Here is a 54758-nt window from a genome sequence, read left to right on the forward strand (position 1 = left end):
CCGCCAATCGCGTGAAGCAGGGCGCCGATCGCCTCCAGCTCGGTCTCCACCTTGCTCTCTCGAATGAGTTTGCCACCCGTGTCCATTACGCAGACGCTGGTGGTGCGAACGGAAACATCAAGACCGACGAACAGTTCCATGGCAGACCTCCTGACCGGTTGAACTGTTGGAGCCTGCCCGGAAGACCGACCTCCCGCTACTCCCATGCAGGGAGGCCGCCGGAGCCCCAATCATCCGATCTTTTTGTTGCTGGCTACAATGTGGCTAGAAATTTTATAGCCACCTCTGGGGGAAATGACTAAGCCTTTGTTTTGTTTGGTCGGAGTGGCCGGATTCGAACCGACGACCCCTTGACCCCCAGTCAAGTGCGCTACCGGGCTGCGCTACACTCCGGACCGGTCGCGATGTATCGTGATAACCCCGCCCGGGTCAACCGAAATTCGGCAGCGATCGCGCCGATGCGATCGCGGGTGCCGGCGAGCCTCTTAGCTAGCCTTTGCAGACAGCGACCCAATCGGCGCCGGTAAGGCCAACAACGCGCTGCGGTGCAGAGCCGCACGGCGGCGTTGGTGGCGCCGGCGGCGGGCACGACCTCGTCGAATTCGCGCAGCGATACGTCGCAATAGACCGGCAGCGGCGCCGGCAGGCCGAACGGGCAGACGCAGCCGACCGGGTGGCTGGTTGCCTCGACAACCTCCGCGGCGTCGAGCATGCGCGGTCACCTTGCCGCTCTCGATATCCTCAATCTCGTCGGCAGCCAGACCGCATATCAGGGAACGATTTTCCACATTGTAGCCGTGGGTTTCCCGCATTGCTCTGAGGGTGCTGCAATCTGGCCCACCCCTCTCCGAGAGAGTTGCCCGCCATATTAATCATGACTAATATGATAGTCGGAAGGGCCGAAGGTGGAGAGGTTCTTGGCAAGCCAGTTGGCCGCGATGCTGGTGGCGTCGGCAGGAGAATGCTGGTCCGAGGAGGGCCTACCTTACAAGCCGATCTCCGAAGAAACTTTGAGACTTGTCAGCACCCAGATGTATTCCGACATTCTGAGGCGAGCTTGCTTGCAAGGTCGACGCTATCCGAGAAGCCAAATTGAGAGCGGCTTCAAAAGGCACTTCCAGGAAATGAGACTGATATTGGTGGAGGATGGGTACACCATCGTGCCCAATGTGACCGAGAACAACTCATCCTGGTCTCTATCGGAGATGGAATTTGATGCCAAACGGCGCCTTGGTCTCCCATCCCAATTCGGCTGTTTTGGTGCATACTGGCTCAACGAAAATCGGGGCTGGTGACATGCTCCTCGCGCCGGGATTTGCCGGCGCGTCGGGGCCGAACCAATCGCGAAGCTTCACCAAAGTCGCGTCGGGGACATCATTCGGGAGCATCCGTATCCAATTTCCCCGCCGCTGATACAATGAGATCATGACGCTGCGGAAGCGGGCCCAAATGCTTGATCGGATTGCCCAGGAGGCAATCGCACTTCTCGGTACGGGACGACAGGTCCCGACCTTTTCCAGCCGCTTTCCCCAATTCGGCCTTACAGATGGATACGACGTCGCCACGAGCGTTCGCGCGGTACGGGGCGCCAGAGGCGAGAAGGTCGTCGGCCGCAAGATCGGCTTCACCAACCGCTCCGTCTGGAGCGGCTATGGCATTTCGGGGCCAATCTGGAACTACATGTTCGACAGCACAGTCGGCGATCTGCCGGAGAAGGGCGGAATGTACTCGTTGGCGGGCCTGGCCGAGCCACGCATTGAACCGGAAATCATCTTGCATCTGGGGAGCGTTCCAGATGTCTCCATGAGCGAGGATGAACTTGTCGGCTGTGTCGACTGGATTGCGCTTGGTTTCGAGATTGTTCATTCGATCTTTCCAGGGTGGGTTTTCACAGCCGCCGACGCCGTGGCCGCCTATGGCGTACATGCCAAGCTGTTGATTGGTGATCGGCAGCTGATAACGGAAAATCCCGCGATCTGGGCCGATCAGCTGTCAAGTTTTACGATCACGATCGAGCGCGGGGACGGCTTGGTGCGGAGCGGCGGCGGCGCCAGCGTGCTGGGAAGCCCCTTCAAGGCACTTCGCTTTCTTCTGGCGGAAATCGCAGCCAATTCCTCGAGCGACCCGTTGCGAGCCGGCGAAATCATCACGACCGGCACGCTCACCGAGGCGATGCCGGCAGTGGCTGGCGAAACCTGGACTACAGACGTCCGCGGGATAGCCTTGAAGCCGGTGCAACTCCAATTCCGATAGCCAGACGCAGCGCGGTGCAAAGCATTGCTTGATCGCTATTGGCAGACATCGACCCATTCGCCGCCAATGAGATCGACCATGCGCTGCGGGCTGAGCCGCACGGCGGCGTTGGTGGCGCCGGCGGCGGGCACGACCTCGTCGAATTCGCGCAGTGACATGTCGCAGTAGACCGGCAGCGGCGCCGGCAGGCCGAAGGGACAGACACCGCCGACCGGGTGACCGGTTGCTTCGATAACCTCCGCGGCGTCGAGCATGCGCGGCTTGCCGCCGAACTGGTCCTTGCACTTGCGGTTATCCAGCCTGGCGATGCCGCTGGTCACCACCAGCATGGTGCGCTCGCCGACGCGCAGGCAGATCGTCTTGGCGATTTGCGCCGGCAGCACGCCGTGCGCCTCGGCCGCCAGTGCCACCGTTGCCGAGCTCGCTTCGGTCACGATGACTTCGATGTCGGGCGCGTGAGCGGCGAAGAAGGCGCGAACGGATTCCAGGCTCATATCGAAAACCCATAGTTCAGGAATGTTGGACAGCGGACTGAGCTGCCGCGCGTATAAACACGTGCCACATACAATTCGACAAGCCCCGGCTCCGGCAGGGCGGCCGCCGCACCACAAAAACAAACCCGCCAAGGCTATTCCTTGGCGGGTTGTCGGGCATGCCTGTCGTTGAACTATGCCAGGGATCGACCTTGCGCGGCCGGCGTGTGCACAGCCGAAGCGATCAAAGCGTCCTGGGGAAGTCGAAGCGCGGACACAATACGACGCAGCTTCGACGGATCGGTCACCTTACCGCTCTCGATATCCTCAATCTCGTCGGCAGCCAGACCGCATGTCAGGGAAAGCTTTTCCACACTGTAGCCGCGGGTCTCCCGCATCGCTCTGAGGGTGCTGTAATCCGGCCCGATCTCATTGGCTACCGATTCGGAGAGGGCTTCGCTTTTTGCAGTGTTGGGCATTGGCAACTCCGTAAGCTGAAAGAGTTTGATCAAATGACGAAGTTGCCTGAGACGACCGGGAACATGCCCGCTCGCCAGCGATTTGCCAAGTACCAATCTGACCGTCACGCTATCGTGAAGCAGGCGCCTTGCGCGGCCGGATCGCGCACACGTCGCGATCAAGTTGTTTTGACCGTGCAATCGCGCTTTGTCCGGCAGTTTCGACGCGCCCGTTCGTTATTCCCTGAGTCGCTGGCCTGAAAACCATCCGGTTCCAGCCAGCCGTTCCCGGAAGGATTTCTATAATGAACTTGAAGACAATCATCGTCGTGCTCGGCACGATTTCCAGCCTTTCCGCTGCCGGTGTCGGCGGTGCCCAAGCGGCGGACACGCTGCGCGTGCGCGGCACTGTGGCCAGTTTCGAGCCATCGCTGCTCACCGTGAAAACCCGCCAGGGTGATACCTCCGCCATCAAGCTCAATGCCGGCTGGAAGATATCAGGCATCGCCAGCGCATCCGTGAAGGACATCAAGCAAGGCGATTTCCTCGGCATCGCCTCCGTATCGAAAGCCGATGGCGGCAGCGGCGCGCTGGAAGTTGTGGTCTTTCCGGCAGCCTTGAAAGGCACTGGCGAGGGCGACCGCCCCTGGGACCTGCAGCCCAACAGCCGCATGACCAACGGCACCGTGGCCGACGTCACCGACATAAACGGCCGAGCCGTCACGCTGACCTATGACAATGGGCAGACGAAGGAGATTTCGATACCCGACACCACACCTGTCGTGACCTTCGCGCCGGCCACGCCGACCGACCTCAAGCCAGGTGCGACGGTCGTCGTCACGGCTGAGCGAGCGGCTGACGGCACGCTGAGTTCCGGCCGCGTGGTGGTTGGAAACAATGGCGTGGCCCCGCCAATGTAGGCAAAACAGGCGGGAAAGCATGGCCTTTCGGCCTTGGCGATGATGATGGTGGAAGCCCGATTTGCTTAGAAACAGTCGAGAAACAAAATTCTACAGCCGGGAAATAACGAGGAAAAAATTCAGGAGCGTAATCCCATTCGCGGCGATCGGGGTCATCGACTCGATCGACTTGCTAAAAAAGGAAAACGACCCATGAAGACGTCCCTCCTCTCGGCCCTCGGGCTTGCGGTTGCACTTGCTTTCACGGTGCCGGTGATCGGCGCGACGAGTGCGGATGCCGCTCCGGCCACGATGGCACAGCATCATCACCACCATCATCATCCCTACCATCCTGTCCATCACCGCCATCACTACCATCACCACTACCATCATCATCACCACGACATGAAGAAGGCCTAGGCATACCAGACTGCCAACGAGAAGACCGGCCTTGGCTGTTCAAGGCTGGTCTTCTCGTGGCAATGCGATACGATTCAGCGCCGGCTGAACAGCAGACTGGCAACGAGACCGACCATGACAAGGCCGACCGCGACGGCCGCGGCCGGATGGTCGCGCGCCGATTTCTCGACGACCCTGCCTTGCTTGCGTATGGCCGGCATCGCATCCCGCAGACGCCCTGCAAGATCGGCATAGGTGTCGAGCGCGGCATCGCGACCGTCTTCGTAATAGGCGCCGCCGCGTCTGGACACCGCCTTCTTCAGGCTGGCCAATTCCCTGGTGAGAGCCGCGACCTGCTTGTCGAGGTCGATGTCCGAGAGGGTCGAATATGATGCCATGACGTTTTTCCTTCAATTGCAGAAGGAAACGTAACGCCTCACGCCAAGGCGGGTTCCGGTTTTCGACCGGCCGACATTGCTCAGTTGGCGGTCAGCGCACCTGATCGAGCAGTCGCTTGCATTCCAGGAGGTCGAACAGCGCTTCCTGCAGCAGGGCGCGATTGTCGCGCGAGAGTTTCGACGCGTCCGGCTGAACCGGACCGTCCTCGTCGCTCTTGCCCAGGCCGAAAAAGCGGCGGCTGGGTTTGACGCGCGGCTGGCCAACCAGTTCGTCATCCATGCCGCGCGGCTGGGCCGCAGGCGTCAACAGCACTTGATCGGCCTGCCGGCGCTGCGAGATCGCCTCGACGGCGGCCATGTCGCCATTGCCGATGGCGACCAGGAAATGATTGCCGTTCTCGCGCAGCAGCTTCTGCACGCCCTTGATGGTGTAGCCTTGGTCGTAGAGCATATGGCGGATGCCCTTGATCAGTTCGACATCCTGCGGCCGGTAGTAACGGCGGCCGCCACCGCGCTTCATCGGCTTGATCTGATTGAAACGCGTTTCCCAGAAGCGCAGCACGTGCTGCGGCAGGTCGAGATCTTCGGCGACCTCGCTGATGGTACGAAAGGCGTCGGGGCTCTTGTCCATGGGCGAATCCTCACGCTGGACGATGATCCGGCCTACCTGCCGAATCGGGCCTCATTTCAGCGGTTTGTGAAACAATATTCAAGCCCGGCGTCATGGCGCGGCGCCGTTTTCAACCGCTGAGCCGAGCGAGGCTACTTACTGCCCTTGGCCTTGCCGCTTTGATGGGACCGCAAGATGCGGCTCTTCAGTACGTTCGACGACTTGAAGGTCATCACCCGGCGCGGCAGGATCGGCACCTCTTCGCCAGTCTTGGGATTGCGGCCGATGCGCTCGTTCTTGGAACGGACGTGGAATGTCGCGAAGGACGACAGCTTCACCGTCTCGCCACGCACGATCGCTTCGCAGATCTCGTCCAGCACCGCTTCGACAAGTTCGGCCGATTCAGTGCGCGATAAGCCGACCTTCCGGTAAACAGCCTCGGCAAGGTCGGCGCGCGTAAGTGTCTTTCCCCCCATGCGACCGTCCCATCAGCTCAAAACATTAAATTCGGCACAACAACGGCAGAGCCTAAGTAATTGATCCGGCAAGGTCAAGGACCGAAACCGGACCGTTCGGCACTTACCAGCGAACCAGAACAGCACCCCAGGTGAAGCCGCCCCCCATGGCCTCCAGAAGCACGAGATCGCCCTTCTTGATGCGGCCGTCGGCGACGGCCACCGACAGCGCCAGCGGCACGGAAGCAGCCGACGTGTTACCGTGCAAATCGACCGTCACCACCACCTTTTGCTCGGCTATCCCGAGCTTCTTGGCGGAAGCGTCAATAATTCGTTTATTGGCCTGATGCGGCACGAACCAGTCGAGATCATCGGCCGAAATGCCGGCTTGCGAGAACGTCGCCTCGATGACGTCGGTGATCATCCCGACCGCATGCTTGAAGACTTCGCGACCCTCCATCCTGAGATGGCCGACCGTGCCCGTGGTCGATGGCCCGCCGTCGACAAAGAGCTTTTCCTTGTGGGTGCCGTCGGAACGCAGGCTGGCCGCCAGAACGCCACGATCGGCGATCCCGCCAGCCCCCTCGCCGGCCTCCAGGATCACGGCACCGGCGCCGTCACCGAACAGCACGCAGGTCGAGCGGTCGCTCCAGTCGAGGATGCGCGAGAACGTTTCCGAGCCGATCACCAGCACGCGCCTGGCCAGGCCGCCACGGATGTAGAGATCGGCCGTGGTCACCGCATAGACGAAGCCGGAGCAGACCGCCTGCATGTCGAAAGCAAAACCGTGATGCATGCCGAGCCGGTTCTGGATCTCGACGGCGGTGGCCGGAAAAGTGTTGTTGGGCGTCGAGGTCGCCAGCACGATCACGTCGATGTCGGCTGGCGTCAGCCCGGCATCGGCAAGTGCGGCACGCGCCGCCGCTTCACCCAGCGAAGCCGTTGTCTCGTCATCACCGGCGATATGGCGCTGGCGGATGCCGGTGCGCTGGGCGATCCATTCGTCGGAGGTTTCCACCATGCCTTCGAAATCGGCATTCTTCATAATTCGGCGGGGCAGCGCGGCGCCCGTGCCGCGCACGACTGATCTGATCAAAGTTCTTTCCTATTCCTTTGCGTCGATAACGACGTCGGATTTCCTAGATGTCTGAGTATGCGGATTGCGCGCATGAAACAGGTCCAGATCCGCCTCGATGCGGTCGAGCAGATTGTTGCGAACCATATCGTAGGCCAATTCGATCGCCGCGGCGAAACCATCCGAATCAGCTCCGCCGTGGCTCTTCACAACGATCCCGTTCAGCCCCAGGAAAACGCCACCATTCGAGCGCCCGACATCCATCTTTTCACGCAAGCGGTTGAAAGCGCCCTTGGCGAAGACGTAGCCGATCCTGGCCATCAGGGTGCGGCTCATCGCGGCGCGCAGATAGCCCGCTATCTGCCGCGCCGTTCCTTCGGCCGTCTTCAGGGCGATATTGCCGGCGAAGCCCTCCGTCACCACAACGTCGACCGTACCCTTGCCGATATCGTCGCCTTCAACAAAGCCATGATAATTCATCGAGGCCATGTTGGCCTCGCGCAGCATGCGCCCCGCTTCCTTGACCTCTTCCTGGCCCTTGATCTCCTCGACCCCGACATTGAGCAGGCCAACCGTCGGTCGCGTGATGCCGAAGACAGAGCGCGCCATACCGGTGCCGAGAATGGCGAAATCAATAAGCTGATGGGCGTCGGCACCGATGGTGGCGCCGACGTCGAGCACCACGCTTTCGCCACGTGTCGTCGGCCAGAGCGCTGCAATCGCCGGCCGTTCGATGGTGGCCATGGTGCGCAGGCAGAATTTCGACATCGCCATCAGCGCACCGGTATTGCCGGCAGAGACACAGGCGTCCGCCGACGCTGCCTTGACCGCCTCGACAGCCTTCCACATCGACGACTTCCAGCGGCCGTGACGCAGCGCCTGGCTAGGCTTGTCGTCCATCCTGACGGCGATCTCGCAGTGGAAGAATTCACTGATTTCGGCCAGCTTCGGGAATTTGGCCAGTTCAGGGCGCACCACCTCTTCACGTCCGAAGATGACGAAGCGGATGTCGGGACGGCGGGTCGCGACCGTCATGAGCGCCGGAATGACCACGGCTGGTCCGTGATCGCCGCCCATGGCATCGATGGAAATCCTGATCACGCGGTATTCATCTCACGGTTAGGCGGCAGGTCGCTTTAGTGGTCGCGAAGGTTCGGCGAAAATAGCGGTTTTGGGCTGCCGCACAACCGACTTTTCCGTCGCGGGCGTGGTTTTCAGGATTTTCCCAGCAAGGATCGCAGTTTTTGCTGAAATTCATTCTCCGCCGGTTCGCTCCCGCCGCCGGCATCCAGAGACGCGCCCTGCTTGCGCGGATATGGGTCGATCGCCAGCCCGAAGAACTGTTCGGCGAGCGCCCCGACATCGATCGTGTCGCCGGAAAATGTTTCGGGAGCGTCCGGTCCGTCCGCGTCGAGCAGGATCTCGCCGCCGTCATCGAAACCCTGCCGTCCGAGCTTGGAGTCCTCGGGCAGCAACAGCGCTTCGACCGGCTCGTCGATATGCGCTTCGACAGGCTCGAGCGTGACGATGCAGGCCTGGGTGATGTCGGCTTCGACGCGACCGCTGACCTTCACGCCATTGCGCTTCCATGACGTCACCAGAAGCTCGGCGCGATAGGCTTCGACCGAAAGCAGCCCGTGCTCCTCGGCCAGCGCCGCGCGCTGCGCGGCGTCAGCCTCGATCACCACCGGCAACCCCTTCTGCGGCAGACGGGCGATGTTCGCGCGGAACGATACCGGGCTTTGCGGGTCAATGTGTTTCATCGATCAACCTCCGTTGGCGACGGGAAACGCCACCGTGCCGGAGACTATCGATTCGGATGGCTGGGTGGCCAGCTGATCGCGGGCGTCGGTGACATAGTTGGCCAGCAGCGACGCTTCCGGCCAGGCGCCGGTGTCGGGCCGGACATTGCGGGCAAGGGCCGCGGTGAGCCCGTCATGGTCGTTTCTTTCCAGGGCATCGTCATAGGCGGCGGTTCGGCCATAGAACATCTTTGCCAGCTTTTTCATGCGTTTGGGCACGCCGACATCGCCAATGCCCAATTCCCGCAGCGAATGATCGACATCGAGGAAGAACTCGTCGATCAGCACCTGCGCAACCTCTTGCGCCACGCCGTCCTCGCGGCGCAACCGGTGCTGGAACAGGAACATGTGCAGCGACACCATCTCGAAGCGGCCAAGCGGCGTATCGGGCACATTCCAATGGGAATAAAACACAGTCTGCCGCGCCGCCGCCACGATTTGTGCGTAGAGCGCCTCGGTGATAGCGCGGTTGGCATGGCGTTCGCGGCCAAAAATGCGCTGGAACATTGGGGATGGTCTCCCGGGGACCGTTTGTTGAAGTGGCCTTGTTGCATCGGCCTGCAAGCTGGTTTACCGGTTTTGCGGCCCAGCGCAAGTTGCGGCCAGCTAATGGAGTTGTTGTTGCGCGCGCTGAATTTCAAGTCGACCTTCTCGTCCCGGCCCGCCGGTGCGATCTCGCTACTGGTGATTGTTTCGGCGCTGTCCGCCTGCCACACCTCCAAGATGATCGGTGACCTCAGCCCGAGCGAAACCCTCACCCAGGGTTATGTGATCGATCAGCAGGCGATCGACCTGGTTCCGGTCGGATCGAGCCGCGAGCAGGTGCTTCTGGCGCTCGGCACGCCGTCGACGACGGCGACCTTCGACAACGAGGCCTTCTATTACATTTCGCAGACGCGCAAGCGCTACGTCGCCTTCGACAAGCCGCACCTCATTGACCAGCATGTGCTGGCGGTCTATTTCGGCCCCGACAGTCGCGTCACCCAGATCGCCAATTACGGCTTGAAGGACGGCAAGGTGTTCGACTTCATCTCACGCACCACGCCGACCGGCGGCAAGGACCAGAACTTCCTCAGCCAGATCATCAACGGCGCCAGCAAGCTGGCCCCCGGCATCCCGGGCGGCGGCACTCCCTGATCTCAGACCTGCCTTCCCTCGAGGAGAGCAGCACCATCTCAGGCGACCAAAAACCCGCGGGAGCGATCCTGCGGGTTTTTGTTATGGAAGATCAGTCGGCAAGGCTCGCAGCGAGGCCTCGCCAAAGGGACGAACTGAAGGGCGGCCGGTCATCGACGCAACAAAAAACCCGCGGGGATCGCTCCCCGCGGGTTTTGTCTTGGGGCCAATGGCTCAGCCGTGCGCGAGCACGGCCAGCAGCAGCAACGCGACGATGTTGGTGATCTTGATTGCCGGGTTGACGGCCGGACCGGCGGTGTCCTTGTAGGGATCGCCGACCGTGTCGCCGGTCACCGAAGCCTTGTGCGCTTCGGAACCCTTGAGGTGCTTGACGCCGTCCTTGTCGACAAAGCCGTCTTCGAACGACTTCTTGGCGTTGTCCCAGGCGCCACCGCCGGAGGTCATCGAGATGGCGACGAAGAGGCCGTTGACGATGACGCCGAGCAGCGAGGCGCCGAGGGCGGCAAAGGCGGACGCCTTCGAGCCCGAGATCAGCAGCACGCCGAAATAGACGACGAGCGGCGCCAGCACCGGCAGCAGCGACGGGATGATCATCTCGCGGATCGCCGCCTTGGTCAGCAGATCGACAGCGCGAGCGTAGTTCGGCTTCGACGTACCGGCCATGATGCCCGGATCCTCGCGGAACTGCTTGCGCACCTCCTCGACAATGGCGCCGGCCGCACGGCCGACGGCCGTCATGGCGATGCCGCCGAACAGATACGGGATCAGGCCGCCGAAGATCAGGCCGGCAACGACGTAGGGGTTGGAGAGATCGAAGGAGATCTCGCCCATGCCCTGGAAGTACGGATACTTGTCGCCATTGGCGGCAAAGAACTTCAGGTCGTTCGAGTAGGCGGCAAACAGCACCAGCGCGCCGAGACCCGCCGAACCGATGGCGTAGCCCTTGGTCACCGCCTTGGTGGTGTTGCCGACCGCGTCGAGAGCGTCGGTGGAGTGGCGCACTTCCTTGGGCAGACCGGCCATTTCAGCAATGCCGCCGGCATTGTCAGTGACCGGGCCGAAGGCGTCGAGCGCAACGATCATGCCGGCGAGGCCGAGCATCGTCGTGACCGCGATTGCCGTGCCGTAGAGGCCGGCGAGCTGATAGGTCGAGATGATGCCGGCGACGATGACGATCGCCGGCAGCGCCGTCGATTCCAGCGAGACTGCAAGGCCCTGGATGACGTTGGTGCCGTGACCGGTCACCGACGCCTGGGCGATGGAGTTGACCGGGCGCTTGTTGGTGCCGGTGTAGTATTCGGTGATCACCACGATCAGACCGGTCACCACGAGGCCGACCAGGCCGCAGATGAACAGGTTCTTGCCGGTGATGGCCATACCGGCAACCACGCCGATCTCGCCCCAGCCCAGGGTAACCGAGGTGGCGACGCCGAGGCCGACGATGGACAACAGGCCGGTGACGATCAGGCCCTTGTAGAGCGCGCCCATGATCGAGCCGTTGGAACCGAGCTTGACGAAGAAGGTGCCGACGATCGAGGTCAGGATGCAGGCGCCGCAGATGGCGAGCGGATAGAGCATCGCTGCCCCCAGGATGGCGGTGCCGCCGAAGAAGATCGCGCCGAGGACCATGGTGGCGACGACGGTCACCGCGTAGGTCTCGAACAGGTCGGCGGCCATACCGGCGCAGTCGCCGACATTGTCGCCGACATTGTCGGCGATGGTGGCCGGGTTGCGCGGATCGTCTTCGGGAATACCGGCTTCGACCTTGCCGACCAGATCGCCGCCGACATCGGCGCCCTTGGTGAAGATGCCGCCGCCGAGACGGGCAAAGATCGAGATCAGCGAAGCGCCGAAGCCCAGCGAAACCAGCGAGTCGATGACGATACGGTCATTGGGCTCAAGGCCCATGAAATGGGTGAGGATGAGGTAGTAGATCGACACGCCGAGCAGGGCCAGGCCAGCGACCAGCATGCCGGTGATGGCGCCCGACTTGAAAGCGATGTCGAGACCGGCGGCGAGGCTGTTGGAGGCCGCCTGCGCGGTACGCACATTGGCTCGCACCGAAACGTGCATGCCGATGAAGCCGGCGGCGCCCGACAGGACGGCGCCGATCAGGAAGCCAACCGCGGCGGTGATGGAAAGCAGCCACCAGGCGAGTATGAGCACGACGACGCCGACGAGGGCGATCGTGGTGTACTGGCGCGCCAGATAGGCCTGCGCGCCCTCGCGGATGGCCGCGGAGATTTCCTGCATGCGTGCATTGCCCTGATCGGCCGCGAGGACCGAACGTGTCGCCCAGATGGCGTAGAGGACAGAAAGCAGACCGCAGGCGATGACGGCGGAAATAATTGTCATTGCCGGATTTTCCTCGATTGATGGCCCAAAAGAACCCCTCCCTGGGCCGTTGAGACAAAGACCGGACCCGTGCACGGAATCCGCCTCTTCGCAGCGGTGTATGCGAAACAGGGCTGCGAACGTCAAGATATTGTTCGGTTTTTGCCCGGCTTTCGCCCAAAAGGCATAGGGCCACGAGACCGCAGCCATCGGCATTGTCCTATTAGATCGATTGAAATCGATCTCGACGCGGCACTTGGCTACTCGACTTCGCGGCCCATCCGGCGCGCCGTGTAGCGTTCGACCGCCGAAAGACCGTCATAGATCAGCACGGCAAGGGCTGCCACGATCAGGCCGCCCTGCAGGATGAAGGCGAGGTTGTTGGACAACAGCCCGGCGATGATCACCTCCCCAAGCGTCTTGGCGGCAACGGTTGAGCCGATGGTTGCGGTGGCAAGCCCGATCACCACTGACAGCCTGATGCCGCCAAGGATGATCGGGGCGCTGAGCGGCAGTTCGACCTTGGTGAGCCTTTGCCAACCGGTCATGCCGGCGCCGCGCGCCGCCTCCATGACATTGGCCGGCAATGTCGTCAGGCCGGTCAGCGCATTCTCGAAGATCGGCAGCAGGCCGTAGAGAAACAGCGCGATCAGCGTCGGTTTTTCGCCGAAGCCGACCGCCGGCACGGCAAGCGCCAGCACCGCCACCGGCGGAAAGGTCTGGCCGATGTTGACCAGGCTGCGCGACAGCGGCAGGAACTCGACGCCGGCGGGCCTCGTGACCAGGATGGCCAGTGCGACCGCGACCACGGTCGCAGCCACCGTGGCGATCAGAACGATGCGTAGATGCAGCAAGGTCAGCGTCAGCAGGCTGCCCTGATTGTAGATCACCGGCGCATTGTTCTCAGTCAGCGGCTTCAGCAGCGGCTCGAACCAGCCGGGATTGGTGACGAAGGCAACCAGCAGCACCACCAAAGCCAGCCTGAGCAGCGAGGGAAGCCAGGCCTTCATGCCGGCCTCGCGGCGCGCTTGACCAGGCCGTCGACGGTGACGCGGCCAAGCGGCTTGCCGTCGGCGCCTTTGACCGGCAGCGCCGGCCGGCCCGACCACAACAATTCGGCCAGCGCATCGCGCTGGCTGGCGTCGCCCGGGATCGCCTCGCCTTCGGCGGAGCCCCTCTCCACGGCGTCGCGCACGCGGCCGAGCGAAAGCAACCGAAACGGCCTTTCGCTGGCGCCGACCAGGGTCTCGACGAAGGCACTGGCCGGATTTGCCAGGATCTCCGCGGGTTTGGCGTACTGCACAAGCTTGCCGGCATCCATGACGGCGATCTTGTCGCCCATGTGGACGGCCTCTTCCATATCGTGGGTGACGAAGATGATTGTGGTGCCGAAGCGTTTCTGGATCGCCAGCAGATCTTCCTGTGCCTTGGTGCGGATGATCGGGTCGAGCGCGCCGAACGGTTCGTCCATCAACAGCACGTTGGGCTCGGCGGCGAGCGCGCGGGCAACGCCGACGCGCTGCTGCTGGCCGCCGGACAGTTCGTGCGGGTAGCGCGGCCCGAACGCGTCGGGATCGAGCTGGTAGAGCGTCATCAACTCGTCGACGCGGGCCTTGATGCGGGCCTTGTCCCAGCCGAGCAGCACCGGCACTGTGGCGATATTCTGCGCCACCGTGCGATGCGGAAACAGGCCGTGGCCCTGGATGGCGTAGCCGATGCTGCGGCGCAGTTCGTAACCAGGCAGCGAGCGATTGTCCGCGCCATCGAGCTTGATGACGCCAGCCGTCGGCTCGACCAGCCGGTTGATCATGCGCAGCAGCGTCGTCTTGCCGGAACCCGACGTGCCGACAATGACGCAAACCGTGCGCGGCTCGATGACCATCGAGACGTCATCGACGACCGTTGTCGCGTCGTAGCGCTTGGTAATGCCTTCGATCTCGATCATGCCATTTCAACCCTGCGCTTGGTGGCGGTCATTTCGATCACTGCGTCGAGGATGATGGCGGCGGCGAAGGCGAGCGCGACCGTCGGCACGGCGCCGAGCAGCACCAGATCCATCGCCGTCTGGCCAACCCCCTGGAAAACGAACACGCCGAAACCACCGCCACCGATGAGCGCGGCAATGGTGGCGAGGCCGATGTTCTGCACCAGAACGATGCGGATGCCGGTGAGGATCACCGGAAATGCCAGCGGAAACTCGACGCCGAACAAGCGCTGCCGGTCGGTCATGCCCATGCCGCGCGCCGCGTCGTTGGCGGCGCGCGSCACGCCGGCGAGACCGACCACGGTGTTGGCCACAACCGGCAGCAGCGAATAGAGGAACAGGGCGACGAAAGCCGGTGCCGTGCCGATGCCGCGAATGCCGAGCGCGGCGGCTCCCGGCACGTGCGTGGCGACCCAGCCGAGCGGCGCGATCAGAAGGCCGAACAGCGCGATCGAGGGAATGGTCTGGATGATGTTGAGCACGTTGAGCACGCCGGCGCGCAGCCTTTCGACGCGATGGCAGAGGATGCCGAGCGGCAGGCCGACGATCACAGCCGCGGCCAGCGAGCCGAGCGCCAGCGTCACATGCTTGGAGCCCTCGGCCCAAAAACTGTCGGCGCGGTTGGCGTATTCCTTGAGGATCGACAGATTATCCCAGCTTCCCGAAATCAACAGCAGGCCGATCGCCAAAGCCGCCACAACAAGCACGCCGACCCGTGCCAATGGCGACAGGTTCAGCCGTGTCAGCACATCGGCCAGCAGAAGCGTGAAGGCGAACATCAGTATCCAGAAACCGGAAGCTGGCGACACTCTCGCAAGGGTGTTGCCGGCCGGCGTCAGAAATGTTCCGGCGACGCCAATCAGCAGCGCCAGCGCTGTAAGCACCACCACGCTGGCGACGAGGCGCAGGACAAGCGGTGTCCTGAACAGCGCGACAAGTGCGGCGGCAACAATGATGGCGAGCAGCAGCGTCCCGGTCGCCGTCGGCAGCGCCTCGAGAATCGAGCGCGCCTGGCCGGGAACGATGCGGTTGGCGCGGAACGTGGCAAAGGGCGCAGCGAAAGCCGCGTAAGCTACTATCGCGGCGATGACCACGCCGAGCTTGTCGAACCGGATCTGCACGCCCTCCCCCGTCAGTCGATCCGGCGCGCAACGGATGCGGCGCGCCGGAATCGTCCTACTTCAGGAAGCCGTTCTTCTTCAAAAAGTCCTCGGCCACGCCCTTGACCGGCTCACCGCCGACCTGCACGCGACCGTTCAGCTCTTGCAGCGTGACGAGGTCGAGTTTGGCGAAGACCGGCTTCAGCAGCGTTTCGATCTCGGGATGTTCCTTCAGCACCTTTTCGCGGATGATCGGCGCCGGCTGGTAGACCGGCTGCACGCCCTTGTCGTCCTCGAGCACGACCAGGCCGGACGGTGCGATGCCGCCATCGGTGCCGTAGACCATGGCGGCATTCGCCCCGCTGGTCTGATTGGCGGCGGCTGCGATGGTTGCCGCCGTGTCGCCACCGGAGAGTGTGATCAGCTGGTCCGGCTTCAGCGTGAAACCATACGTGGTCTGGAAGGCCGGCAGTGCGGCCGCCGAATTGACGAACTCGGCGGATGCCGCCAGCACCACCTGGCCGCCGCCCGTGACATACTTGCCGAAGTCGGTGAGCGTGGCGAGCTTGTTGGTCTCGGCGACCTCCTTGCGCAGCGCGATCGCCCAGGTGTTGTTGGCAGGCGACGGCGACAGCCAGACGATCTTGTTGGCGTCGTAGTCGAGCTTCTTGGCCGTCTCGTAGGCCTTGGCGGCATCCTTCCAGACCGGGTCGTCGGCCTTCTCGAAGAAGAAGGCGGCGTTGCCGGTGTATTCGGGATAGATGTCGATCTCGCCGGCGGTGATCGCCTTGCGGACCACCGGCGTGCCGCCGAGCTGGATACGGTCGGTGGTCTTGATGTTGTTGGCGTTGAGAACGAGCTGGATGATGTTGCCGAGCACACCGCCCTCGGTGTCGATCTTCGAGGAGACAACGACCTGGGCACTGGCGGAAACCGCCGTGATGCCGAGCGCCAATGCCGCGCTGGCCAGAACCTTGACTGAAAACATTGTGAAATCCCTTGCTGTGAACCGGAATGCGGCGGCCGCATATGAGCATGGCTTCAACGGCCAGTCGGGGCACACGGTTTCATAACATCTGGCACAGACGCAATAATTTTGTTCGGGCGCTGCGTATTCGACCGACACCATGCTGACAGGGCGTGTCAGGCATGCGGCGACCGGGTCAGGCGTCGGCTTTGCGCCGTCCCGTCAGCTTGAGCGCGCCGAGGGCGACGAAGCACAGAACGGTGACAGGGAAGACCATCCAGTTAAGCATGGTCCAGCCCCAGGCGTTGTAAACCATGCCCGACATCAGCGACGCGCAAGCGACAGAACCGAACAGGACGAAGTCGTGGAAGCCCTGGACCTTGCCCTTTTCCGACGGCCGGTAGCTGGCCGCCACCATCGCGGTGGCGCCGATGAAGCTGAAATTCCAGCCAAGGCCGAGCAGGATCAGCGACGTCCAGAATTGCCACAGCGCCAGGCCCGATAGAGCGACAGTGGCGCAGCCGATGAGCAGGACCAGCCCGGTGGCGACGATCCGTTCGGCGCCGAAGCGATGGATCAGCGAGCCGGTGAAGAAGCTCGGCGCGAACATCGCCATGACGTGCCAAGAAATGCCGAGCGTCGCATCGTCCTCCGACAGGCCGCAACCAACCATCGCCAGCGGCGCGCCAGTCATCACGAAGCTCATCAGCGCATAGCTGCCGACGGCGCAGAACAGCGCCGCGACGAAGCGCGGGTGGGTGACGATTTCGACCAATGGTCTGGCGTCGCTGTCGGCGATCTCCACCTTGCCCGATACCTTCTCCGGCAAGCGCAGGAACGACAGGATGATGGCGCCAACGGCCGCCAGCGGCAGGATGGCTGCGAACGAACCGGCAAACATCACCGGCGCGAACGATTCACGGGTGAAGATGACGATCTGCGGCCCGAGGACGGCGGTGACGATGCCACCGGCCAGCACGAAGGAGATGGCGCGAGCCTTGAACTGCGGCGGCGCATTGTCGGCGGCGGCAAATCGAAACTGCTGGACGAAGGCGCCGCCGATGCCGATCACCAACAGGCCGAAGGCGAATAGCCAGAAACTGCCGTGGAAAAGCGCTGCTGTGGCAACCAGCCCGCCAAGCGCAGTGACGATCGTGCCGGTCATGAAGCCGCCGCGCTGGCCCATCGCGCGGATGATGGCCGCTGCCGGTAGCGCTCCGAGCGCCACGCCGATGTTGAAGCCGGTGATCGGCGCTGTTGCCAGCGACTTGTCGGGACCAAGCAGATATTGCCCGGCCAGCCCCCCCATGGAGATGGCGATGGGGGCAGCAGAACCGATGATCGCCTGCGATGCGGCAAGGATCAAAGCGGTGCGCCGCGCATCCTTGCCTGCCTCGACGGCGATTGCCGTCATGATGCGTCCTTGCCGCGCCCCTCGCCACGCACCCGGCGAGACACACGGTCAAGCACAGCATTGACCAGCTTCGGCTCGTCTTCCTCGTAGAAAGCCTTGGCGATATCGACATATTCGGAGACGATGACGGCGACGGGAACATCCTCGCGCTTCATCAACTCGTAGACGCCGGCGCGCAGAATGGCGCGTAGCGTCGAATCGAGCCTCGACAGCGGCCAGTCCTCGGTCAGTGCCTGTCGGATGATCGGATCGACCGTCTTCTGGTTCTCGACGACACCGGCGAGGATAGCGCGAAACCATTGTGCGTCGGCTTCACGATAGAGCGCGCCGTCGACTTCCTTGCCGAGGCGAAAGGCCTCGTATTCGGCGGTGATCTCGAAGACGCCGCTGCCGGCGACATCCATCTGATAGAGCGCCTGCACGGCGGCCAGCCGGGCAGCGCCGCGCTTGTTGGCCTGGCGTACCGGTGGTCGGTCGTTGTCTCCGGATTGCGTCACGCCGGTCAGGCTCCGAGCCGTTTCTTGACGGCGATCATGGTCAGCGCGGCGCGGGCGGCAAAGCCACCCTTGTCGCCTTCCGTGCGCCGGGCGCGCGTCCAGGCCTGTTCGTCGTTTTCGGTGGTCAGGATGCCGTTGCCGATGCAGATCGATTCCTGCACCGACATATCCATCAGGGCGCGCGCGGATTCATTGGCAACGATATCGAAATGATGCGTCTCGCCGCGGATGACGGTGCCAAGCGCGACAAAGCCGTCATAGTCGGTGCCCTCACCCTCGGCGGCATCGAGCGCGAAGGAGATCACGGCCGGAATTTCCAGCGCGCCCGGCACGGTGACGACATCGTACTTGGCGCCGGCTTCGTCGAGCGCAGCCTTGGCGCCTTCGAGCAGCGCGTCCGCCAGATCATCATAGAAGCGGGCTTCGATGATCAGCAGCTTGAGTTTCTTGTTCCTGGGCATTTTGCGTCACGTCTCCGGCGGAGCCGGTGACTTAGGCCGAAGCCCGTTTGATCGCAAGCAGAAGATGTTGCACGTGCCCAGTTTGCCGCGGAAGTCCGTCCGACTGTGACCGTCAAAGCCCCTCTTTTGCGGCCTCCACCAGCCGCGCCGCGTAGCGGGCCATGGTGTCGATCTCGAGATTGACGCGGTCGCCAACCCTGCGCTCGCCCCAGGTGGTCACGGTCAGCGAGTGGTGGATCAAAAGCACGTCGAAGCGCGTGCCTTCCACCTTGTTGACGGTGAGCGAGGTGCCGTCGAGCGCGACCGAGCCTTTCGGTGCAATGAACTTCGCCAGATCGCGCGGTGCTTCGAGGGTAAAACGCACCGCGTCCCCTTCATCCCTGCGCTCGATGATCTCGGCCATGCCGTCGACATGGCCCGAAACGATGTGACCACCAAGCTCGTCGCCGATCTTCAGCGCTCGCTCCAGATTGATCCGCGTGCCCGATTTCCAATTCGTCGCCGTCGTCAGCCTGAGCGCCTCTTCCCAGGCCTCGACCTCGAACCAGCGCGCGTTCGTGCCGCTGTCGGGCAAGGCGGTAACCGTCAGGCAGACACCACCGCAGGAGATCGAGGCGCCGATGGCGATGGTTTCGGGATCGTAGGCGGTGTCGATGCGTAGCCCCACCCCTTCCCTCAGCGGCTTGACGGTCGCGACGGTGCCGACATCGGTGACAATTCCAGTAAACATCGGTGATCCTTCCGTTTGACCATGATCCTGTCCGAAAACCGGTCCCACTGTTCGGGATCGTGGTCTAAATGTTCCTGATCCACTCGGCGTAGCTGTCTTCACCGAAACGCATATCGCGGAGCTTTCGAAATCCTGCCGGGATATGGTCGGCATCGATGGGCGATGCAATGCCGTCGGCGCCGATCGCTTCCGATCCCTGGAACAGCACGATGCGGTCGACTAGCCCCTCGGCCAGGAAAGCGCCGGCAACCTTGGCGCCGCCCTCGACCAGAACACTGGCCATGCCGAGCGCGGCCAGATCCTCGAGCAGTTCCGGCAGCGCAACGCCGCCCTCATGCGTTTCGGTGCCGATGAAGCGCACCCCGGCGCGCTCCAGCATGGTCCGCCGCAGCGGATCGGCCTCCAGGCAGGCGGCGACGTAAAGCGGCACCCGGTCCACGCCCGAAACCAGCTTCGAGGTCTCCGGCAGCCTGATCTGCCGGTCGAGGACAATGCGCGCCGGCGACCGGTTCTCCAGCCCCGGCAAGCGCACCGTCAATGCCGGGTCATCCTCAAGGGCGGTGCCGATGCCGACCAATATGCCGTCGGCCTCGGCCCGCATCAGATACACTTCGCGACGGGCGACATCGCCGGTGATCGACACTTGCCCTTGGCCTTCCCTGCCGATCTTGCCATCGCTGGAAAGCGCAAGCTTGAGAATCACTTCGGGGCGTTTTTTCAACGACCTGATCAAATAGCCGGCCATCTGTTCGGCAGCTTCCGCCGCCAACACCTTCTCGACCACTTCGATCCCGGCGGCGCGCAGGATCGCGTAGCCCTGGCCGGACACGCGCGGATCGGGATCGCTGGCAGCGCCGACGACACGCGCGACACCCGCGTTGACCAGCGCGTTGGCACAGGGCGGCGTGCGGCCATGGTGGGCGCAAGGTTCCAGCGTGACATAGGCGGTGGCGCCGCGCGCCAGCGCGCCGGCCTCGGCCAGCGCCTCGGTCTCGGCATGCGGGCGGCCGCCGACAGCAGTGACGCCGGTGCCGACGATCATTGGGCCATCGCCGTCGTCGCGCACGATCAGCGTGCCCACGGATGGGTTGGTCGCGGTGCGCCCGGCATGCTTGCGCGAAAGGCGGAGCGCCGCTGCCATGAAACGGCGATCGAGGCCGGCCTGTCTGTCGCTTGCAATCATACTCAGCCGGCGTCCTCTTCGCCCTTGATTTCGTCCCCCTTGAGCTCGCCGAGCAATTCGTGGAAATCCTTGGCCTCGCGAAAATTGCGGTAGACCGAGGCGAAGCGGACATAGGCGACATCGTCGAGCGACTTCAGCGCGTCCATGACCAGCCGGCCGACCTCGCCGGAGGCCACTTCGGTCTCACCGGAGCTTTCGAGCTGGCGCACGATGCCGGTCACAGCGCGGTCGATGCGTTCGGGATCGACATTGCGCTTGCGAACGGCGATCTCCACCGAGCGCAACAGCTTGTCGCGGTCGAACGGCACTTTGCGACCGGATTTCTTGACCACGACGAGGTCGCGCAGCTGCACGCGTTCGAAGGTCGTGAAGCGGCCGCCGCAATCGGGGCAAACGCGCCGCCTGCGGATCGCGGCGCCATCCTCGGCGGGGCGCGAATCCTTCACCTGCGTATCTTCTGACTGGCAATACGGACAGCGCATGGAGAAGCCTTTGGTTGGCGAATCTGGTGAAGCGAAAGGCTTAGAGGTTTTTGCAACGATGGCAAAGCAGCCCCTCGCCCCTCAGAGCCGCTCGCCCTGAGAGATAGCGAGCTGCAAGCAAGATTGCCAGCGCCGCCAGGCGGCTGGACAGCGATGCCGTCAGGGGGCGACGTCGGTGGTCGCAAACCCGCATGATGCGCCGAGGCTGCGATAGGCCTTGGTGAAGCCGTCCATGGCTATGCTTCCAACCGGCGCGTCGCCAAAGGACACATCGAGCACCGATGCGCGGCGCATGACGCGCAAGAGCGCCAGGCTGGTCTTGGCCTGATTGTCCACGGTCCAGCTAAGCCGGCCGCCCACGGTGGCGTCGGAATGGAGCTTGGCGGCGACGTGGCCCTTGTCATCGCCAAAGGTTGCCGCGACCGACTTGCCGGTTGGCAGCGCCGAGTTGTCGACCGCTATGGTCACGGACGGGTAGGCAGCCGGCGGCAGCGCATCGCCGTTCGTGATGATAAGCGTCAGAGTGCCGCTTTCGCCGCGGGCACCGACAAAGGCGGTCGAGGCTGCACAGGTCTTGCGGATATCCTCGCCGGTATCGACCTCGTCGACCAGGGTCGACCATCTGCCGAAGGTTTCAAGCTTGGGCGCCGCCGGGGCGGGTGCCGCCGGTGCGGCCTGGGCGGGTGCCGGTTGCGCAGGTGCGGTTTGCGCCGAGGCGATGCCGGAGAGCGGCAAGACAATCGAAGCAGCCAGGACGCCGACGATGGCAAGGTCGGCGAGACGGACAATTCGCATCATCAAGGCTCCTGTCGCAGCCTTGCCGCGACGACGCTTGTCCGTCGCGGCAAGGTGGTGAGACGTCCTATCTCGTCAGCCGAGATACGGATAGAGCGGAAAGCGGTCGGTCAGCGCCACAACCTTGGCCTTGACCGCCGCTTCGACAGCGGCATTGCCCTCGTCGGAATTGGCGACTTTCAGACCATCCAGCACTTCGGCGATCAGCTTGCCGATTTCGCGGAACTCGGCCTGGCCGAAGCCGCGCGTTGTGCCCGCCGGGGTGCCGAGGCGCACGCCCGAGGTGACGAAAGGCTTTTCCGGGTCGAACGGAATGCCGTTCTTGTTGCAGGTGATGTTGGCGCGGCCGAGCGCTGCCTCGGCGCGCTTGCCGGTGGCGTTCTTGGGACGCAGGTCGACCAGCATCAGATGGTTGTCGGTGCCGCCGGAGACGATATCGAGGCCGGTTTCCTTGAGGCTGGAGGCGAGCGCCTTGGCGTTGGCGGCGACGCTCTCGGCATAGACCTTGAAGCTCGGCTTCAGGGCTTCGCCGAAGGCCACCGCCTTGGCGGCGATGACATGCATCAGCGGGCCACCTTGCAGGCCGGGGAACACCGCAGAATTCATCTTCTTGGCGATGTCCTCGTCGTTGCACAGGATCATGCCGCCGCGCGGGCCGCGCAGCGACTTGTGCGTGGTGGTGGTCACCACATGGGCATGCGGCAGTGGCGACGGATGCACGCCTCCGGCGACGAGACCGGCGATGTGCGCCATGTCGACCATCAGATAGGCGCCAACCGCGTCGGCGATCTCGCGAAAACGCTTCCAGTCCCAGACACGCGAATAGGCGGTGCCACCGGCCAGGATCAGCTTCGGCTTGGTCTCATGGGCGGTCTTCTCGATGGCGTCCATGTCGAGCAAATGGTCGTCCTGGCGCACGCCATAGGACACGACCTTGAACCATTTGCCGCTCATGTTGACCGGCGAACCGTGGGTCAGGTGGCCACCCGAATTGAGGTCGAGCCCCATGAAGGTGTCGCCGGGTTGCAAGAGCGCCAGGAACACCGCCTGGTTCATCTGGCTGCCGGAATTCGGCTGGACGTTGGCGAAGTTGCAGCCGAACAGCTTTTTGGCCCGCCCGATGGCAAGTTCCTCGGCGACGTCGACGAACTGGCAGCCGCCATAGTAGCGCTTGCCCGGATAACCTTCGGCGTATTTGTTGGTCATGATCGAGCCCTGCGCCTCGAGCACGGCGCGCGAGACGATGTTTTCAGAGGCGATCAGTTCGATCTCGTGGCGCTGGCGACCGAGTTCGTTGCGGATGGCGCCGAAAATCTCCGGGTCGGCATCTTCCAGCGTGGTTTCGAAGAAGGATTCAAATTTGTTCGACACTGCCGCTGCTGATGCCATGGCCTGAAATCCTTGGGTTCGGGGGCAATTTTGATTTATGCATGTCGCTGTCCCAAAACCGCTGCACACTTTTGGGCGACATGCATTCGCCGCGCCATTAACACAGTTGTTTTCGCCCCGCCACGTTTGCGGCGCGAAATTTGCTGGCCGGTTTGCGCCAGCGAGGCAACGAGCGTGCTATTTTCACGCCTGCCGCCCCTTCAGCAAGGCCTCGGTAAGCGTGATCTCGGTGAACAGCGCCCGCGCCGCGTGGTCGTTGATCTCGCGCACCGGCCAGGCGAGTGCGGCACCTATGGCAATTTGCAGCACCGGCAACGGCACCCGCACCAGGCGCACCAGCGCGCCGGAAACGGCGACGAAGACGAGCACAACCAGAATGAAGACGGCGACATCCATGGTCCGGTTCCAGACTTGTCCGCCGACCATGCGCAAAGCCGGCCGATCCGTCCAGCCGCCCTCCCGCGAAAAGGCGCAGGCAATCCGAGCAACGAAAAGGCCGCCTTAACCGGCGGCCTCTTCTGGTAAAAAAATCAGTTAGTTAAAGCGAAGACGTGATCTGCAGCTCGTTGGCACCGTCGAGCGCGTAGACGTCGTCGCGGAACTGCACGACGCCCGGGCCCGTCGACCAGGCCGAGAGATAGAGGAAATGTACCGGCACCGGGTTGGTGACCTCGACCGGCGTGTTTTCGCCGGTCTTGATCGTCGCCTCGAAATGCTGACGGTCCCAGCCGGGCGTGTCGCGCAGGATCCAGGTGACGAGGTCGCGCACATTCTGCACGCGCACGCAGCCCGAGGAATCGAAACGCATCATCTTGCCGAACAGGCTCTGCTGCGGCGTGTCGTGCATGTAGACGCCGTCCGGGCTCGGGAAATTGATCTTCACCGACGCCATGGCGTTGCCCGCGCCTGGATCCTGGCGGAAGCGATACTTGGCGGCGTCGTCGGTCGACCAGTCGACATTGAGCGGGTCGACCTCGCTGCCGTCCGGAGCGAACAGCCGGATATGGCTGTCCTTCAAATAGTTGGGATCCTTCCGCATCAGCGGAATGATGTCCTTGCGGACGATCGAGACCGGCGCATTCCAGTACGGATTGACGATGATCTCGTTGATCTTGGAATTGACGATCGGCGTCTGGCGATCGATCTTGCCGACGATCGCGGTGTGGCGAAGCACGACGCGGTCATTCTCGACGGCTTCGATCTGCGCCGCCGGAATGTCGACCAGCACGTAGCGGCTGCCAAGCGTGCCAGCCTTCTCCTTCAGCCGCTGCAGGTTGGTCTGTAGCTGGCCAAGCCGGATTTGCGCCGAAACGTTTATCGCCAAGTAGGTGTATTTGCCCATGGAGCCGTCGGCGGGCAGGCCGTGACGCAACTGGAAGCGCTTGACCGCCGAGTCGACATAGGAATCGAAGGCCGTCGAAATGCCGGCGCTCTGCGACAGGTCGCCAGAGACCATCAGCCGCTTGCGCAACGGCACGACATCGGGATCATCGACGCCGAGCTGCAACTTCTTGGTCGCGGGCACCTCTACCCAGCCGCCCTGGCTGACGATGTTTTGGTATTGCGCCACCGCCTGCTCGGTAAAGGCGACGGTCTGCGGGCTGAAGATCGGCAGCGTCGAGGCCACCTTGCCGCCCTCGCTGGCCCGGGCGTCGAACTGGTCGTCCCAATTGCCGCGCGCCGAGGATTTCAGGATATCACCGATGACATCCTGCGCATTGGCGCCGCCGGCGACCATCGCGGCTGCGAGCGCGGAGGCTCCGGAAAGGAAAAAACGGCGGCTGGTTCTCATGGACGTTCCAGACATTCTTGTAGCGTTCGATCTTGCTGCATTCGGTTTTCAGGGCGATGTTGCCCGCACTCTAGAGTTGGCAATCTTAACAATTAGCCAACCATGTCCGTATCAGTTCGGCCACAAACGCTTGAGCCGCGACACGGGTTCCGGGTGAACGCTCGGCCTTCACCACAGCATCACCGGCATCCTCGGTTCCATTGGAATATGGCGGCAACGTGGCCTTGGCCCGCGATTTGCATCGGGCGGTGCAGCGAAATGAAAAGCCCGTGCTTTTTCGGCACCGATCCGGGTCGCCGGCCGCGATATCGACCGATTGCCACAAGCCCTTGATGCTACACTGACAAGCTAGTCCAACGCGAGGAACGAGACCATGCCTGGTGTCCTTTCTATCGTCGCGGCCTTCGCCTTGGCCGCAGGTCCGAACGACCGCACCCCGACGCCGGAGGAAACGGTTGCCTATTTCGTGCATGGCCTGGAACAGGGCGCGATCCCCAAATACGGGCAGCAGACCGACGAACCGCTGAAGCAGGTTTCCCGATCGCCGGCGGTCTGCACCAGCACTGGCCCGAACGAGGTCGGCGACGAAACCGAAACGCTGAGGTTCATCGTGACCCGGCTGGATGATTGCACCTACAGAGCCGAACAGCAGTTCGAGGAGGACGGCGCCATCTACTACCGCCTGAGCTACGAACTGCGGCTTGGCGGCGTAAACGGCCTGTCGTTCGACAATCCGCCGGCAACCATCGCGCTGAAGGGGCTGGTGAAGACATGCACGACCGACACCGAGGGCAGCTGCGACCTGACGCGCGAGCCCGAAGCAATCGGTCCGTTCTTCGGCGAGCCCGGCCACGCCGAACAGGCGCTTGCCTATTTCCACGAGAAATTCTGCCCGCTGAAGCCGTGATCCTATCTGGGCTGACTATCTCACGATCTCAGTGCGGATTTTCAACATTTGGGGCCGGACTTGGCTGCGCCTTCAATTCCGAACATCGTTGCAACACCTCATGCTGGGGATAGCGCAGAACCTTGTTATCCTCCAGTTTGAGCAACAGTTCCCGCCTCTTGTCTGTGCTTTCACCATCCGTACACGACATGTCCAGGATGACGACATCCAGGCGGTTGATCTTCTGAATTTTGTCCAATGTGCAGCCGACCTCCCACATCTCGACTGCCTTGTCGGTAAACGTCACGATCGAGTCATTGTTGTCACACGGAGCGCTGCCTTCCGAGGCGAAAGAATCCTTCCACCACTCCTCGGCAAAAGCCATTTGCGGGACCAACAAAAGCACTGCGGCAACCGAGCAGATCTTCGAGCGTTTTCCCAAACCCATCATGCGCCCCCTCCGGGCCGTGACATTAGGCACTGCTGTGGCGAAAGCAAACCTGGCGGACTAGTGTCGACCGGGCGCCTGGGCTTCGGAATCAGGAAAAGAAAAGGGCCGATGCCTTTCGGCACCGGCCTTGACCAGAGGTCGACATTTCGGCCGCGCTTCTGTGGCGCGGGCCAGATCCGATGCGCCGGCTTACATCCGGTAGGCGATTGTGTCGTTCCAGAAGCGATCGAGCCGCTGCAGCGCGCGGTTCATCTGCTTGAACTCGTCGGTGTTGATGCCGCCGACTTGCTCGATCGAGCCGACATGGCGCTCATAAAGACCGGCGACGACGTCCGCCACCTCGTTGCCCTTCGGCGTCAGCGAGACGCGGACCGACCGGCGGTCGATGCGCGAGCGCTGGTGGTTGATGAAGCCGAGATCGACCAGCTTCTTCAGATTGTAGGAGACGTTGGAGCCGAGATAGTAGCCGCGCGAACGCAGCTCGCCGGCGGTCAGCTCCGAATTGCCGATGTTGAACAGCAGCAGCGCCTGGATGGCATTGATATCGGAGCGGCCGTTGCGGTCGAACTCGTCCTTGATCACGTCAAGCAGGCGGCGGTGCAGCCGCTCTACAAGCTGCAGCGATTCCATGTACAGCGAGCGGATAGCCTCGCGGCGGTCGTCGGATACGTTGGCGGTCTTCGCCGCCGGACGCGAATTGATCATTGTCTTTGCCTCTCGTTTGTCGCCCTGGTGATTTTTTGTTTTTCACCTTGATCGCGACACTATCGAATACTCATAAAATTCGACTTAAACGCTAGGGCTAACAAGAGCTTACCGGTAAGAGGTTTCGAAAGAGGCTTAACGAACGGTCTCCCGAGCAAGGATAATTAACCTAAAGATTTAGCCAACAATTGCGGGGCCGAATTGAGGCAGCCGCCAGGGCGCCAATGGGCTCAAGGGGTTAGTGCCGCACCGGTCGTTTCTGCAGCCAGATGATCACGCGGAAAGCGATATAAAGCAGCGCCACGACCGCATGCGAGACGACGATGAGCATGCGGTGGCCGAAAAGCTCGGGAAAACCGGCATACATGACCGTCTCGGTCACCGCGCAGATAAACCAGATCACAGGCCCCCAGGACGCCAGCATCCACAGGCCGGCCGCCGCGAAGGGGAAAAACACGGCAAGCATCACCGCCGCCACCTGCCAGTGCACCGGCATAAGGTCGAAGCGCCACAACGAGCCCGGATAGAAGCCGATCAGCCTGATCCAGTAGAGAATGCCGAACAGCAGGCAGTAGCCGGCGACGACGCGCTGGAACCAGGCGAAGATCAGCTCCACGCCCGAGGGCTGCAGCACGACGCGTCTGGAGGTCACCTCGCTCACAGGTCGAGCTCCCGCTCGCCGAGCGAGGCGAAATAGGCGTCGACATCCGCCTCGCTGACCGCGCCGAGGCTCGCCGGCCGCCATTGCGGCTTCGAGCCCTTGTCGATGATGGCGGCGCGGATGCCTTCGTAGAAATCGTGGCCGGCCAGCATCCGGTTGAGGATGCGGAACTCCATCTTCATGCAGGCGTCCATGGACATGGTCAGCCCGGCGCTGATCTGGCGCCAGGCGACGCGCAGGCTGGTCGGAGAACGCGTCCGGATCGTCGCCAGCGTCTTGGCCGCGAACTCGTCGGCGCCTGCCGCCTGTTCCAGGCTGTCGATGACAGCCTTGAGGGATGGTTGCGAAAAATGACGGACGATCGCCTCCAGCGTCGGCCTGTCGGTTTCCCGTTTTGCCTGGACGAAGAAACCGCGCAACACCGATTCCGGATCGCCGGTCAGCGTTAGCCGGTCGAGGAAGCCGCCCTGGTCCTCGGCCTTGATGGTGTGGGTGGCGAGCCCTGACCACAGCGCGTCGCCATAGCGGATGCGATTGCCGGTCAGCGCCAGATACATGCCGAAGGAGCCGCCGAGATCGGGCAGCAAATGGCTGGCGCCGACATCCGGGAAAAAGCCGATGCCGACTTCGGGCATGGCGAACTGGGCATTTTCGGTCATCACCCGGTGCGAGCCGTGGAAGGAGATACCGACGCCGCCGCCCATGACGATGCCGTCGATCAGCGCGACGTAAGGTTTCTTGAAGCTGTTGATACGGGCGTTGAGCCGGTATTCGTCGGCGAAGAACTCGACCGGCGGCTTTCCAGCCCGGCCAGCCTCGTAGATATGCAGGATGTCGCCGCCCGCCGAAAACGCCCTGCCCTCGGCCTTGACGACAACGACATCGACGCCCTGGTCGGTCTCCCAGGCGCAAAGAGCAGCGTCGAGCGCCCGGATCATGCGGTGCGTGACGGCATTGAGCGCCTGCGGTCGCGTCAATGTGACGACGCCGGCCCGGCCCAGATGTTCGAAGCGGATCTCGTCGCCTCCGCCAAAATCCATCGTGAAAGAATCCCTCCCCCGCGCCGCCGGGATTGAAGTGCTAAAGCGTGGCGCATGGGTGCGTCAATGCCAAGCCCGGTCGATGTCGGGTCAGTTTGCATTTCAAGAGAGGCAAGGCGCCATCCTTTGCGTCGCGGCCGAATGGGTGCAACCATCCGTCTGTGAGCCTATTGGGAGATTATTTGGCGATGCCGCGAGAGTTCGACCCGGACGATGTTCTCAGTCGCCCGCTAATGGCGAATTTGGCGACCGTCAGCGCGGACGGCGCGCCGCGCAACGCGCCAGTGTGGTTCATCTGGGAGGACGGTGCGATCTGGCTTCTCGGGTCATCGGATGGAAGCGCGGTAAAGCATCTTGAAAGAGACCCGCGCTGCGCGGTGGAAATTGTTCACTTCGACAACAATGGCGGCATCTTGCTGCACCTCGGACTGCGCGGCACCGCAACCATCGAACCGATGTCGCCAGACCGCTTCAAACGGCTCCTTCACAAATATCTCGGCCCCGAAGCAAGCTGGAACGAGTGGTTCATCGACAACGTGGCCCAGATCGAACATCCAGACGGGCGCATGATCAGGCTTGCCCCTGCCAGCATTTTCACCAACAACGTATCGTTCTTCAGAACCGGCCCTGACCTTGCATGGCCGCCATATATCGACGACGGGTCTAGAAGCGAACGGTGAGCCATGCCGCAGTTTTTGCGCCTCGCACTTGTTCTGGGTGGCCTGCTGACCTTCTGGGCCATCAATGGCCTGGCCAGGGCGGCCGATCTCGAGGATCTCTATCAGTCGCAGACCATCGTCAACGGTAAGTATGAAAAGCATCGCGAGGTCGGCTTCAAGTTCTGCCTCGACGCGGTCCTGGTCCGGGTTTCCGGCGATCAGCGCCTGCCGGCGAAACCGGAGATGACGGCACTGCGCGACAAGGCCGGCAGCTTCGTCGCCAGCTTCCGCTACCGCGACCGAATGGAAGGCATTCCCAACCATGATGATCAAGGCACGTACGACCGGCCTCACAATCTCTATTGCCAGTACAGGCCGGCGGTGATCGATCCGGTGCTGGCCTCGCTCGGCAGCAGGCCGTGGCTGACCGAGCGGCCACGGCTGGCGGTGTTTTTGGCGGCCGAGCGCGACATCAGGCATTTCGCGCTCGATGCCGATGACGAGCGCGGCGTGCTGATGCGCGAATCGTTCAGCAATGCCGCAGCGCCGCTCGCCATGCGGGTGACTTTCCTCACCGCAGCGCTGCTGTCGCAGGCTGGGCTGGACGACAGGACACTGCGCGACGCGGACATGGCAATGCTGGACATGGTTGCGAAAAAGGCCGGCGCCGATCAGGCACTCTCCGGCAGCATCGTGTGGAGCGACAAGGAGTTCGGCTGGATTGCCGACTGGCGGCTGGCCATGGCCGGCAAGACCTACACCTGGCAGGTGCGCGGCGTTTCCTTCGACGAGGCTTTCCGCGTCGCCATGAGGGGCGCGGCGCAGATCCTGTCGGGCAATGGGCAACCGGAATAGACCTCGACCTGATCGCTGGCACAAACGTGTTGCATTGGTCAGCGGCAAGGGCTCGTGGTAAAAGCCGCCGAACGAGAGTTTTGGCGATGAACAAATTCACCCCGACGGCGATGAACAAATTCACACCGGCAAAGCCAGCCGGCACGCGCAGCGTCGATGACATCACCGGCAGCCGCCGCTTGCGCCGCATGCGCAAGGCCGACTGGTCGCGCCGCCTCGTGCAGGAGAACCGGCTTACGGTCGACGACCTGATCTGGCCGATCTTCGTCGTCGACGGCAGACAAGTGCGCGAGCCGATCGCCGCCATGCCGGGCGTCTTCCGCCTGTCGATCGATCTCGCCGTCAAGGAGGCCGAACGCGCGGCAAAGCTCGGCATTCCCGCACTCGCCACCTTCCCCAATGTCGATATCTCCCTGCGCGACCAGACCGGTTCGCACATTCTCGACCCCGACAACGTCATCAACCGCGCCACCCGGGCGATAAAGGACGCGGTGCCGGAGATCGGCATCATCACCGATGCCGCGCTCGATCCGTTCACCAGCCATGGCCATGACGGCATCCTGCGCGACGGCATCATCGTCAATGACGAGACGGTGGAACAGCTGACCGCCGCGGCCGTGATCCAGGCGGCAGCCGGCGCCGACATCATCGCGCCGTCCGACATGATGGACGGCCGCATCGGCGCCATCCGCGACGCACTCGACGCCAACGGTTTCCAGGACGTGGCGATCATGTCCTATGCGACCAAGTTCGCCTCGGCCTTCTATGGTCCCTATCGTGAGGCGGTCGGCACCGCCGGCCTGCTCAAGGGCGACAAGAAGACCTATTATATCGACCACGCCAATTCCGACGAGGCGGTGCGCGAGGCCGAACAGGACATCGCCGAGGGCGCCGACATGCTGATGGTCAAGCCCGGCCTGCCCTATCTCGACATCATCCGGCGGCTGAAGGATGAATTCCAGATGCCGACCTTCGCCTACCAGGTGTCAGGCGAATATTCGATGATCAAGGCCGCCGGCGCCAATGGCTGGATCGATGGCGAGAAGGCGATGCTGGAATCCCTGCTGGCCTTCAAGCGCGCCGGCTGCGACGGCATTTTGACCTATTTCGCGCCCGAAGTGGCAACGATGCTGAAGGGATAGTTTTCTCTTCCCACCGATGGCCGGTCGCGGCAATGCCCGGCGGCCTCTCGATATCAATGACAATTTCCAGTGTCCGGTCGGGAGCCCCAGCGAAGGTCGTTGGACCAATCGCCGGGGTTTGCTGCATCCATATAAACTGCTTGCATTTCGCAATCAGTTTGCTACTCCTTTGCGCAACTGGTTATGGAGGAGGCTTTCATGTCCAAACTTCGCGTCAATGCTTTCACACTGTCGCTCGACGGCTACGGAGCCGGTCCCGATCAGACTCTGCAAAATCCCCTCGGCGTCGGTGGCGAAGATCTGCATAAATGGTTTGTCGACACCCGCACCTTCCGCAAGATGGTGCTCGGACAGGAGGGCGGCACCACCGACACCAACGAGGCGTTCGCGGCGCGCAGCTTCGAGAATGTCGGCGCCTGGATCCTCGGCCGCAATATGTTCGGGCCGATCCGCGGCGAATGGCCTGACGACAGCTGGAAAGGCTGGTGGGGCGACAACCCACCTTACCATGTGCCGGTCTTCGTGCTGACCCACCACGAGCGGGCGCCGATCACGATGGAGGGCGGTACTACTTTCCACTTCATCACCGACGGCATCCATTCGGCGCTTGAACAGGCGAAGGCGGCGGCGAATGGCAAGGACGTGCGGGTCGGCGGTGGCGTCGCGACCATCCGGCAATATCTGCAGGAGAAACTGATCGACGAGATGCATCTGGCGATCTCGCCGCTGCTGCTCGGTGCGGGCGAGAATCTCTTTACCGGCCTGGACATGCCCAAGCTTGGCTATCAGTGCAGCGAGCAGGTGGCGACGGCGCTCGCCACGCATGTGGTGATCAAACGGGCTTAGGTTTCAGACGCGTAGCCTACGCCGCGATCCTTCCCGTGCCCCTCTGTCCTGCCGGACATCTCCCCCACGAGAGGGGGGGATTTAGCAACCCCAGACAGTCAATACTTCTCAGGCACGTAGAGTTCGCGCGGCAGCGTCTGGCGCTCGTATTCGGGATTGAAGACGCGCTCGGGCAGCGTGATCTCCTCGTGCGGCACCTCTTCATACGGCAACTGCTTGAGCAGATGGTCGATGCAGTTCAGCCGCGCCCGCTTCTTGTCGTTGCCCTCGACGATGAACCAGGGCGCCTCGGGAATGTTGGTGCGGGCGAAGGTCTCTTCCTTGGCCTTGGTGTACTGTTCCCAGCGAACGCGCGACTGCAGGTCCATCGGCGACAGCTTCCACTGCTTCATCGGATCATGGATGCGCATCAGGAAGCGCATCTGCTGCTCCTCGTCGGTGATCGAGAACCAGTATTTGACCACGGTGACGCCCGAGCGGACCAGCATGCGCTCGAACTCCGGCACGTCGCGGAAGAATTCTTCGACCTGATCGGGCTCGGCAAAACCCATCACCCGTTCAACGCCGGAGCGGTTGTACCAGGAGCGGTCGAACAGCACGATCTCGCCGCCGGCCGGAAGATGTGGCACATAGCGCTGGAAATACCATTGCGACTTCTCGCGCTCGGTCGGCGCCGGAAGGGCGACGACGCGGCAGATGCGCGGATTGAGACGCTGGGTGATGCGTTTGATGACGCCTCCCTTGCCGGCGGAGTCGCGGCCCTCGAAGATCACCACCAGCTTCTTCTTGTGATAGGCGACCCAGGACTGCAGTTTGATCAGTTCGGACTGCAAGGTGATCAGGTCGCGAAAATACTGCATGCGATCGATCGATGGCGGATGCGAGTTCTTGTAGATCTTGGCGATCTCCATCGACAGCGCCGGCTCCGACATTTCGAGCTCATAGTCCTCGTCGAGCGAGTCGGCGAGCTCGGCCTCAAGCCAGTCCCTGGCAGGAGAATTCTGTTTTAGCTCGGTCATATCAGCTGCTCCGCTTGCAAGCCCTGTCGATCCACGTCCGCCGCCCCGACCCCTGGCCTGCGTCCCGGAGTGGCAACACCTGAGCCGACTTCAATATAGGCCGGCAATGACGGTTTTATTGCAGCCTGGAGCGAGACAGCCGCCACTGCAAATTCCGCGAGGCATGATCGATCCATCGTCGTGGCATGGCGACAAGCGGCTTGAATTGTCCTACAAATGTGCGAGGCCCGTCCGGGCACTGCCTTTCAACAACAAATCGCGAGGACTGACATGGAATACCGCACCCTCGGCCGTTCCGGCTTGAAAGTTTCGACCCTGACCATGGGCACCATGACCTTCGGCGGTGCTGGCGCATTTTCGGCTGTCGGAAAGACCGACCTCGATGAGGCGCGCCGGATGATCGATCTTTGCATCGATGCCGGCATCAATGTCATCGACACCGCCAATGTCTATTCGAACGGCGTCTCTGAAGAGATCATCGGCGAGGCGCTCGGCGGCAAGCGCAAGGGCGACGTGCTGATCGCCTCCAAGGCGCGGATGCGGATCGGCAATGGCCCCAACGATGAAGGCCTGTCGCGCTATCACCTGATCCGCGAATGCGAGAAGAGCCTGAAGCGGTTGAAGACCGATGTCATCGACATCTACTTCCTGCACGAATGGGACGGTACGACACCGCTCGAGGAAACCATCGCCGCGCTGGATACGCTGGTTGCCCAGGGCAAGGTCCGCTACGTCGGCTGCTCCAACTATTCCGGTTGGCAGGTGATGAAGGCGCTCGGCATCAGCGACAGCCATCACCAGCCGCGCTTCGTCACCCAGCAGATCCACTACACGCTGGAAGCGCGCGAGGCGGAATATGAATTGCTGCCGATTTCGGTCGACCAGGGGCTGGGTGTGCTGGTCTGGAGCCCGCTTGCCGGCGGATTGCTGTCCGGCAAATACCGCCGCGACAGCCCGACCGCCCGCCAGCTCGCCGGCTGGTCGGAACCGCCGATCCGCGACGAGGACCGCCTCTGGCGGATCGTCGATGTCCTTGTCGAGATCGGCACGCAGCGCGGCGTGTCGGCGGCGCAGGTGGCGCTGGCCTGGCTGCTCGGCCGGCCGGCGGTCAGTTCGCTGGTGATCGGCGGCAGGACCGAAACGCAGTTCCGCGACAACATCGCCGCGGCAAGCCTGGTGCTGACCGGCGAAGAGCGTGACCGCCTAGACACGGTCAGCCGGCCACCCTTGCTCTATCCCTACTGGCACCAGCAACTGACGGCAAAGGACCGTTTTGGTCCCGCCGATCTGGTGATTGACCGCAGCGGCGTGTGACCACGGGAGGTTTGCGGCGGGGCTCGGCGGACGAAGCCCGCACTTAACCCGATATAGCGCCAGACCTCGGCATCAGGCTCGATCTGGCCGCTGAGGACAAAGTATTTGTAGAGCACGAGCAGGGAGATCGCCTGCTCGGCCTTCTCGTTTGCGAATGTGCGGCAATAGGCATTCGCCGCGGCAATGATGCGTTCGGCTGCAGCCGGGTGCTGCTCGAAATAGCGCACTTTTTCGGCAAGGTCGGCGGTCGAAGTACCGGGCAATCTCCTTGAGGTCGTAGTACTAGATACTCGGTATCAGCGGCAGATTGTCGATATGCACCGCAGCCGGGCTGGGCGAAAATGCGTCCTGCAGCTTGTTGTAGCAATTCAGCCGCCGGCGAACCGAACCGTCAGCAAGCCGGGCTTTTTCGAGGCGACCCACAAGCCGCCGGCGGAAAAGCGCCTGCGGCGCGATATCGCGCACGACGTTTCGCGCATAATAAAAAACCCTTGCCGTCGTTCGTTGTATGGTGGCCATGGTTTCACTTGATCAAAACGAACGCGCGGTCGCGATACGTTGGCGCCCCGGCCCCCTACACCATGGTCCCGTGCATCTTGCAAGCCCGGGCCATCATCGACGCGAACGGCTGGGCACGATCGCTTCAGCTGTTGTGTTTGACGGCTAATGCTCCTAGGCAGGGTCAGAGCCGCAAGGCAGTGAAAAGGAGCCGATATGGCGCGACCACCAAACTACGATCAGGAACGCAAGGAACGCGACCGCCAGAAGGCGGCCAAGAAGGCTGAAAAGCTGGCGGCCAAGGTTGCCGCACGCGAGCGTTCGAAGCCCGAAGACGAGACTGAAACCGAAACCGAAACGGCAAAGTGACGGCAAAAGGCCCGCGCATGCGGGCCGTGCCTCATTCCAGATTGTCGCCTTGGATCAAGCCGGCGCCTTGTCGCTGACGAAGACGTCCACTTCGCGCGCCGCCGCAATGAAGGCGCGCCTGGCGTTCATCGCCGGCTTGTCGCCGGCCAGCGCATCGTGACAGGCCTGCAGGGCCGCGCGATGCTTGGGGCTGCGTTTTCCGGGCCAGCTGTTGAGCAGGTAATCGGAAGCCTCACGGGCCGTACGCAAGAGCTGAGTGCTCCCCGCCGTGACTGACTTGACGGTCACGGGTGTTTCAAATCGGTTGTTTTCCATCGCCGCTCTTACGCCATCGGTGTCCGCGAAGCGAGGCCGAAAGTGCACGGCGCGCCTGGACGTCGCCTTTTGCGCGGCGCGTACCGCATGCCTTAGGCGGCGATGACGGCAAAACCCCTGGCGCGAAGACCGCGCCGGTCGTTGGCGAGCGACGTCACCAGGCGGTCGCGGCTGCCGACGATGTGGGCCGAAAGCAGGCGCGCGGCTTCATCGGCGTCGCCGAGGCGTGCCGCCGCCAGAATGGCGCGATGTTCCGCCCAGGCGCGAGCAAGGGCGGCCTCGTCGCGAACCTCCAGCCAGCGGGCCCGCGACAGGCGTGTCATGGCATCGCGGACCGCCCGGAACAGGAATTCGTTGCCAGACAAGCGCGCCAACTCGATGTGAAAATCCATACCGATACGATGCCATTCCTCACGCGGCGTGTCGGTGTCGCAGGAGTCGAGCATCGCCTCGATGACATCGACCGCGCTGCGGTCCGCCAGGGCACATGTCAGGCGAAGGGCTGCAACCTCCACCGCCTCCCGGTAGACGGCAATCTGCTCGAGTTCGGCCAGGTTGATGGGCGACACCGTCCAGCCACGGCCGTCCCTGCCGACCAGGCCCTCGGTCTCGAGCCGCAGCAGCGCGGCCCTGACCGGGGTTCGCGAGGCGCCGAAGCGACTTTCGATCCAGCGCTCGGTCAGTTTCTCGCCGGGACCGATCTCGAGGCCCAGGATCATCTGCCGAAGCTGTTTTTCGACGCTATGCATCTGCGACATTGTCGTTCCCGTTTTCTGACCGTTGGCTGGCTATCGGTTTGCTGGCCACGTTTTCCCAATCACGTTTGAGAGGGTCGCATTGACAGCACCCACGCTTGCGTCCATGACGGATACCATCTTGGTATCCCAAAATGGTATCCGCAGCAACCACCAACACGGCATTTGCTCGGACAGGACGCATGACATGCAGAACACGCCCCCGACGACCGACAGCACCTACAACATCCACTGGCGGCGCAATCTGTTCGTTTGCTTTGCCGGTTCGTTCTCGACGCTTGTCGCCATGACGCTGCTTTTGCCGTTCCTGCCGCTCTATATCGAGCAGCTCGGCGCTGAAGGCCACGCGGCGATCGTGCAATGGTCGGGGATCGCCTATGGCGCGACCTTTTTTGCGGCGGCACTTGTGGCGCCGCTGTGGGGACGTCTCGGCGACCGCTACGGCCGCAAGGTGATGCTGGTTCGCGCCAGCTTTGGCATGGCCATATGCATGTCGCTGACCGGCATGGTCCAGACCGTCTGGCAGTTGGTGCTGCTGCGGCTGCTGATCGGCTTTGCCGGCGGCTATTCCTCGGGATCGACCATCCTGGTTGCCATGCAGACGCCCAAGGAGCGTTCGGGCTGGGCATTGGGCCTGCTGTCGGCGGGTATCACCGGTGGGGCACTGGTCGGCCCGCTGGTTGGTGGCGCCCTGCCGCCGCTGATCGGCATCCGCGCCACGTTCCTGCTGTCCGGCGGCGTCATCTTCCTGGCATTCCTGGCGACCACGTTTCTGATCAAGGAGAACCCCCGGCCGAAAGCGACGGACGCCGCATCGAAGGGCAAGCCGAAAGGCGGCTGGGCACAAATCCCCGACAAACGGCCTGTCATCGCCATGCTGGCGACCGGCATGCTGTTGAGTTTCGCCACCATGTCGATCGAGCCGATCATCACCGTCTATGTGCAGCAATTGATCGAAGACCAGAGCCGCGTCACGCTGATCTCCGGCGTCGTCATGTCGGCGGCGGCGCTTGGCGCCATCCTGTCGGCTTCACGCCTGGGGAAACTCGCCGACCGCATTGGCCATTGGAACGTCATCATCGGCGCGCTTGCCGTCTCGGCGCTGTTGCTGATTCCTCAGGCCTTCGTCACGCAGAGCTGGCAACTCATCGGCCTGCGCTTCCTGATGGGCCTGGCGCTGGGCGGGCTCCTGCCCTGCATCACCAGTGTCATCCGCCACAATGTTCCCGATGGCGTCGGCGGCAATGTGCTAGGGCTTTCGATCTCCGCTCAATATGTCGGACAGGTCGCCGGCCCCTTGCTTGGCGGATTTGCCGGCGGCCATTTCGGCATGCGCTCGGTGTTTCTGGGCACATCCATCTTGATGGCCGGCGGCGCGGTCTATAACTGGCTGGCGCAATCGCGCCGTGAGCAGGACATGCTCGCCAATGCCGGCAAGCCCTGACCAAATTGGGTCGCTTGCCTTGAACGTCACGGAGCCCGAGACATGAGCACGGCCGAGCAATCTTCCGTCAACAGCGGCCAGATCCTCGTCCTGGCCGGCGGCCTCTGTGGCGCCGCCGGCGTGGCGCTGTCGGCCGCGGCGGCGCATCTGGGCGGTGCCTTTGTCGGCACTGCCGCATCCTTCCTGCTCATGCACGCGCCGGTCTTCCTCGCGACCGGACTGCTTGGCGCGAACCGGACGCTGCGCATCGGCAGCCTGATCCTGCTGGTTGGGCTGCTGTTGTTCTGCGGCGACCTGCTGGCCCGCGATTTCCTCGGTTCGCGGCTGTTCCCGCTGTCGGCGCCGATCGGCGGCACCTTGCTCATCGCCGGCTGGCTGGTGATCGCCGGCTCGGCGCTGGTGCGCACACGTTCCTGACCAGGCTGGACCAGCAGCCTTTATCGATGTCTCTGGGGGGCGATGTCTCCGGGCGCACTGCCCGGGACGGTCCTATTCGCGAAACCGACGCGATCCTGTCACACCGCGTTTGTCGAACGATCAATCCTGCCGTCGCTCGGGCTTATCGAGCACTTCGCGACCGTGCCGCCGCAGCTTCGCCAGTAGACGCCTCTCCGGCCGTTTGGACGCCGGCGCGATGCCCCAGTAGTTGCGGTAGATGTCTTCGAACAGATAGCTCACGGGATGCATGATGCACTCCTTTCAAGATTTGAATCGATCCAATCGGTGCGCACAAAAAAGCTATCCCGATCAGCTCCGTCTGCGCTCGGCGAAGAACCGCAGTTCGCGAACCCATGGGCTGTCACTCTCGTGGCGCCTCAGTTTCGTGGCGGTCGAACCGATGCTCCAGTCGTTGCGGTAGATGTCTTGGAAGAGATAGTTGACGGGATGCATGACACATCTCCCTTGCTGATATTGAATCGATCCAATAATATGGACCTTTGTCCCCTTGGATCGATTCAAAGATACACCTCGCCGGGTCGTTGTTCAAGGCAGAATTTGAACCGATCCAACGAAAGTGTTAGATGGGATGAATTCAGGAGACGAAGATGGCCCCATTGAGCTCTGGAAAGACAAGACCGGTCCGGCTGGCAGACATTGCCAAAGCGGCCGGCGTGTCGCACGGCACCGCGTCCAACGTGTTCGCCCGCCCGGAGATCGTGCGCGAGGAGGTCCGCGAACGGGTCAAGGCGGCAGCCGAGGCAATGGGATATGGCGGACCCGACCCCAAGGGTCGGCTGCTGCGCGCCGGCAAGGTCAATGCCATCGGTGTCGCGACCGCGGAACCGTTGTCCTATTTCTTCAAAGACCCTTTCGCCCGGGTGATGATGGCCAGCATCTCGCAGGCTTGCGACGCGACTGGTGCGGGGATCTCGCTGGTCTCCGCCGCCAACAACGAACAGCTCGCCTGGAACATCCAGAGCGCGCTGGTCGATGGCTTCATCGTCTTCTGTATCGAAGGCGGCTCAAGGCTGGTCGAACTGGCGCGCGAACGCAAACTCCCGTTTGTCGCACTCGATCTTGATTCGGACGACGACGGGGCGGTCGCGGCGATCGGTGTCGACAACATCGTCGGTGCCGGTCTCGCGGCGCGCCATCTGACCGAGCTCGGGCATCGTCGCTTTGCCGTGCTTGCCCTGCCCTGTGCCGACGCCGGCTTCGGCCCAACCACGCAGGCGCAGGTGGAGAAGGCCCTCTACTACGGGACGCGTGACCGCCTGCGCGGCTACTTCGCCGAACTCTCCCGCGTCGACATCGACGTCTCGAAGGTGCCGATCTACGAAACCGTCAATGACGAGGAGAGCGTCTGGGCGGGCCTCGATCATATCTTCGCCGGCGCCGAGACACCGACCGCCATCCTGGCAATGTCGGACAGGATCGCCTTGCATGCGCTGGACTGGCTGCGCCAGCACGACATCACTGTCCCGGGCGACGTTTCGATCGTCGGCTTCGACGGTGTCCCGGAAGGAGCGGTCTCCAAGCCGCCGCTGACCACAATCGTCCAGCCGATCGCCGAGATGGGCCGCCTTGCCGTCAAGGCGATCCTCGAAAACGACGGCACGTTCAGTCGGCAATCGCTGCCGGTCGACCTCGTGGTGCGGGCCTCATCCGGCCCCTCGCCCGCCTGACGCCTCAACGCCCCATTCTTGTTGCCATCGACGACATGACGAAGGACGCCTGGACCGGCAGTGCGGCGTTTTGAGCCGGTCTGCTTTTCCCGGGCCTGCCAAGGCTCGAAAGCCATTCGAGATAGTAGGCAAGCGCAAACTGCATGGCGATGCCGGCGGCAATCAACAGGCTGTCATAGGCCAGCCCGCCCGGGTTGATCAGCTTCAGCACCTGCGCCGTCAGGGCGAGCACCGTGCCGGCAATGAAAACCGGCAATGATCGTTTGCCCAATATGGCAAGCGGATGATCGCGCCCAGTGCGGAGCAGGTTCGAGACGGCGGGGAATGCCACGATCAGATAGCTCACCGCCAGGATATGCAGCAGCCTCGGCAGCGCCAGGAACGTCTTGTCGAAGCCGGTCAGCACCGGAGGCAGGCCCAACCAGGAGATCTGCCCCCATAGCGGACTGTGCACCCAGACCAGCGCCGTGGCGGTGTAGGCCAAAGCCGCGCCAACCAGCCAGCGATTGACCGGGATGGTGCCACCGCGACGCACATGCAGCGTGCCCGCAAGGCCGATGTTGAACAGGAACTGCCACGACAGCGGGTTGAGAAACCAGAAGCCGGGCTCGGGATAGTTCGGCGGCGCGATCTGGTAGATCCCGGCGACCAGCCACAGCGCACCGGATGCGACAAGTGCCGGCAATGGCCGGTAGCTGACGAAGAGCAGGAAGACCGGCGCCAGCAGGAGCAGCACCGCATAGACCGGCAGGATGTTGTTGTAGCCGAGCTGGTGGCCGAGCGTCACGATGCCGACCAGCACTTGCGGCGTATTCTTGATCAACGGCTCGATATTGATCATCGTCAGCAGCTCAGGTCGGCGGGCGAACACCGCCGCCGCGCAGAAGATCGCCATCACCACCATGGTGGTGACGATGTGGGCGGCGTAGAGCACGCCAGCACGGCGCCACAGCTTCAACGTTGCCAGCAGCCGGTTTCCAGGCTGGAATTTCTTGCCATAGGCGAGCGCGACCGAGATTCCGGAAATCAGCACGAAGACCTCTGCCGCGTCTGAAAAGCCGAAATTCTTGTAGGTCAGATACTCGAAGGCGGTACCCGGCACGTGGTCGACAAAGATGGTCAGCAAGGCGAGAGCGCGCAGTACATCGATGCGCGTGTCACGCTCCGAGACGCGCGTATCGCGGTCCGGGGAAAGTTGGGTGGTCATCGACAAAAGGCCTCAAAGCTGGTTGTTCATGCCGGCAATGCGACCCCCGGCGCACCGCTTCGATTCCTCCCATAGGAATGATATCGGCGAAGAAACGGACAGTAATGCGCCCGGTTCAATCAACTTTCGCGGAGCTTGAAAATATTGCGTTTTGAAGCCGGCAAACTGACCGGAACCGTCATGAAATCAAAAGGATGAGGCCATGACCGAAGAGACCTCACAAGATGGTGCGTTACGGCGTGATCTCGCCTTCTGCTACCGCATTTACAGGCCTGCGGATTCAACTGGTCAATGCTTCTTCCTGCTGCATGGGTCGGGTGTCGATGAGACGACATTGGTGCCGCTGGCACGAGAGATCGCGCCGCACGCCACGCTGGTCGCCGTGCGCGGCCGCATTGTCCAGGAGGATGGTTTCCGCTGGTTCGCGCGCATCACGCCGACGCGCTTCGAACAGCACAGCATCCGCACCGAAACCAACGCTTTTGCAGGGGTCGTCACGGATGTGGCCACACGCCACAATCTCGATCTCTCCCGCACGATCTTTCTCGGCTATTCGAACGGCGCCAATCTGGTTTCGAGCCTGATGCTGCTGCATCCGGGCCTCGTCGAACGCGCCGCGCTGCTGCGGCCGATGCCGGTGCTCGACGACGTGCCGGCTACGGATCTGTCAAGCGTGCGGGTGCTGATCGTCGCCGGTGCTGCCGACCTTACCTATGCGCCCTTCGCGCCGGCTCTGGTGACATTGCTCAGCCAACATGGCGCCGACCTCGACGCGAGGATTGTTCCATCGGGTCATGAATTCGGCAGCGCCGACGCGGCAATCGTAAGGCAATGGCTGAAGGCGGTGACGGCAACGGCCGCCTAGCTGCTGGCTGCCGTTGCTGACCAGCATGCCGACGGCGCCGACCAGCCTACCCTCGCCCCATCCGGTTCCAGGCATCCAGCCCGGCGATCTTGTAAGCTTCGGCGAGCGTCGGATAGTTGAAGGTGTTGTTGACGAAGAAGTCGACGGTGCCGCCGAGATTGATCACCGCCTGGCCAATGTGGATGAGCTCTGTGGCGCCCTCGCCGATGATGTGCGCACCGAGCAGGCGGCGCGTTTCGATCGAGAACAACAGCTTCAGAAAGCCGGTATTGACCCCCATGATGTGGCCGCGCGAGGTCTCGCGAAAACGCGCCACGCCGACCTCATAGGCGGCCCCACTTTCACGCACCTGTTCCTCGGACTGGCCGACCGTCGAGATTTCCGGCACCGCATAGATGCCATAGGGAAAGGTTTCAGGCGGCGGCGGCAAGGGCACGCCGAAAGCATGACAGGCCGCCACCCTGCCCTGCTCCATCGAGGTCGAGGCCAGGCTCGGAAAGCCGATGACGTCGCCGGCGGCGTAGATGTTGGGCGCGCTGGTCTGGAAGGTCTGCGGATCGACCTTGATCCGCCCCCTTGAGTCGGCTTCGATGCCGACGATATCCAACCCCAGGCTGCCGACATTCCCGGTTCGGCCGGCGGCGTAGAGCACCACCTCGGAGCGAATGGTGCGGCCATCGGCCAGTTCGACCTCGGCGGCGTCCGGCTTGGACCGGATTTCCTTCACCGCGCTGCCCAGCCGGATCGTCATGCCGCGATCGCGCATCTGGTGGATGAAATCGTCGACGATCTCGCGATCGACGAAATCGAGGATGGAGTTGCGCGGCTCGACCAATGTCACCGGCACGTCTAGCGCGGAAAAGATCGTCGCATATTCGACCCCGATGACGCCGGCGCCGATCACGGTCAGTGTGCGCGGCAAACGGTCGAGCTCCAGCATCTCGTCGCTGTCGAAGATTCGGGTCCTGTCGAAAGGCACATCGCGCGGCCTGTGCGGCCTTGTGCCGACCGCGATCAGCGCATTGGCAAAACCAACCTCGCTGTAGTCTCCGGTGTCGGTGGTCAGGCTGACCTTGTTGGAGCCAAGAAACTTCACGTCGGCGCGGGCGCTCTTGACCGTGTTGCGCATGAACTGGTGCTGGAGCACCTCGACCTCGTGGTCGAGCGTCTTGTGCAGGCGCTCGACAAGATCGCCGACCGAAATATCCTGCTTGACCCGGTAGCCGCGCCCATAGAAGCCACGCTCGCGCCAACCCGAGAGGTTGAGCACGGTTTCGCGCAGCGTTTTCGATGGAATGGTGCCGGTATGCACCGAGACGCCACCAAGACGCCGGCCGCGGTCGACCACCAGCGCCGATTTGCCGAGCTTGGCCGACTGCACCGCAGCGCGCCGCCCCGAGGGACCGCTGCCGATGACCAGCATGTCGTAGTCCATAGTGCCCCGTCCCTCTGCCCCTGAGCGCTTTGTTGCGCCGCAGCAAGCTAATGCCATCCGCGCCGCAAATTCAACCGATTCGGATTGCGTCTTATGCAGCTCGCGGCTTGCGCGCCGCAAAAAGCTCGATCTTGATTCCGCCGCGGGCCTTCACCATTTCATTACCGAGCGGCTCGCACCCTATGTCGGGCCTTGTTACGAGGAAATGACATGAACGCGCGCGTTCTCGACGGCGAAATCATCCCGACCAGGCTCGACGATGTCAGGGCCTATGACGGCGTGCGCACGCGGCGCATCCTGGCCTTCGTGATCGACTATATCATCGTCGCGCTGCTCACCATTCCGTTCGCCATCCTGGTGTTCTTCCTCGGCCTTTTGACCCTCGGTCTTGGCTGGATGCTGTTTGGCGCCCTCGTGCCGGCCGTCGCCATTCTCTACATCTGGAACACGCTGGGCAGTGCCGACCAAGCCACTACGGGCATGAAGCTGATGGGCATCCGGCTCGACCGGCTCGATGGCAGGCCGATCGACGGTCTGACCGCCGTCGTCCATTCGGTGCTGTTCTGGGCCGGCAACGTCATCCTGTCGCCGCTGGTCCTTCTGGTGACCTTATTTGCCGATCGCAAGCGCACGCTGCATGACCTTTTGCTCGGCACCGTGGTCAGCCGCACCGACCGCTGAAACGGCCCCGTCAGGCGCAGTCACGGCCGATTGAGTGTAAATGTGAAGGCGTCTAGTCAACCACGCCCACACAATCCTGTTGAATTTTTCGCCATCCGCGCCAAAGGTAGAGCGATTCGAAGGAGTGTTTCCAAGGCTCGATGACGCAGCATCCGACCCAGTCGCCGCAGTTCTTCCTGACCGCGCCGTCGCCGTGCCCTTATCTCGACGGCCAGTTCGAGCGCAAGGTGTTCACGCATCTGGTCGGCGACAAGGCGGCGGAGATGAACGACCTGTTGACGCAAGGCGGCTTCCGGCGCTCGCAGAACATCGCCTACAGGCCGGCATGCGAGACCTGCCGCGCCTGCGTTTCGGTACGCATCCTCGCCCAGGAATTTAGCGCCAGCCGCAACATGAAGCGGGTGCTGCAGCACAATTCCGACCTCGTCGGTTACATGCACAATGCCGAGCCCTCGACCGAACAATATTCGCTATTTCGCAGCTACCTCGACGCCCGCCACCGGCGTGGCGGTATGTCCGACATGACGGTGCTCGACTACGCCATGATGGTCGAGGACACCCATGTCGACACCAAGGTGATCGAATACCGGCGGCGCGGGCCCGACACCTTCATCACCGGCAAGGGACAGGGCGAACTGATCGCGGTGGCGCTCACCGACAAGATGGCCGACGGCCTGTCGATGGTCTATTCCTACTTCAATCCCGATTTCGAGGATCGTTCGCTCGGCACGTTCATGATCCTCGATCATATCGCCCGCGCCAGGGCCATGGGCCTGCCCCATGTCTACCTCGGCTACTGGGTCAACGGCTCGCGCAAGATGAATTATAAGATGCGCTTCATGCCGCAGGAGCATCTCGGCCCGAAGGGCTGGGAGCGTTACACCAACGAAGCGGTTTCACGCTGAGTTTTTCCACGATCCACTCATAACTGTTTCAAAGCGGGGGATGCTGGTCTTTCAGCCGCTTGGCTAGAGAGTGCGCCATTGCGCCGGTCCACCTGCATTTCATTGCGAAAGTTGCTGCATGTCCTCCCACAACGACCACCAGAAAGGCCTTCTGATAACAGCCATCGGCGGCTTGACGCTGACCGTCGATATCCCGCTGATCCGGCTCGCCGACGGCGGCGCATGGACGATCCTGCTGCTGCGCACTGGCACCACCTTCGTCGCGGCCATGATCATCTGGTCGATCTGGCGCGCGCTCAGCCGGAACGCCCCGCAACTCATCCCCGGCTGGTCCGGCCTTGTCGTGGCGATTTGCTACGGGCTGACCTCGATCACCTTCGTCACCGCCGTCTTCCACACCTCGACCGCCGACCTGGTGTTCATCCTGGCCTTCAACCCCGTTTTCGCCGCGCTGCTGTCCTGGATATTCCTGAAGGAGAAGCCAAGGCTGGTAACGATCGTGGCGATGCTGGTCATGATCCTCGGCGTGCTGGTCATCGTCGGCGGCTCGGTCGGCACCGGGCACCTGTTCGGCGATTTCATGGCGCTGTGCTCGGCATTCTTCATCGCGGTCGCCATCACCATCTCGCACGCCAGCGGCAAGGATATGGGATTCACGGCCCTTGTCGGCGTCCTTCTGCCGCTGGCGCTGGCGGCTTTCATGGTCACTGGCGAAGGTTTTCAGGTCAATGCGCCATGGTGGATCATCTTCAACGGCGCCGTCATCATGCCGATCTCGTTCTTTTGCCTCGCCAACGGTCCGAAATACATTTCAGGTCCCGAAGTGGCGATGTTCTACCTGCTCGAAACCGTGCTGGCGCCGGTCTGGGTGTGGATGATCTTTGCCGAGACACCGACCCGCAACAGCCTGATCGGCGGCGTGATCCTGATCGTCACGCTGATAGCCCATTCGCTGTGGCAACTGCACGACGGACGCAAGCGCCGTGGCGACCTTGCGGTGCATCACCCGGCCTAAGGTATGTCGATATTCAGGTGATGCCGGCCTGCAAACGGCGGTTTCCTGCGCTTCCGGTGCTCACGTACGAAAAGTACGCTCCGCTCCGGTTCTCGAAAGCCGTCGCTTTCGGCTCGGCCTAACCTGACTCTCAACACCCCTTAACGCGAACCGGATCGCAGAATCAGGCGCTGGCTTTCTTCACCACGCTGGGTTCAGGCAGAACCTCGATCTGCGGGCCAGCTTCGATTTCGGCCGGCGAACCCGACATGATTTCGTCGGTCAGTTCCACCTCGCGCAGCCACTCGCGCCAGATCGCGACTAGCAGGGCCATCAGCACCGGGCCGATGAACAGGCCGAGGAACCCCATGGTCTTGACGCCGCCGATCAGGCCGAAAAAAGTCGGCAGGAAAGGTAGCTTTATCGGCCCGCCGACGAGCTTCGGGCGCAGCGTCTTGTCGACGATGAACAGCTCGACCGCACCCCATAGGAACAGCGCGAGCCCAGCCATCGGCGACCCGCTGGCGGCGAGGTAGATCGAGACCAGGGTGAAGGACAGCGGTGCGCCGCCGGGGATGAGCGCCATGACGCCGGTCAGGGCGCCGAGCGTTACCGGCGACGGCACGCCGGCCAGCCAGTAGGCAATGCCCAGCACCAGCCCCTCACCGATGGCGATGACGGTCATGCCGGTCACGGTCGAAGAGATCGTTGCCGGCACGACGCGCGAGATCCGCTCCCATCTGGTCGGCAGGATGCGCTCGCCGAGGCGGTCGATCTGGCCGGCAAAATGCTCGCCGTCGCGATAGGCGAAGAACAGCGCGATCATCATGAACAGCAGCGTCAGGAGCAGGCCGAAGGCGCTGCCGCCGGCGGCAAGGACGCCGCGATAGATGCTGCCGATATTGGCACCGCTGACCAACTGGATCAGTTCGCCGATGCCGCCGGGATGGCCAAAATTGGTCGTCCATTGCTCGTTCAGCCACTCGCCCACGACAGGCATGGTGGCGATCCAGTGCGGCGTCACGGCGCCGTGCCGGTTGGTCTCGATCGCCCAGCCGACCCACTCGCGCACCTCGTTGATGGCGTAGGTGCCGGCAAGCGCGATCGGCACCACCAGGAAGGCAAGGATGAACAGGATGGCAAAGGTCGCGGCGATGGTGCGGTTGCCGCCAACCGCGACAAGCAGCCGCCGGTAGAGCGGCCAGCTTGCAAAAGCGATGACCAGCGCCGCCAGCACCGGAAACAGGAAGCCATGGAAGAAATAAACACCGGCGGCGACGATCAGCACCAGCAGCCAGCGCGCCGCCGACAGCGGCGGAATGACGGCCGATCGCAGCGGCGTCGACAGGCCGAACAGGCGCTGCTGCCGTTCCGGTTTCTGGATTTTTGCTTCCCTCAAACGCCCGCTTCTCCCGAACACCTTTCCTGCTTATGCACTGGTATAGTGCAGCAATCGTGACGATAGTCCAAATGATGATGGTGAAGCTGCGAGGGCGAGATGGCCGGCAGCCGCCAGAGTGGGGCGCCGCGCATGAAACGCCGACCAACCCCTCTGTCGCCTTCGGCGACATCTCCCCTCGAGGGGAGATTAGCAGCTACCCAAACTTCCCTGTCCTCGGGAAGCCCTTCGGCACCATGCGGCCGGCAGAGGCACGGGCGCCGATCCATTCGGCCAGTTCCTCACGCGACCGGACGAAGGTGCGGTCGGCCGAATCCTGCCAGGACAGGCCGCTCTCCAGCGTGAACGGCTTGAGATCCAGAAGGCCGCCATCCTTGTATTTCTGCAGGCGAACGCCCTTGCCGCGTCCCATCTCCGGGATGTCGGAGAGTGCGAACACCAGCATCTTGCGATTCTCGCCGACGATGGCCAGATGGTCGCCAGTGAGCGGGATGCAGCGCTTGGCCTCGTCGGGCGCCTTGACGTTCATCACCTGCTTGCCCTTGCGGGTGTTGGCGACGACTTCCTCCTCCGGCACGATGAAGCCATTGGCGTCATACGAAGCCAGCAAAAGCTTGCGCTTGGGATCGTGGACGAAGGCGGTAACGATGTCCTGGTCATTGTCCATGTCGACGATGATGCGGATCGGCTCACCATGGCCGCGGCCACCCGGCAGCCGGTCGGCGCCGATGGTGTAGAACTTGCCGCCCGTCGTGAAGACCAGCACCTTGTCGGTGGTCTGGGCATGGAAGGCGAGCTTAAGGCTGTCGCCCTCCTTGAAGGTCAGCGTCGAGAGATCGGCAAGATGCCCCTTCATCGCCCGCAGCCAACCCTTTTCCGAGACGACCACGGTGACTGGCTCGCGCTCGATCATGGCGTGCGCAATGTCGGTCAGGTCGTGTTCGGGCGCATCGGCGAACTGGGTGCGGCGCTTGCCGAGCTCGGTCTCCGGGCCGAACTTGTCACGGATATTGGTGACTTCCCACTTGATCGTCGCCCATTGCTTTTCGTTTGAAGCAAGCAGCGCCTCGATCTGTTTCTTCTCGGCGCTCAGACCGTCGAATTCCTTGCGGATCTCGAATTCTTCCAGCTTGCGCAGAGCGCGCAGCCGCATGTTGAGGATGGCTTCGGCCTGGGTGTCGGTGAGCGACCAGCGGGCCATCATCACCTGCTTGGGCTCATCCTCCTCGCGAATGATCCTGATCACTTCGTCGATGTTGAGATAGGCGATCAGGTAGCCGGCGAGGATCTCCAGCCGTCTTTCGATCTCGCCAAGACGATGTTTCGAGCGGCGAACAAGCACGTCACGGCGGTGTTCGAGCCATTCCTGCAGCACGCCTTTCAGCGACAGGACGTTGGGCACCTTGCCGCGCGACAGGACGTTCATGTTGAGGGGAAAGCGGCTTTCGAGCTCGGTCAGCTTGAAAAGCGATTCCATCAGGATCCCCGGGTCGACCGAGCGGCTCTTCGGCACCAGCACGACGCGGATGTCTTCCGCACTTTCGTCGCGGATATCCTCGAGCAGCGGCAGCTTTCGCGCCATCAAGAGCTCGGCGATCTTCTCGATCAGCCGCGCCTTCTGCACGCCGTAGGGGATTTCGGTGACGACGATGCTCCAGGTGCCCCTGCCCTGGTCCTCCTGGATCCACTTCGACCGGACGCGAAAGCCGCCGCGCCCGGTTTCATAGGCTTCCAGGATAGCGGCGCGGCTGTCGACGATAATGCCACCGGTCGGGAAATCCGGTCCCTGGACAAAGTCCATCAGCTTCGCCACCGGCGCATCGCGATGCTCGATCAGGTGAAGTGCCGCGTCGCAAAGTTCGGCCGCGTTGTGGGGCGGGATCGATGTCGCCATGCCCACGGCAATGCCAGACGAGCCGTTGGCGAGCAGGTTTGGAAAGGCGCCGGGCAAAACCACCGGCTCCTCGTCTTCTTCATTGTAGGTCGGCCGGTAGTCGACGGCATCTTCGGTGATGCCGGACAACAGCTCGGTCGCCACATCGGTCATGCGCGCTTCGGTGTAGCGCATGGCAGCGGCGTTATCGCCGTCGATGTTGCCGAAATTGCCCTGCCCGTCGACCAGGGGGTAGCGCATCGAAAAATCCTGCGCCAGCCGCACCAGCGCGTCATAGATCGACTGGTCGCCATGCGGATGGAACTTGCCCATCACCTCGCCGACGATGCGGGCGCATTTGGCAAAGCCCTGGTCGGGGTTCAGCCGCAGCAGACGCATGGCGTGCATGATGCGGCGATGGACCGGTTTCAGTCCGTCGCGCACGTCCGGCAGCGCCCGGTGCATGATGGTCGACAGCGCATAGGCCAGATAGCGCTCTTCCAGCGCCTTCTTCAGATCGACCGGTTCGACATGATCGCCACCGCCATTTTCAGGCGGCAAAAGCCTTTTTCCCATGGGCTGGACCTAGCCGAGCGGGTGATTCGCGGCAAGGGGCCGACAGATGTACCGGCGCTTCTGCAACATGAAACCGCAGGCCAACGGATGTCGACCAACATCAGCCTGTTACATCAGGCCTCTAAGGCCAAGCGTGATGATATCAGGCAACCGGCTCTTCATTACAAATTCACCGGTTTGCGCAAAGACGGTGGGATCGAGTTTGCCTTTCACCGTGATTTTCGACCATTGTGCCGGGACACGCCTTTTTCCCGTCCAGTTCGTCACGGAATGGTGATGGCGCAAAGAATTGAAAAATAATTTCAGGACACTCTCAGGGACCTTGCGATGACAATCAACCGCTCAACTCTCCAGAAGTTCGCCTTTTCGACCTTTTTGCTCACGCTGCCGCTGAACGCGGCCCTCGCCCAGGATGCAGCGGTCGCCGACCGGCTGAAGGCTGCACTTTCCGCCCAGGGCGTCGACATCTCCTGGACCGGCGTGACCGGCGACAACACCAGCATGGTGCTGCAGGGCGTTGCCATCAAGCCGGCGGCGGAAAAGGAAGCGCTCCCCATCGGCGACGTCAAGCTCGAGGGCGTGACCGAGGGAAACGGCGGCTATGATATCGCCACCGTGTCGACATCGGCATTCGAACACTCAAAGGACGGCGTCACGCTCAACCTCAGCCCCTTCGTCATCCACGGCATGACGGTTCCGGCCGACGGCTCCACCGGTCCGCTGGGCTCGCTGATGATGTACAAGTCGGCCGAACTCTCAAACATGACCGTCAAGGTCGCCGACAAGACCGCCTTCTCGATGGACGGACTTGCCGTCGAGATCACGCCGCCGGCGGACGGTAAGGCGATGGAATTCACCGCAACCACGGAAAAGTTCAATGCCGACCTGACGCTGGTCGACGACCCCAAGTCCAAGGAAGTCATCAACGCGCTCGGCTACCAGAACATCGCGGGCAATCTTGAGATGGCCGGCACCTGGCAGCCCACGGACGGCAAGATGGAACTGTCGAAATACGACATTTCCGTCGAGAACGCCGGCACGCTCGGCATGACCTTCGACCTCGGCGGCTACACGATGGACTTCATCAAGTCGCTGCAGGAAATGCAGAAGAAGATGGCGGCACAGCCCGAAGGTGCCGACAATTCGGCGCAAGGCATGGCCATGCTCGGCCTGTTGCAGCAGCTTTCGTTCAACAGCGCCTCGATCCGTTTCGACGACGATTCGCTGACCAACAAGGTGCTGGAATATGTCGGCAAGCAGCAAGGCATGTCGGCCAAGGACATCGCCAACCAGGCCAAGGCGATCGTGCCGTTCGGCATGGCTCAGCTCAACAATCCGGAACTGACGGCGCAGGTGACCGCGGCCGTCGGCAAGTATCTCGACGATCCGAAGAGCCTCGAAATCTCGGCCGAACCGCCGGCATCTGTGCCGTTCGCGCTGATCATGGCGGGCGCCATGTCCAACCCGCTCGAATTGCCGAAGACGCTCGGCGTCGCCGTCAAGGCGAACGAAGACTGATCGAAGCGACCCCGATACGCGAAAAAGCCCGGTAGCGATGCCGGGCTTTTTTGTGGGATTAGCGAATCGAAAGAATCGGTTCGGGCGGTTCTTTAAAGCATCACCCGAGGCGCGATCAGGCGTCTTTCTTGGGTGCGGCGACGCGCAGCGCCAGTTCGCGAAGCTGCTGCGGGCTTGCTTCCGAAGGCGCGTTCATCAACAAATCGTAGGCCTGCTGGTTCATCGGGAACATGGTGATCTCACGCAGGTTCTTCGCGCCGACCAGCAGCATGACGACACGATCGACGCCGGCGGCCATGCCGCCATGCGGCGGCGCGCCGTACTGGAAGGCGCGGTAGAGGCCGCCGAAGCGCTCCTCGACCGTGGCGCGATCCAGCCCGACCGTCTCGAACGCCTTGACCATGGTCTCGGGCAAATGGTTGCGGATACCGCCAGAGGCGATTTCGAAGCCATTGCAGACCATGTCGTACTGGAACGCCTTGATGCCGAGCAGATCCTCGCCATTCAGCGCATCGATACCGCCCTGCGGCATCGAGAACGGGTTGTGGGCGAAGTCGATCTTCTTCTCTTCCTCGTTCCATTCGAAGAACGGGAAATCGACGATCCAGCACAGTTCGAAACGCTCGCGGTCGACCAGGTTCAGCTCCTCGCCGGCGCGGGTGCGTGCAGCACCGGCGAAAGACACGAACTTCTTCGGGTCGCCGGCGACAAAGAAGGCGGCGTCGCCGCCGGCAAGGCCGAGCTGTTGCCGGATCGCTTCGGTGCGCTCCTCGCCGATGTTCTTGGCGAGCGGACCGGCGCCTTCGATCTTGTCGCCTTCCTTGCGCCAGAAGATGTAGCCCAGCCCAGGCTGGCCCTCGCCTTGCGCCCAGGAGTTCATGCGGTCGCAGAAGGCGCGGCTGCCACCGGTCTTTGCCGGAATGCCCCACACCTCGGCCTTCGGGTCGTTGGCCAGGATGTTGGCGAACACCTTGAAGCCGGAATCGCGGAAGTGATCGGAGACGGCCTGCATCTCGATCGGGTTGCGCAGGTCCGGCTTGTCGGAACCGTATTTGCGCATGGCGACATCATAGGGGATGCGCTGGAATTTCTGCGTCACCGGCTTGCCGTTGGCGAAGGCCTCGAAGACCCCGCGCATGACCGGTTCCATGGTCGACAGCACGTCGTCCTGCTCGACGAAGCTCATTTCGAGGTCGAGCTGGTAGAATTCGCCCGGCAGCCGGTCGGCGCGCGGGTCCTCGTCGCGGAAGCATGGCGCGATCTGGAAGTAACGGTCGAAGCCCGACACCATGATCAGCTGCTTGTACTGCTGCGGCGCCTGCGGCAGCGCGTAGAAGGTGCCGGGATGGATGCGCGACGGCACCAGGAAGTCGCGCGCGCCTTCCGGCGACGAAGCGGTCAGGATCGGCGTCGAGAATTCGGTGAAGCCGACCTCGCCCATACGCCTGCGCATTTCGGCGATGATTTTTGTCCGGGCGATGATGTTCTTGTGCAGGGTCTCACGGCGCAGGTCGAGGAAGCGGTATTTCAGCCTTATATCCTCGGGATAGTCAGGCTCGCCGAACACCGGCAGCGGCAATTCCTTGGCCGCCGACAGCACCTCGATCTCGCGTGCGAAAATCTCGATCTCGCCGGTGGGCAGGTTGGCGTTCGTGGTCTCGGGCAAGCGCGCCTTGACCTCGCCGTCGACGCGGATGACCCACTCGCCACGCACTGTCTCAGCAACCTTGAAGGCTGGCGAATCCGGATCGGCGACGATCTGGGTCAGGCCATAATTGTCGCGCAGGTCGATGAACAGCAGGCCGCCATGATCGCGCACGCGATGCACCCAGCCAGACAGGCGAACGGTCGAGCCGACGTCGCTCTTCCTCAATTGGGCACAGGTATGGCTGCGGTAACGGTGCATTGTCATTGGTAGGATCCGGGGTGCTGCGTTGCCGGCCGAAGCATCACAGCCCGGCCTCAAAATTTGCGCGAAAAGCGCATGGGAGGCCGGATTTGTCAAGGCAAGTGGCGCCGGGCGCCGCCCGACAGGCGCAGCAAGCCCCTTGGCTAGCGACAGCGCAACGGATTCAGGCGGCGTCCCCACGGCAAGCCGCGTCGTAATCGGCCAGCACCTGGCCGATCGCTGTATGAAGAATGGCCGCGGGATTCCCTGCAGGCCCCAGTTCGGCCGGCACCATCGGCAGGAATTGCCGCATCAGCGTTTCGGGAATAGCGACGCCGTTGAGCACCTCGCGCAGGCGGCCAACGGCAACGCCGGCAGTGGGGTTGCTCCAGTAATAGCGGATGCGGTCACTGTAGCTGTAGTGCCGCTGCAAATAGAGGCTCGCGTCACTGCCGTGATAGTGACTGTGCCAATGGCCCGGCGCTGCGAGCATCACGCGCTCCATCGTGCTGGCCAGCGATCTATCGCCGTAATCCGCGACCATTTCGGACGCGATCAGGTCGAGCCCGTAAAGCGCCTCGCGCAAGGCGAATGTCAGGCCCGGGCCGACCTTGAGGATGGGAAAGCCGTTGCCGACAAGTGCGGTCAGCGCCGCGCGGCTCTGATAGTCGGTGGAATGCGCCTCGTAGACGAGCGACCGTTCCTCATCAAGCAATCCGGTCAGCGCTTTGGACGCCTCCGGCCTGTAGGCGACGACGTTCTGGCTGCCGAATTCAACGCCCGGCTGCACGACCACGGCGATGACGCGGCCAAACGCTTCGGCCAGGCCTTCCCGGGCAAAGATCTGGCGATGCACATCGATCGTGCGGCGCGCCGCTGCCGCTTCGGTGGGCCTCAGGTCGCTGATCGTGTGATCGACGCCGCCCGGGGCGGGAACCTCGGTGCCTATGATGTAGACCGGCAATGCACCGCCACTGGCGTGGGCCGCCTTTTCAGCCGCCCTGGCCAGCCGCACCGCCCGCATGGCGATCGTCTCGTCGTCCAGGGCCGCCGGCTCGCCGGCGCATCCCATCGACGCGTCGAGGTGGATCTTGCTGAAGCCGGCCCAGACATAGGCGGTGACCATGGCTTCGGCCTTGCTCATCGCCTGTGCGGCCGGCTCCGCGCGCCACGGGTTCGGTCCAAGGTGGTCGCCACCGAAGATGATGCGTGAGGCCTCCAGGCCTTCCCTGCTGGCGATCTCCT

At 62.8% G+C, this 54758-nt stretch carries 60 protein-coding genes, 1 tRNA gene and 2 pseudogenes (1 of these 63 running past the window's edge); 21 read left to right on the top strand and 42 right to left on the bottom strand.

The window, feature by feature from the left end; all coding sequences use genetic code 11:
* Positions 1-316: 316 nt before the first annotated feature.
* Both AC1D08_RS29000 and AC1D08_RS29005 read right to left on the bottom strand, forming a co-directional pair.
* Positions 317-393, bottom strand: a tRNA-Pro gene (locus AC1D08_RS29000).
* Positions 394-489: 96 nt separating this feature from the next.
* Positions 490-715: pseudogene (locus tag AC1D08_RS29005) on the bottom strand (YbaK/EbsC family protein); the annotation flags it as partial.
* A gap of 202 nt (positions 716-917) precedes the next feature.
* Between AC1D08_RS29005 and AC1D08_RS29010 the strand changes: the two are divergent.
* Positions 918-1295: a hypothetical protein gene (locus AC1D08_RS29010; RefSeq protein ID WP_457153462.1), complete on the top strand. Its 378-nt coding sequence runs from the start codon at positions 918-920 to the stop codon at positions 1293-1295.
* Positions 1296-1425: 130 nt separating this feature from the next.
* Positions 1426-2253: a 2-keto-4-pentenoate hydratase gene (locus AC1D08_RS29015; RefSeq protein WP_457153463.1), complete on the top strand. Its 828-nt coding sequence runs from the start codon at positions 1426-1428 to the stop codon at positions 2251-2253.
* 35 nt (positions 2254-2288) lie between these two features.
* On the opposite strand, the gene AC1D08_RS29020 is transcribed toward AC1D08_RS29015, so the two are convergent.
* The gene (locus AC1D08_RS29020) at positions 2289-2747 is read right to left on the bottom strand and encodes a YbaK/EbsC family protein (protein WP_457153464.1); all 459 of its coding nucleotides are present in this window, start codon (positions 2745-2747) and stop codon (positions 2289-2291) included.
* Between the two features lie 173 nt (positions 2748-2920).
* A complete protein-coding gene (locus AC1D08_RS29025; RefSeq protein ID WP_095081186.1) occupies positions 2921-3205 on the bottom strand; it encodes a helix-turn-helix domain-containing protein in 285 nt (94 codons plus the stop codon).
* Between the two features lie 284 nt (positions 3206-3489).
* Here AC1D08_RS29025 and AC1D08_RS29030 point away from each other — a divergent pair, with 284 nt between their 5' ends.
* Together AC1D08_RS29030 and AC1D08_RS29035 are read left to right on the top strand one after the other, a co-directional pair.
* Positions 3490-4104, top strand: coding sequence for a hypothetical protein (locus tag AC1D08_RS29030; protein ID WP_457153465.1), 615 nt, complete (start codon positions 3490-3492; stop codon positions 4102-4104).
* Positions 4105-4296: 192 nt separating this feature from the next.
* Positions 4297-4503: a hypothetical protein gene (locus AC1D08_RS29035; RefSeq protein WP_457153466.1), complete on the top strand. Its 207-nt coding sequence runs from the start codon at positions 4297-4299 to the stop codon at positions 4501-4503.
* Between the two features lie 74 nt (positions 4504-4577).
* Here the strand turns inward: AC1D08_RS29035 and AC1D08_RS29040 are convergent, their stop codons facing one another.
* The 7 genes from AC1D08_RS29040 to AC1D08_RS29070 form a co-directional block, all read right to left on the bottom strand.
* Entirely contained in the window at positions 4578-4880 is a 303-nt protein-coding gene (locus AC1D08_RS29040; RefSeq protein WP_477307212.1) for a hypothetical protein, read from the bottom strand.
* A 91-nt stretch (positions 4881-4971) separates the two neighbouring features.
* Positions 4972-5511, bottom strand: a complete 540-nt coding sequence (locus AC1D08_RS29045) for a MerR family transcriptional regulator (RefSeq protein ID WP_477307211.1) — start codon at positions 5509-5511, stop codon at positions 4972-4974.
* Between the two features lie 131 nt (positions 5512-5642).
* Entirely contained in the window at positions 5643-5966 is a 324-nt protein-coding gene (locus AC1D08_RS29050) for an integration host factor subunit alpha (protein ID WP_095081181.1), read from the bottom strand.
* 103 nt (positions 5967-6069) lie between these two features.
* Positions 6070-7041, bottom strand: a complete 972-nt coding sequence (locus AC1D08_RS29055) for a beta-ketoacyl-ACP synthase III (protein ID WP_457155136.1) — start codon at positions 7039-7041, stop codon at positions 6070-6072.
* 9 nt (positions 7042-7050) lie between these two features.
* Positions 7051-8121, bottom strand: coding sequence for a phosphate acyltransferase PlsX (gene plsX / locus AC1D08_RS29060; RefSeq protein ID WP_095081177.1), 1071 nt, complete (start codon positions 8119-8121; stop codon positions 7051-7053).
* Positions 8122-8234: 113 nt separating this feature from the next.
* Complete coding sequence (locus tag AC1D08_RS29065) at positions 8235-8783, bottom strand: YceD family protein (protein ID WP_457155273.1); 549 nt, start codon at positions 8781-8783, stop codon at positions 8235-8237.
* Positions 8784-8786: 3 nt separating this feature from the next.
* Positions 8787-9329, bottom strand: coding sequence for a ubiquinol-cytochrome C chaperone family protein (locus AC1D08_RS29070; RefSeq protein ID WP_477307204.1), 543 nt, complete (start codon positions 9327-9329; stop codon positions 8787-8789).
* 114 nt (positions 9330-9443) lie between these two features.
* Between AC1D08_RS29070 and AC1D08_RS29075 the strand changes: the two genes are divergently transcribed.
* Complete coding sequence (locus AC1D08_RS29075; RefSeq protein ID WP_457152675.1) at positions 9444-9959, top strand: outer membrane protein assembly factor BamE; 516 nt, start codon at positions 9444-9446, stop codon at positions 9957-9959.
* Positions 9960-10172: 213 nt separating this feature from the next.
* On the opposite strand, the gene AC1D08_RS29080 is transcribed toward AC1D08_RS29075, so the two are convergent.
* The 15 genes from AC1D08_RS29080 to AC1D08_RS29150 form a co-directional block, all read right to left on the bottom strand.
* Positions 10173-12314: a sodium-translocating pyrophosphatase gene (locus AC1D08_RS29080; RefSeq protein ID WP_457152674.1), complete on the bottom strand. Its 2142-nt coding sequence runs from the start codon at positions 12312-12314 to the stop codon at positions 10173-10175.
* Positions 12315-12553: 239 nt separating this feature from the next.
* Entirely contained in the window at positions 12554-13303 is a 750-nt protein-coding gene (locus tag AC1D08_RS29085) for an ABC transporter permease (RefSeq protein WP_457152673.1), read from the bottom strand.
* Complete coding sequence (locus AC1D08_RS29090; protein WP_457152672.1) at positions 13300-14238, bottom strand: ABC transporter ATP-binding protein; 939 nt, start codon at positions 14236-14238, stop codon at positions 13300-13302. The genes AC1D08_RS29085 and AC1D08_RS29090 overlap by 4 nt, the downstream gene beginning before the upstream one ends.
* Positions 14235-15398, bottom strand: coding sequence for an ABC transporter permease (locus AC1D08_RS29095; RefSeq protein ID WP_477424691.1), 1164 nt, complete (start codon positions 15396-15398; stop codon positions 14235-14237). Before AC1D08_RS29095 ends, AC1D08_RS29090 begins: the two co-directional genes overlap by 4 nt.
* Before the next feature lie 55 nt (positions 15399-15453).
* The gene (gene osmF, locus AC1D08_RS29100) at positions 15454-16365 is read right to left on the bottom strand and encodes a glycine betaine ABC transporter substrate-binding protein OsmF (RefSeq protein ID WP_457152670.1); all 912 of its coding nucleotides are present in this window, start codon (positions 16363-16365) and stop codon (positions 15454-15456) included.
* A 175-nt stretch (positions 16366-16540) separates the two neighbouring features.
* Positions 16541-17758 (bottom strand): MFS transporter, encoded by a 1218-nt coding sequence (locus AC1D08_RS29105; protein ID WP_457152669.1) that lies wholly within the window; start codon positions 17756-17758, stop codon positions 16541-16543.
* A complete protein-coding gene (gene nusB, locus AC1D08_RS29110; RefSeq protein WP_095081158.1) occupies positions 17755-18255 on the bottom strand; it encodes a transcription antitermination factor NusB in 501 nt (166 codons plus the stop codon). Before nusB ends, AC1D08_RS29105 begins: the two co-directional genes overlap by 4 nt.
* A 5-nt stretch (positions 18256-18260) precedes the next feature.
* On the bottom strand, positions 18261-18716 hold the full coding sequence (locus tag AC1D08_RS29115; protein ID WP_095081157.1) for a 6,7-dimethyl-8-ribityllumazine synthase: 456 nt from the start codon (positions 18714-18716) through the stop codon (positions 18261-18263).
* A 112-nt stretch (positions 18717-18828) separates the two neighbouring features.
* Positions 18829-19446: a riboflavin synthase gene (locus tag AC1D08_RS29120; protein ID WP_095081155.1), complete on the bottom strand. Its 618-nt coding sequence runs from the start codon at positions 19444-19446 to the stop codon at positions 18829-18831.
* Positions 19447-19510: 64 nt separating this feature from the next.
* On the bottom strand, positions 19511-20629 hold the full coding sequence (gene ribD, locus AC1D08_RS29125) for a bifunctional diaminohydroxyphosphoribosylaminopyrimidine deaminase/5-amino-6-(5-phosphoribosylamino)uracil reductase RibD (protein WP_477424693.1): 1119 nt from the start codon (positions 20627-20629) through the stop codon (positions 19511-19513).
* 2 nt (positions 20630-20631) lie between these two features.
* Positions 20632-21111 (bottom strand): transcriptional regulator NrdR, encoded by a 480-nt coding sequence (nrdR, locus tag AC1D08_RS29130; protein ID WP_095081151.1) that lies wholly within the window; start codon positions 21109-21111, stop codon positions 20632-20634.
* Positions 21112-21270: 159 nt separating this feature from the next.
* A complete protein-coding gene (locus AC1D08_RS29135) occupies positions 21271-21909 on the bottom strand; it encodes a hypothetical protein (protein WP_457153520.1) in 639 nt (212 codons plus the stop codon).
* A 72-nt stretch (positions 21910-21981) separates the two neighbouring features.
* The gene (gene glyA, locus AC1D08_RS29140; RefSeq protein ID WP_457153521.1) at positions 21982-23295 is read right to left on the bottom strand and encodes a serine hydroxymethyltransferase; all 1314 of its coding nucleotides are present in this window, start codon (positions 23293-23295) and stop codon (positions 21982-21984) included.
* A gap of 183 nt (positions 23296-23478) precedes the next feature.
* Entirely contained in the window at positions 23479-23721 is a 243-nt protein-coding gene (locus tag AC1D08_RS29145) for a hypothetical protein (RefSeq protein ID WP_457153522.1), read from the bottom strand.
* A gap of 112 nt (positions 23722-23833) precedes the next feature.
* Positions 23834-25087 carry a L,D-transpeptidase family protein gene (locus AC1D08_RS29150; protein ID WP_457153523.1) on the bottom strand — a complete coding sequence of 418 codons (1254 nt, stop codon included), beginning with the start codon at positions 25085-25087 and terminating at the stop codon, positions 23834-23836.
* Between the two features lie 373 nt (positions 25088-25460).
* Between AC1D08_RS29150 and AC1D08_RS29155 the strand changes: the two genes are divergently transcribed.
* Entirely contained in the window at positions 25461-25994 is a 534-nt protein-coding gene (locus AC1D08_RS29155) for a hypothetical protein (protein ID WP_457153524.1), read from the top strand.
* A gap of 28 nt (positions 25995-26022) precedes the next feature.
* Here AC1D08_RS29155 and AC1D08_RS29160 read toward each other — a convergent pair whose 3' ends face one another.
* The 4 genes from AC1D08_RS29160 to AC1D08_RS29175 form a co-directional block, all read right to left on the bottom strand.
* Positions 26023-26424, bottom strand: a complete 402-nt coding sequence (locus AC1D08_RS29160; protein ID WP_457153525.1) for a hypothetical protein — start codon at positions 26422-26424, stop codon at positions 26023-26025.
* A 189-nt stretch (positions 26425-26613) separates the two neighbouring features.
* Positions 26614-27129, bottom strand: a complete 516-nt coding sequence (gene ldtR / locus AC1D08_RS29165; RefSeq protein ID WP_013896002.1) for a transcriptional regulator LdtR — start codon at positions 27127-27129, stop codon at positions 26614-26616.
* Positions 27130-27367: 238 nt separating this feature from the next.
* A complete protein-coding gene (locus tag AC1D08_RS29170; protein WP_095081139.1) occupies positions 27368-27790 on the bottom strand; it encodes a DUF6163 family protein in 423 nt (140 codons plus the stop codon).
* Positions 27787-28830, bottom strand: a complete 1044-nt coding sequence (locus AC1D08_RS29175; RefSeq protein ID WP_457153715.1) for an enoyl-CoA hydratase/isomerase family protein — start codon at positions 28828-28830, stop codon at positions 27787-27789. The genes AC1D08_RS29170 and AC1D08_RS29175 overlap by 4 nt, the downstream gene beginning before the upstream one ends.
* Before the next feature lie 188 nt (positions 28831-29018).
* Between AC1D08_RS29175 and AC1D08_RS29180 the strand changes: the two genes are divergently transcribed.
* The 4 genes from AC1D08_RS29180 (at position 29019) to AC1D08_RS29195 (ending at position 32332) form a co-directional block, all read left to right on the top strand.
* The gene (locus tag AC1D08_RS29180) at positions 29019-29510 is read left to right on the top strand and encodes a pyridoxamine 5'-phosphate oxidase family protein (RefSeq protein WP_457153716.1); all 492 of its coding nucleotides are present in this window, start codon (positions 29019-29021) and stop codon (positions 29508-29510) included.
* Between the two features lie 3 nt (positions 29511-29513).
* Positions 29514-30344, top strand: a complete 831-nt coding sequence (locus tag AC1D08_RS29185) for a DUF2066 domain-containing protein (protein WP_457153714.1) — start codon at positions 29514-29516, stop codon at positions 30342-30344.
* A 110-nt stretch (positions 30345-30454) separates the two neighbouring features.
* Positions 30455-31486 carry a porphobilinogen synthase gene (gene hemB, locus AC1D08_RS29190; protein ID WP_095085711.1) on the top strand — a complete coding sequence of 344 codons (1032 nt, stop codon included), beginning with the start codon at positions 30455-30457 and terminating at the stop codon, positions 31484-31486.
* Positions 31487-31684: 198 nt separating this feature from the next.
* Entirely contained in the window at positions 31685-32332 is a 648-nt protein-coding gene (locus AC1D08_RS29195) for a dihydrofolate reductase family protein (RefSeq protein ID WP_457153713.1), read from the top strand.
* A gap of 98 nt (positions 32333-32430) precedes the next feature.
* On the opposite strand, the gene ppk2 is transcribed toward AC1D08_RS29195, so the two are convergent.
* A complete protein-coding gene (gene ppk2, locus AC1D08_RS29200) occupies positions 32431-33351 on the bottom strand; it encodes a polyphosphate kinase 2 (RefSeq protein WP_477424696.1) in 921 nt (306 codons plus the stop codon).
* A 270-nt stretch (positions 33352-33621) separates the two neighbouring features.
* Between ppk2 and AC1D08_RS29205 the strand changes: the two genes are divergently transcribed.
* Positions 33622-34665: an aldo/keto reductase gene (locus AC1D08_RS29205; protein ID WP_457155236.1), complete on the top strand. Its 1044-nt coding sequence runs from the start codon at positions 33622-33624 to the stop codon at positions 34663-34665.
* A gap of 50 nt (positions 34666-34715) precedes the next feature.
* Here the strand turns inward: AC1D08_RS29205 and AC1D08_RS29210 are convergent.
* Positions 34716-35184 (bottom strand): annotated as a pseudogene (locus tag AC1D08_RS29210) (hypothetical protein); the annotation flags it as partial.
* 195 nt (positions 35185-35379) lie between these two features.
* On the opposite strand from AC1D08_RS29210, the gene AC1D08_RS29215 reads away from it, so the two are divergent.
* Positions 35380-35532, top strand: coding sequence for a hypothetical protein (locus tag AC1D08_RS29215; protein WP_095085720.1), 153 nt, complete (start codon positions 35380-35382; stop codon positions 35530-35532).
* A gap of 54 nt (positions 35533-35586) precedes the next feature.
* Here AC1D08_RS29215 and AC1D08_RS29220 read toward each other — a convergent pair whose 3' ends face one another.
* Together AC1D08_RS29220 and AC1D08_RS29225 are read right to left on the bottom strand one after the other, a co-directional pair.
* Entirely contained in the window at positions 35587-35847 is a 261-nt protein-coding gene (locus tag AC1D08_RS29220) for a DUF982 domain-containing protein (protein ID WP_027028494.1), read from the bottom strand.
* Between the two features lie 92 nt (positions 35848-35939).
* On the bottom strand, positions 35940-36605 hold the full coding sequence (locus tag AC1D08_RS29225) for a GntR family transcriptional regulator (RefSeq protein WP_457154527.1): 666 nt from the start codon (positions 36603-36605) through the stop codon (positions 35940-35942).
* A gap of 184 nt (positions 36606-36789) precedes the next feature.
* Here AC1D08_RS29225 and AC1D08_RS29230 point away from each other — a divergent pair, with 184 nt between their 5' ends.
* On the top strand, positions 36790-38046 hold the full coding sequence (locus AC1D08_RS29230; RefSeq protein ID WP_457154528.1) for a multidrug efflux MFS transporter: 1257 nt from the start codon (positions 36790-36792) through the stop codon (positions 38044-38046).
* Positions 38047-38088: 42 nt separating this feature from the next.
* Positions 38089-38463, top strand: coding sequence for a DUF423 domain-containing protein (locus AC1D08_RS29235; protein WP_457154529.1), 375 nt, complete (start codon positions 38089-38091; stop codon positions 38461-38463).
* A 120-nt stretch (positions 38464-38583) separates the two neighbouring features.
* Here the strand turns inward: AC1D08_RS29235 and AC1D08_RS29240 are convergent, their stop codons facing one another.
* Positions 38584-38733, bottom strand: coding sequence for a hypothetical protein (locus tag AC1D08_RS29240; RefSeq protein ID WP_457154530.1), 150 nt, complete (start codon positions 38731-38733; stop codon positions 38584-38586).
* 60 nt (positions 38734-38793) lie between these two features.
* Positions 38794-38937, bottom strand: coding sequence for a hypothetical protein (locus AC1D08_RS29245; protein WP_477424698.1), 144 nt, complete (start codon positions 38935-38937; stop codon positions 38794-38796).
* 155 nt (positions 38938-39092) lie between these two features.
* Between AC1D08_RS29245 and AC1D08_RS29250 the strand changes: the two genes are divergently transcribed.
* The gene (locus tag AC1D08_RS29250) at positions 39093-40172 is read left to right on the top strand and encodes a LacI family DNA-binding transcriptional regulator (protein ID WP_457153872.1); all 1080 of its coding nucleotides are present in this window, start codon (positions 39093-39095) and stop codon (positions 40170-40172) included.
* A 4-nt stretch (positions 40173-40176) separates the two neighbouring features.
* Here the strand turns inward: AC1D08_RS29250 and AC1D08_RS29255 are convergent, their stop codons facing one another.
* Positions 40177-41379 carry an OpgC family protein gene (locus AC1D08_RS29255; RefSeq protein WP_457153871.1) on the bottom strand — a complete coding sequence of 401 codons (1203 nt, stop codon included), beginning with the start codon at positions 41377-41379 and terminating at the stop codon, positions 40177-40179.
* Between the two features lie 202 nt (positions 41380-41581).
* Between AC1D08_RS29255 and AC1D08_RS29260 the strand changes: the two genes are divergently transcribed.
* A complete protein-coding gene (locus AC1D08_RS29260) occupies positions 41582-42244 on the top strand; it encodes an alpha/beta hydrolase (RefSeq protein WP_457153870.1) in 663 nt (220 codons plus the stop codon).
* Positions 42245-42290: 46 nt separating this feature from the next.
* Here the strand turns inward: AC1D08_RS29260 and sthA are convergent, their stop codons facing one another.
* A complete protein-coding gene (sthA, locus tag AC1D08_RS29265; protein ID WP_457153869.1) occupies positions 42291-43679 on the bottom strand; it encodes a Si-specific NAD(P)(+) transhydrogenase in 1389 nt (462 codons plus the stop codon).
* Positions 43680-43889: 210 nt separating this feature from the next.
* Between sthA and AC1D08_RS29270 the strand changes: the two genes are divergently transcribed.
* The 3 genes from AC1D08_RS29270 (at position 43890) to AC1D08_RS29280 (ending at position 46280) form a co-directional block, all read left to right on the top strand.
* Complete coding sequence (locus AC1D08_RS29270; protein WP_457153868.1) at positions 43890-44360, top strand: RDD family protein; 471 nt, start codon at positions 43890-43892, stop codon at positions 44358-44360.
* A gap of 140 nt (positions 44361-44500) precedes the next feature.
* On the top strand, positions 44501-45265 hold the full coding sequence (locus tag AC1D08_RS29275) for an arginyltransferase (RefSeq protein WP_477424700.1): 765 nt from the start codon (positions 44501-44503) through the stop codon (positions 45263-45265).
* Between the two features lie 118 nt (positions 45266-45383).
* Positions 45384-46280, top strand: a complete 897-nt coding sequence (locus AC1D08_RS29280) for a DMT family transporter (RefSeq protein WP_095085762.1) — start codon at positions 45384-45386, stop codon at positions 46278-46280.
* Between the two features lie 163 nt (positions 46281-46443).
* Here AC1D08_RS29280 and AC1D08_RS29285 read toward each other — a convergent pair whose 3' ends face one another.
* Positions 46444-47658, bottom strand: a complete 1215-nt coding sequence (locus tag AC1D08_RS29285; RefSeq protein WP_457154028.1) for an AI-2E family transporter — start codon at positions 47656-47658, stop codon at positions 46444-46446.
* 196 nt (positions 47659-47854) lie between these two features.
* Positions 47855-50107: a DNA topoisomerase IV subunit A gene (gene parC / locus AC1D08_RS29290; RefSeq protein WP_477228857.1), complete on the bottom strand. Its 2253-nt coding sequence runs from the start codon at positions 50105-50107 to the stop codon at positions 47855-47857.
* Between parC and AC1D08_RS29295 the strand changes: the two genes are divergently transcribed.
* Both AC1D08_RS29295 and AC1D08_RS29300 read left to right on the top strand, forming a co-directional pair.
* Positions 50063-50407 (top strand): hypothetical protein, encoded by a 345-nt coding sequence (locus AC1D08_RS29295; RefSeq protein ID WP_477228858.1) that lies wholly within the window; start codon positions 50063-50065, stop codon positions 50405-50407. The two genes, parC and AC1D08_RS29295, sit on opposite strands and share 45 nt — an antisense overlap.
* Positions 50408-50434: 27 nt before the next feature.
* Positions 50435-51625 carry a hypothetical protein gene (locus tag AC1D08_RS29300; protein WP_457151810.1) on the top strand — a complete coding sequence of 397 codons (1191 nt, stop codon included), beginning with the start codon at positions 50435-50437 and terminating at the stop codon, positions 51623-51625.
* Between the two features lie 115 nt (positions 51626-51740).
* Here AC1D08_RS29300 and aspS read toward each other — a convergent pair whose 3' ends face one another.
* Together aspS and AC1D08_RS29310 are read right to left on the bottom strand one after the other, a co-directional pair.
* Positions 51741-53531, bottom strand: coding sequence for an aspartate--tRNA ligase (aspS, locus tag AC1D08_RS29305; protein ID WP_477228870.1), 1791 nt, complete (start codon positions 53529-53531; stop codon positions 51741-51743).
* A gap of 166 nt (positions 53532-53697) precedes the next feature.
* Positions 53698-54758, bottom strand: partial view of a D-tagatose-bisphosphate aldolase, class II, non-catalytic subunit gene (locus AC1D08_RS29310; RefSeq protein ID WP_457151809.1) — the 3' portion only. Its footprint extends 223 nt past the window's final position; only the last 1061 of its 1284 coding nucleotides appear in the window; the start codon falls outside the window, past its right edge; its stop codon occupies positions 53698-53700.

The organism is Mesorhizobium sp. P2_E6 (assembly GCF_056403835.1).

Bases quoted from the DNA above. Each gene is read 5' to 3' on its own strand.
- AC1D08_RS29015 (WP_457153463.1), top strand. From the start codon at position 1,426: ATGACGCTGCGGAAGCGGGCCCAAATGCTTGATCGGATTGCCCAGGAG.
- AC1D08_RS29020 (WP_457153464.1), bottom strand. From the start codon at position 2,747: ATGAGCCTGGAATCCGTTCGCGCCTTCTTCGCCGCTCACGCGCCCGAC.
- AC1D08_RS29025 (WP_095081186.1), bottom strand. From the start codon at position 3,205: ATGCCCAACACTGCAAAAAGCGAAGCCCTCTCCGAATCGGTAGCCAAT.
- AC1D08_RS29030 (WP_457153465.1), top strand. From the start codon at position 3,490: ATGAACTTGAAGACAATCATCGTCGTGCTCGGCACGATTTCCAGCCTT.
- AC1D08_RS29035 (WP_457153466.1), top strand. From the start codon at position 4,297: ATGAAGACGTCCCTCCTCTCGGCCCTCGGGCTTGCGGTTGCACTTGCT.
- AC1D08_RS29040 (WP_477307212.1), bottom strand. From the start codon at position 4,880: ATGGCATCATATTCGACCCTCTCGGACATCGACCTCGACAAGCAGGTC.
- AC1D08_RS29045 (WP_477307211.1), bottom strand. From the start codon at position 5,511: ATGGACAAGAGCCCCGACGCCTTTCGTACCATCAGCGAGGTCGCCGAA.
- AC1D08_RS29050 (WP_095081181.1), bottom strand. From the start codon at position 5,966: ATGGGGGGAAAGACACTTACGCGCGCCGACCTTGCCGAGGCTGTTTAC.
- AC1D08_RS29065 (WP_457155273.1), bottom strand. From the start codon at position 8,783: ATGAAACACATTGACCCGCAAAGCCCGGTATCGTTCCGCGCGAACATC.
- AC1D08_RS29070 (WP_477307204.1), bottom strand. From the start codon at position 9,329: ATGTTCCAGCGCATTTTTGGCCGCGAACGCCATGCCAACCGCGCTATC.
- AC1D08_RS29080 (WP_457152674.1), bottom strand. From the start codon at position 12,314: ATGACAATTATTTCCGCCGTCATCGCCTGCGGTCTGCTTTCTGTCCTC.
- AC1D08_RS29085 (WP_457152673.1), bottom strand. From the start codon at position 13,303: ATGAAGGCCTGGCTTCCCTCGCTGCTCAGGCTGGCTTTGGTGGTGCTG.
- AC1D08_RS29090 (WP_457152672.1), bottom strand. From the start codon at position 14,238: ATGATCGAGATCGAAGGCATTACCAAGCGCTACGACGCGACAACGGTC.
- osmF (WP_457152670.1), bottom strand. From the start codon at position 16,365: ATGTTTTCAGTCAAGGTTCTGGCCAGCGCGGCATTGGCGCTCGGCATC.
- AC1D08_RS29105 (WP_457152669.1), bottom strand. From the start codon at position 17,758: ATGACGGCAATCGCCGTCGAGGCAGGCAAGGATGCGCGGCGCACCGCT.
- AC1D08_RS29115 (WP_095081157.1), bottom strand. From the start codon at position 18,716: ATGCCCAGGAACAAGAAACTCAAGCTGCTGATCATCGAAGCCCGCTTC.
- AC1D08_RS29120 (WP_095081155.1), bottom strand. From the start codon at position 19,446: ATGTTTACTGGAATTGTCACCGATGTCGGCACCGTCGCGACCGTCAAG.
- ribD (WP_477424693.1), bottom strand. From the start codon at position 20,629: ATGATTGCAAGCGACAGACAGGCCGGCCTCGATCGCCGTTTCATGGCA.
- nrdR (WP_095081151.1), bottom strand. From the start codon at position 21,111: ATGCGCTGTCCGTATTGCCAGTCAGAAGATACGCAGGTGAAGGATTCG.
- AC1D08_RS29135 (WP_457153520.1), bottom strand. From the start codon at position 21,909: ATGATGCGAATTGTCCGTCTCGCCGACCTTGCCATCGTCGGCGTCCTG.
- glyA (WP_457153521.1), bottom strand. From the start codon at position 23,295: ATGGCATCAGCAGCGGCAGTGTCGAACAAATTTGAATCCTTCTTCGAA.
- AC1D08_RS29145 (WP_457153522.1), bottom strand. From the start codon at position 23,721: ATGGTCGGCGGACAAGTCTGGAACCGGACCATGGATGTCGCCGTCTTC.
- AC1D08_RS29150 (WP_457153523.1), bottom strand. From the start codon at position 25,087: ATGAGAACCAGCCGCCGTTTTTTCCTTTCCGGAGCCTCCGCGCTCGCA.
- AC1D08_RS29155 (WP_457153524.1), top strand. From the start codon at position 25,461: ATGCCTGGTGTCCTTTCTATCGTCGCGGCCTTCGCCTTGGCCGCAGGT.
- AC1D08_RS29160 (WP_457153525.1), bottom strand. From the start codon at position 26,424: ATGATGGGTTTGGGAAAACGCTCGAAGATCTGCTCGGTTGCCGCAGTG.
- ldtR (WP_013896002.1), bottom strand. From the start codon at position 27,129: ATGATCAATTCGCGTCCGGCGGCGAAGACCGCCAACGTATCCGACGAC.
- AC1D08_RS29175 (WP_457153715.1), bottom strand. From the start codon at position 28,830: ATGGATTTTGGCGGAGGCGACGAGATCCGCTTCGAACATCTGGGCCGG.
- AC1D08_RS29180 (WP_457153716.1), top strand. From the start codon at position 29,019: ATGCCGCGAGAGTTCGACCCGGACGATGTTCTCAGTCGCCCGCTAATG.
- AC1D08_RS29185 (WP_457153714.1), top strand. From the start codon at position 29,514: ATGCCGCAGTTTTTGCGCCTCGCACTTGTTCTGGGTGGCCTGCTGACC.
- hemB (WP_095085711.1), top strand. From the start codon at position 30,455: ATGAACAAATTCACACCGGCAAAGCCAGCCGGCACGCGCAGCGTCGAT.
- AC1D08_RS29195 (WP_457153713.1), top strand. From the start codon at position 31,685: ATGTCCAAACTTCGCGTCAATGCTTTCACACTGTCGCTCGACGGCTAC.
- ppk2 (WP_477424696.1), bottom strand. From the start codon at position 33,351: ATGACCGAGCTAAAACAGAATTCTCCTGCCAGGGACTGGCTTGAGGCC.
- AC1D08_RS29205 (WP_457155236.1), top strand. From the start codon at position 33,622: ATGGAATACCGCACCCTCGGCCGTTCCGGCTTGAAAGTTTCGACCCTG.
- AC1D08_RS29215 (WP_095085720.1), top strand. From the start codon at position 35,380: ATGGCGCGACCACCAAACTACGATCAGGAACGCAAGGAACGCGACCGC.
- AC1D08_RS29220 (WP_027028494.1), bottom strand. From the start codon at position 35,847: ATGGAAAACAACCGATTTGAAACACCCGTGACCGTCAAGTCAGTCACG.
- AC1D08_RS29225 (WP_457154527.1), bottom strand. From the start codon at position 36,605: ATGTCGCAGATGCATAGCGTCGAAAAACAGCTTCGGCAGATGATCCTG.
- AC1D08_RS29230 (WP_457154528.1), top strand. From the start codon at position 36,790: ATGCAGAACACGCCCCCGACGACCGACAGCACCTACAACATCCACTGG.
- AC1D08_RS29235 (WP_457154529.1), top strand. From the start codon at position 38,089: ATGAGCACGGCCGAGCAATCTTCCGTCAACAGCGGCCAGATCCTCGTC.
- AC1D08_RS29240 (WP_457154530.1), bottom strand. From the start codon at position 38,733: ATGCATCCCGTGAGCTATCTGTTCGAAGACATCTACCGCAACTACTGG.
- AC1D08_RS29245 (WP_477424698.1), bottom strand. From the start codon at position 38,937: ATGCATCCCGTCAACTATCTCTTCCAAGACATCTACCGCAACGACTGG.
- AC1D08_RS29250 (WP_457153872.1), top strand. From the start codon at position 39,093: ATGGCCCCATTGAGCTCTGGAAAGACAAGACCGGTCCGGCTGGCAGAC.
- AC1D08_RS29255 (WP_457153871.1), bottom strand. From the start codon at position 41,379: ATGACCACCCAACTTTCCCCGGACCGCGATACGCGCGTCTCGGAGCGT.
- AC1D08_RS29260 (WP_457153870.1), top strand. From the start codon at position 41,582: ATGACCGAAGAGACCTCACAAGATGGTGCGTTACGGCGTGATCTCGCC.
- sthA (WP_457153869.1), bottom strand. From the start codon at position 43,679: ATGGACTACGACATGCTGGTCATCGGCAGCGGTCCCTCGGGGCGGCGC.
- AC1D08_RS29270 (WP_457153868.1), top strand. From the start codon at position 43,890: ATGAACGCGCGCGTTCTCGACGGCGAAATCATCCCGACCAGGCTCGAC.
- AC1D08_RS29275 (WP_477424700.1), top strand. From the start codon at position 44,501: ATGACGCAGCATCCGACCCAGTCGCCGCAGTTCTTCCTGACCGCGCCG.
- AC1D08_RS29280 (WP_095085762.1), top strand. From the start codon at position 45,384: ATGTCCTCCCACAACGACCACCAGAAAGGCCTTCTGATAACAGCCATC.
- AC1D08_RS29295 (WP_477228858.1), top strand. From the start codon at position 50,063: ATGATCGCCACCGCCATTTTCAGGCGGCAAAAGCCTTTTTCCCATGGG.
- parC (WP_477228857.1), bottom strand. From the start codon at position 50,107: ATGGGAAAAAGGCTTTTGCCGCCTGAAAATGGCGGTGGCGATCATGTC.
- AC1D08_RS29300 (WP_457151810.1), top strand. From the start codon at position 50,435: ATGACAATCAACCGCTCAACTCTCCAGAAGTTCGCCTTTTCGACCTTT.
- aspS (WP_477228870.1), bottom strand. From the start codon at position 53,531: ATGCACCGTTACCGCAGCCATACCTGTGCCCAATTGAGGAAGAGCGAC.